This window comes from Bdellovibrio sp. HAGR004 (assembly GCF_055397015.1).
Genome location: NZ_AP029176.1, coordinates 2724262 through 2779121, shown reverse-complemented (window position 1 = coordinate 2779121; position 54860 = coordinate 2724262). Strand labels below are relative to the sequence as shown.

General features: G+C 49.8%; 58 protein-coding genes (2 of these 58 only partly in view). 33 read left to right on the top strand and 25 right to left on the bottom strand.

Features of this window, described 5'->3' with window-relative positions; genetic code table 11:
- Both ACZ5ZV_RS13910 and ACZ5ZV_RS13905 read right to left on the bottom strand, forming a co-directional pair.
- Positions 1-215: the 5' portion of a hypothetical protein gene (locus ACZ5ZV_RS13910; RefSeq protein ID WP_464117708.1), read on the bottom strand. It extends 118 nt beyond the left edge of the window; the window shows 215 of its 333 coding nt (coding positions 1-215); the start codon lies at positions 213-215; the stop codon falls past the left edge of the window.
- A gap of 286 nt (positions 216-501) precedes the next feature.
- Positions 502-819: a hypothetical protein gene (locus ACZ5ZV_RS13905; RefSeq protein WP_464117707.1), complete on the bottom strand. Its 318-nt coding sequence runs from the start codon at positions 817-819 to the stop codon at positions 502-504.
- 161 nt (positions 820-980) lie between these two features.
- Between ACZ5ZV_RS13905 and ACZ5ZV_RS13900 the strand changes: the two genes are divergently transcribed.
- A complete protein-coding gene (locus ACZ5ZV_RS13900) occupies positions 981-1850 on the top strand; it encodes a PBECR2 nuclease fold domain-containing protein (protein WP_464117705.1) in 870 nt (289 codons plus the stop codon).
- 247 nt (positions 1851-2097) lie between these two features.
- Here ACZ5ZV_RS13900 and ACZ5ZV_RS13895 read toward each other — a convergent pair whose 3' ends face one another.
- Together ACZ5ZV_RS13895 and ACZ5ZV_RS13890 are read right to left on the bottom strand one after the other, a co-directional pair.
- On the bottom strand, positions 2098-2847 hold the full coding sequence (locus ACZ5ZV_RS13895; protein ID WP_464117704.1) for a hypothetical protein: 750 nt from the start codon (positions 2845-2847) through the stop codon (positions 2098-2100).
- A gap of 189 nt (positions 2848-3036) precedes the next feature.
- On the bottom strand, positions 3037-4473 hold the full coding sequence (locus ACZ5ZV_RS13890) for a lipase maturation factor family protein (protein WP_464117703.1): 1437 nt from the start codon (positions 4471-4473) through the stop codon (positions 3037-3039).
- A gap of 118 nt (positions 4474-4591) precedes the next feature.
- Between ACZ5ZV_RS13890 and ACZ5ZV_RS13885 the strand changes: the two genes are divergently transcribed.
- Positions 4592-4867: a hypothetical protein gene (locus tag ACZ5ZV_RS13885; protein ID WP_464117702.1), complete on the top strand. Its 276-nt coding sequence runs from the start codon at positions 4592-4594 to the stop codon at positions 4865-4867.
- Between the two features lie 39 nt (positions 4868-4906).
- Here the strand turns inward: ACZ5ZV_RS13885 and ACZ5ZV_RS13880 are convergent, their stop codons facing one another.
- Positions 4907-7237: an endonuclease MutS2 gene (locus ACZ5ZV_RS13880; protein WP_464117700.1), complete on the bottom strand. Its 2331-nt coding sequence runs from the start codon at positions 7235-7237 to the stop codon at positions 4907-4909.
- Entirely contained in the window at positions 7215-8858 is a 1644-nt protein-coding gene (lnt, locus tag ACZ5ZV_RS13875) for an apolipoprotein N-acyltransferase (RefSeq protein ID WP_464117699.1), read from the bottom strand. Before lnt ends, ACZ5ZV_RS13880 begins: the two co-directional genes overlap by 23 nt.
- Positions 8859-9002: 144 nt before the next feature.
- Between lnt and ACZ5ZV_RS13870 the strand changes: the two genes are divergently transcribed.
- Entirely contained in the window at positions 9003-9677 is a 675-nt protein-coding gene (locus ACZ5ZV_RS13870) for a hypothetical protein (protein WP_464117697.1), read from the top strand.
- 30 nt (positions 9678-9707) lie between these two features.
- Here ACZ5ZV_RS13870 and ACZ5ZV_RS13865 read toward each other — a convergent pair whose 3' ends face one another.
- The 4 genes from ACZ5ZV_RS13865 to ACZ5ZV_RS13850 all read right to left on the bottom strand — a co-directional run bounded on the left by ACZ5ZV_RS13865 (position 9708) and on the right by ACZ5ZV_RS13850 (position 13640).
- Positions 9708-10277, bottom strand: a complete 570-nt coding sequence (locus ACZ5ZV_RS13865) for a hypothetical protein (protein WP_464117696.1) — start codon at positions 10275-10277, stop codon at positions 9708-9710.
- Between the two features lie 68 nt (positions 10278-10345).
- Positions 10346-10918, bottom strand: coding sequence for a hypothetical protein (locus tag ACZ5ZV_RS13860; RefSeq protein WP_464117694.1), 573 nt, complete (start codon positions 10916-10918; stop codon positions 10346-10348).
- A gap of 122 nt (positions 10919-11040) precedes the next feature.
- On the bottom strand, positions 11041-12177 hold the full coding sequence (locus ACZ5ZV_RS13855) for an ABC transporter substrate-binding protein (RefSeq protein WP_464117692.1): 1137 nt from the start codon (positions 12175-12177) through the stop codon (positions 11041-11043).
- An 80-nt stretch (positions 12178-12257) separates the two neighbouring features.
- On the bottom strand, positions 12258-13640 hold the full coding sequence (locus ACZ5ZV_RS13850) for a S8 family peptidase (protein ID WP_464117690.1): 1383 nt from the start codon (positions 13638-13640) through the stop codon (positions 12258-12260).
- Positions 13641-13889: 249 nt separating this feature from the next.
- Here ACZ5ZV_RS13850 and ACZ5ZV_RS13845 point away from each other — a divergent pair, with 249 nt between their 5' ends.
- The 3 genes from ACZ5ZV_RS13845 to ACZ5ZV_RS13835 are packed head-to-tail and all read left to right on the top strand — an operon-like array spanning position 13890 to position 15172.
- Positions 13890-14189: a hypothetical protein gene (locus ACZ5ZV_RS13845; RefSeq protein ID WP_464117688.1), complete on the top strand. Its 300-nt coding sequence runs from the start codon at positions 13890-13892 to the stop codon at positions 14187-14189.
- An 18-nt stretch (positions 14190-14207) separates the two neighbouring features.
- Positions 14208-14618: a hypothetical protein gene (locus ACZ5ZV_RS13840; protein ID WP_464117687.1), complete on the top strand. Its 411-nt coding sequence runs from the start codon at positions 14208-14210 to the stop codon at positions 14616-14618.
- A gap of 8 nt (positions 14619-14626) precedes the next feature.
- Positions 14627-15172, top strand: coding sequence for a hypothetical protein (locus tag ACZ5ZV_RS13835; protein ID WP_464117685.1), 546 nt, complete (start codon positions 14627-14629; stop codon positions 15170-15172).
- Between the two features lie 43 nt (positions 15173-15215).
- Here the strand turns inward: ACZ5ZV_RS13835 and ACZ5ZV_RS13830 are convergent, their stop codons facing one another.
- The 4 genes from ACZ5ZV_RS13830 to clpS all read right to left on the bottom strand — a co-directional run bounded on the left by ACZ5ZV_RS13830 (position 15216) and on the right by clpS (position 21096).
- On the bottom strand, positions 15216-17378 hold the full coding sequence (locus ACZ5ZV_RS13830) for a transglycosylase SLT domain-containing protein (RefSeq protein WP_464117683.1): 2163 nt from the start codon (positions 17376-17378) through the stop codon (positions 15216-15218).
- 88 nt (positions 17379-17466) lie between these two features.
- Positions 17467-18363: a protease HtpX gene (gene htpX, locus ACZ5ZV_RS13825; RefSeq protein WP_464117681.1), complete on the bottom strand. Its 897-nt coding sequence runs from the start codon at positions 18361-18363 to the stop codon at positions 17467-17469.
- 61 nt (positions 18364-18424) lie between these two features.
- Positions 18425-20755 (bottom strand): ATP-dependent Clp protease ATP-binding subunit ClpA, encoded by a 2331-nt coding sequence (clpA, locus tag ACZ5ZV_RS13820; RefSeq protein WP_464117679.1) that lies wholly within the window; start codon positions 20753-20755, stop codon positions 18425-18427.
- The gene (gene clpS / locus ACZ5ZV_RS13815; protein WP_262553862.1) at positions 20752-21096 is read right to left on the bottom strand and encodes an ATP-dependent Clp protease adapter ClpS; all 345 of its coding nucleotides are present in this window, start codon (positions 21094-21096) and stop codon (positions 20752-20754) included. The genes clpA and clpS overlap by 4 nt, the downstream gene beginning before the upstream one ends.
- 234 nt (positions 21097-21330) lie before the next feature.
- Here clpS and ACZ5ZV_RS13810 point away from each other — a divergent pair, with 234 nt between their 5' ends.
- From ACZ5ZV_RS13810 to ACZ5ZV_RS13785, 6 genes are all read left to right on the top strand, one after another.
- Complete coding sequence (locus tag ACZ5ZV_RS13810) at positions 21331-21942, top strand: type IV pilin protein (protein ID WP_464117677.1); 612 nt, start codon at positions 21331-21333, stop codon at positions 21940-21942.
- Positions 21943-22000: 58 nt separating this feature from the next.
- On the top strand, positions 22001-22618 hold the full coding sequence (locus ACZ5ZV_RS13805) for a hypothetical protein (protein ID WP_464117675.1): 618 nt from the start codon (positions 22001-22003) through the stop codon (positions 22616-22618).
- A gap of 99 nt (positions 22619-22717) precedes the next feature.
- A complete protein-coding gene (locus tag ACZ5ZV_RS13800; RefSeq protein ID WP_464117673.1) occupies positions 22718-24055 on the top strand; it encodes an MFS transporter in 1338 nt (445 codons plus the stop codon).
- Positions 24056-24205: 150 nt separating this feature from the next.
- A complete protein-coding gene (gene dnaJ / locus ACZ5ZV_RS13795; RefSeq protein ID WP_464117671.1) occupies positions 24206-25327 on the top strand; it encodes a molecular chaperone DnaJ in 1122 nt (373 codons plus the stop codon).
- A gap of 293 nt (positions 25328-25620) precedes the next feature.
- Positions 25621-27531, top strand: a complete 1911-nt coding sequence (gene dnaK, locus ACZ5ZV_RS13790; RefSeq protein WP_464117670.1) for a molecular chaperone DnaK — start codon at positions 25621-25623, stop codon at positions 27529-27531.
- Positions 27532-27623: 92 nt separating this feature from the next.
- A complete protein-coding gene (locus ACZ5ZV_RS13785; protein WP_464117668.1) occupies positions 27624-28229 on the top strand; it encodes a Crp/Fnr family transcriptional regulator in 606 nt (201 codons plus the stop codon).
- Here the strand turns inward: ACZ5ZV_RS13785 and ACZ5ZV_RS13780 are convergent.
- Together ACZ5ZV_RS13780 and ACZ5ZV_RS13775 are read right to left on the bottom strand one after the other, a co-directional pair.
- Positions 28207-28563: a rhodanese-like domain-containing protein gene (locus tag ACZ5ZV_RS13780; RefSeq protein ID WP_464117666.1), complete on the bottom strand. Its 357-nt coding sequence runs from the start codon at positions 28561-28563 to the stop codon at positions 28207-28209. The genes ACZ5ZV_RS13785 and ACZ5ZV_RS13780 overlap by 23 nt on opposite strands.
- A gap of 4 nt (positions 28564-28567) precedes the next feature.
- Positions 28568-29431, bottom strand: coding sequence for an MBL fold metallo-hydrolase (locus tag ACZ5ZV_RS13775; RefSeq protein WP_464117664.1), 864 nt, complete (start codon positions 29429-29431; stop codon positions 28568-28570).
- A 211-nt stretch (positions 29432-29642) separates the two neighbouring features.
- On the opposite strand from ACZ5ZV_RS13775, the gene ACZ5ZV_RS13770 reads away from it, so the two are divergent.
- From ACZ5ZV_RS13770 to ACZ5ZV_RS13755, 4 genes are read left to right on the top strand one after another with little or no spacing between them, the layout of a single operon-like run.
- The gene (locus ACZ5ZV_RS13770; protein ID WP_464117662.1) at positions 29643-31076 is read left to right on the top strand and encodes a rhodanese-like domain-containing protein; all 1434 of its coding nucleotides are present in this window, start codon (positions 29643-29645) and stop codon (positions 31074-31076) included.
- A gap of 2 nt (positions 31077-31078) precedes the next feature.
- Positions 31079-31504, top strand: coding sequence for a YeeE/YedE family protein (locus tag ACZ5ZV_RS13765; protein ID WP_464117661.1), 426 nt, complete (start codon positions 31079-31081; stop codon positions 31502-31504).
- Complete coding sequence (locus tag ACZ5ZV_RS13760) at positions 31501-31929, top strand: DUF6691 family protein (protein WP_464117660.1); 429 nt, start codon at positions 31501-31503, stop codon at positions 31927-31929. The genes ACZ5ZV_RS13765 and ACZ5ZV_RS13760 overlap by 4 nt, the downstream gene beginning before the upstream one ends.
- Before the next feature lie 8 nt (positions 31930-31937).
- Entirely contained in the window at positions 31938-32738 is an 801-nt protein-coding gene (locus ACZ5ZV_RS13755; RefSeq protein WP_464117658.1) for a sulfite exporter TauE/SafE family protein, read from the top strand.
- 27 nt (positions 32739-32765) lie between these two features.
- On the opposite strand, the gene ACZ5ZV_RS13750 is transcribed toward ACZ5ZV_RS13755, so the two are convergent.
- The gene (locus tag ACZ5ZV_RS13750) at positions 32766-33623 is read right to left on the bottom strand and encodes an MBL fold metallo-hydrolase (RefSeq protein WP_464117657.1); all 858 of its coding nucleotides are present in this window, start codon (positions 33621-33623) and stop codon (positions 32766-32768) included.
- Between the two features lie 145 nt (positions 33624-33768).
- On the opposite strand from ACZ5ZV_RS13750, the gene acs reads away from it, so the two are divergent.
- The 3 genes from acs to ACZ5ZV_RS13735 are packed head-to-tail and all read left to right on the top strand — an operon-like array spanning position 33769 to position 37321.
- Positions 33769-35706 (top strand): acetate--CoA ligase, encoded by a 1938-nt coding sequence (acs, locus tag ACZ5ZV_RS13745; protein ID WP_464117656.1) that lies wholly within the window; start codon positions 33769-33771, stop codon positions 35704-35706.
- 13 nt (positions 35707-35719) lie between these two features.
- Positions 35720-36241: a DUF6580 family putative transport protein gene (locus ACZ5ZV_RS13740; RefSeq protein WP_464117654.1), complete on the top strand. Its 522-nt coding sequence runs from the start codon at positions 35720-35722 to the stop codon at positions 36239-36241.
- A gap of 21 nt (positions 36242-36262) precedes the next feature.
- The gene (locus tag ACZ5ZV_RS13735; RefSeq protein WP_464117653.1) at positions 36263-37321 is read left to right on the top strand and encodes a tRNA dihydrouridine synthase; all 1059 of its coding nucleotides are present in this window, start codon (positions 36263-36265) and stop codon (positions 37319-37321) included.
- Positions 37322-37347: 26 nt separating this feature from the next.
- Here ACZ5ZV_RS13735 and ACZ5ZV_RS13730 read toward each other — a convergent pair whose 3' ends face one another.
- Complete coding sequence (locus tag ACZ5ZV_RS13730; RefSeq protein WP_464117651.1) at positions 37348-37605, bottom strand: glutaredoxin; 258 nt, start codon at positions 37603-37605, stop codon at positions 37348-37350.
- Between the two features lie 148 nt (positions 37606-37753).
- On the opposite strand from ACZ5ZV_RS13730, the gene ACZ5ZV_RS13725 reads away from it, so the two are divergent.
- The 3 genes from ACZ5ZV_RS13725 (at position 37754) to ACZ5ZV_RS13715 (ending at position 40783) form a co-directional block, all read left to right on the top strand.
- Positions 37754-38308 (top strand): class I SAM-dependent methyltransferase, encoded by a 555-nt coding sequence (locus ACZ5ZV_RS13725; RefSeq protein WP_464117649.1) that lies wholly within the window; start codon positions 37754-37756, stop codon positions 38306-38308.
- A 164-nt stretch (positions 38309-38472) separates the two neighbouring features.
- Positions 38473-39981 (top strand): hypothetical protein, encoded by a 1509-nt coding sequence (locus tag ACZ5ZV_RS13720; RefSeq protein ID WP_464117647.1) that lies wholly within the window; start codon positions 38473-38475, stop codon positions 39979-39981.
- Positions 39947-40783, top strand: a complete 837-nt coding sequence (locus ACZ5ZV_RS13715) for a hypothetical protein (RefSeq protein ID WP_464117646.1) — start codon at positions 39947-39949, stop codon at positions 40781-40783. Before ACZ5ZV_RS13720 ends, ACZ5ZV_RS13715 begins: the two co-directional genes overlap by 35 nt.
- Positions 40784-40933: 150 nt before the next feature.
- On the opposite strand, the gene ACZ5ZV_RS13710 is transcribed toward ACZ5ZV_RS13715, so the two are convergent.
- The 3 genes from ACZ5ZV_RS13710 to ACZ5ZV_RS13700 all read right to left on the bottom strand — a co-directional run bounded on the left by ACZ5ZV_RS13710 (position 40934) and on the right by ACZ5ZV_RS13700 (position 42845).
- Entirely contained in the window at positions 40934-41884 is a 951-nt protein-coding gene (locus ACZ5ZV_RS13710) for a tRNA dihydrouridine synthase (RefSeq protein ID WP_464117645.1), read from the bottom strand.
- A 104-nt stretch (positions 41885-41988) separates the two neighbouring features.
- Complete coding sequence (locus ACZ5ZV_RS13705; RefSeq protein ID WP_464117644.1) at positions 41989-42453, bottom strand: EVE domain-containing protein; 465 nt, start codon at positions 42451-42453, stop codon at positions 41989-41991.
- Positions 42450-42845 (bottom strand): YchJ family protein, encoded by a 396-nt coding sequence (locus tag ACZ5ZV_RS13700; protein ID WP_464117643.1) that lies wholly within the window; start codon positions 42843-42845, stop codon positions 42450-42452. Before ACZ5ZV_RS13700 ends, ACZ5ZV_RS13705 begins: the two co-directional genes overlap by 4 nt.
- A gap of 137 nt (positions 42846-42982) precedes the next feature.
- Between ACZ5ZV_RS13700 and ACZ5ZV_RS13695 the strand changes: the two genes are divergently transcribed.
- The 6 genes from ACZ5ZV_RS13695 to ACZ5ZV_RS13670 all read left to right on the top strand — a co-directional run bounded on the left by ACZ5ZV_RS13695 (position 42983) and on the right by ACZ5ZV_RS13670 (position 50312).
- Positions 42983-43750 carry an SDR family NAD(P)-dependent oxidoreductase gene (locus tag ACZ5ZV_RS13695; RefSeq protein ID WP_464121421.1) on the top strand — a complete coding sequence of 256 codons (768 nt, stop codon included), beginning with the start codon at positions 42983-42985 and terminating at the stop codon, positions 43748-43750.
- A gap of 2 nt (positions 43751-43752) precedes the next feature.
- The gene (gene fumC, locus ACZ5ZV_RS13690; protein WP_464117642.1) at positions 43753-45171 is read left to right on the top strand and encodes a class II fumarate hydratase; all 1419 of its coding nucleotides are present in this window, start codon (positions 43753-43755) and stop codon (positions 45169-45171) included.
- Between the two features lie 98 nt (positions 45172-45269).
- Complete coding sequence (locus ACZ5ZV_RS13685) at positions 45270-46202, top strand: hypothetical protein (RefSeq protein WP_464117640.1); 933 nt, start codon at positions 45270-45272, stop codon at positions 46200-46202.
- A 13-nt stretch (positions 46203-46215) separates the two neighbouring features.
- Positions 46216-46656 (top strand): hypothetical protein, encoded by a 441-nt coding sequence (locus ACZ5ZV_RS13680; protein ID WP_464117639.1) that lies wholly within the window; start codon positions 46216-46218, stop codon positions 46654-46656.
- Between the two features lie 21 nt (positions 46657-46677).
- Positions 46678-48699, top strand: a complete 2022-nt coding sequence (locus ACZ5ZV_RS13675; protein ID WP_464117638.1) for an ATP-dependent helicase — start codon at positions 46678-46680, stop codon at positions 48697-48699.
- Positions 48700-48902: 203 nt separating this feature from the next.
- Entirely contained in the window at positions 48903-50312 is a 1410-nt protein-coding gene (locus tag ACZ5ZV_RS13670) for a hypothetical protein (protein ID WP_464117636.1), read from the top strand.
- Here the strand turns inward: ACZ5ZV_RS13670 and ACZ5ZV_RS13665 are convergent.
- Positions 50298-50960, bottom strand: a complete 663-nt coding sequence (locus ACZ5ZV_RS13665) for an RluA family pseudouridine synthase (protein WP_464117635.1) — start codon at positions 50958-50960, stop codon at positions 50298-50300. The two genes, ACZ5ZV_RS13670 and ACZ5ZV_RS13665, sit on opposite strands and share 15 nt — an antisense overlap.
- A gap of 131 nt (positions 50961-51091) precedes the next feature.
- Here ACZ5ZV_RS13665 and ACZ5ZV_RS13660 point away from each other — a divergent pair, with 131 nt between their 5' ends.
- The 4 genes from ACZ5ZV_RS13660 (at position 51092) to ACZ5ZV_RS13645 (ending at position 53260) form a co-directional block, all read left to right on the top strand.
- Positions 51092-51346 carry a hypothetical protein gene (locus ACZ5ZV_RS13660; protein WP_464117634.1) on the top strand — a complete coding sequence of 85 codons (255 nt, stop codon included), beginning with the start codon at positions 51092-51094 and terminating at the stop codon, positions 51344-51346.
- An 84-nt stretch (positions 51347-51430) separates the two neighbouring features.
- Entirely contained in the window at positions 51431-52360 is a 930-nt protein-coding gene (locus tag ACZ5ZV_RS13655; RefSeq protein ID WP_464117633.1) for a ParA family protein, read from the top strand.
- An 11-nt stretch (positions 52361-52371) separates the two neighbouring features.
- Positions 52372-52923, top strand: a complete 552-nt coding sequence (locus ACZ5ZV_RS13650) for a hypothetical protein (protein ID WP_464117632.1) — start codon at positions 52372-52374, stop codon at positions 52921-52923.
- Positions 52924-52927: 4 nt separating this feature from the next.
- A complete protein-coding gene (locus ACZ5ZV_RS13645) occupies positions 52928-53260 on the top strand; it encodes a BolA family protein (RefSeq protein WP_464117630.1) in 333 nt (110 codons plus the stop codon).
- Here the strand turns inward: ACZ5ZV_RS13645 and ACZ5ZV_RS13640 are convergent.
- The 3 genes from ACZ5ZV_RS13640 to ACZ5ZV_RS13630 form a co-directional block, all read right to left on the bottom strand.
- Complete coding sequence (locus ACZ5ZV_RS13640; protein WP_464117628.1) at positions 53257-53415, bottom strand: hypothetical protein; 159 nt, start codon at positions 53413-53415, stop codon at positions 53257-53259. The two genes, ACZ5ZV_RS13645 and ACZ5ZV_RS13640, sit on opposite strands and share 4 nt — an antisense overlap.
- Before the next feature lie 38 nt (positions 53416-53453).
- Complete coding sequence (locus ACZ5ZV_RS13635; RefSeq protein ID WP_464117627.1) at positions 53454-53915, bottom strand: hypothetical protein; 462 nt, start codon at positions 53913-53915, stop codon at positions 53454-53456.
- Positions 53916-54022: 107 nt separating this feature from the next.
- Complete coding sequence (locus tag ACZ5ZV_RS13630; protein ID WP_464117626.1) at positions 54023-54250, bottom strand: hypothetical protein; 228 nt, start codon at positions 54248-54250, stop codon at positions 54023-54025.
- Positions 54251-54488: 238 nt separating this feature from the next.
- On the opposite strand from ACZ5ZV_RS13630, the gene ettA reads away from it, so the two are divergent.
- A protein-coding gene (ettA, locus tag ACZ5ZV_RS13625) for an energy-dependent translational throttle protein EttA (protein ID WP_464117625.1) crosses the window boundary here: on the top strand, positions 54489-54860 show its 5' portion. The gene runs 1299 nt beyond the window's last position; 372 of the gene's 1671 nt are visible here — the first part of the coding sequence; its start codon is at positions 54489-54491; its stop codon lies off the right edge, out of view.

Here is a 54860-nt window from a genome sequence, read left to right as displayed (position 1 = left end):
GGCGCCACCTGATGATAATAGCGATATTGAATATGATCTAATGTGCTTTCAACCAGACGAAAGTCTTGCGCTGGCGGGGGTGTCCCCGGAGGAGGAGCTGGTGTGTTGGCTGGTGCTCTTTTGCTGATCTTAAGGAGAAAGACGCGGTACTCAGCCTTTCCCAGGCTGGGCAGCAGAACAAAAAAGAAAGCCGATAAGAAAACCCGATATTTCACAAGTTCTCCTATCGGCTTTGCGGTGGGAACCTAAAAGGTGCCTGGTTGTTTTTTCTGGCTATAGCGCATTAATTCCATTTGACGCGGGCTCGCCAGAAAAAACAACCAGGCACCTTTCTTCCTGTTCAGGATAGCATTACAGGGGATGGGCGCAGCAAAATTGTCGATTGATGTCGAATTAGGACTCTAAGCTTTAGACAGAAATTTGAACTTCCCAAACAAGGTCACTAAAGCTTGATTGAACTGCTCAAGCTTTAGACGAAAAAAAGAACTTTAATATGCCGACTTAGTGGCTGTGTTCGTGATTGGCGCGAACGGTATTTTCCACAATATGGAAATACGCGCGAACCAGCATCTGATAAGACTCCGTATCGAGAGCCTGAAGATAGGCCATTTTCTCGAAGTAAGTCTTCTTCGCAATTAGCTCTGTCATGACGTCCTGGACCTTCTTCATCTTATCGAAGCTGTAGAAGTCCTTATCGTCGCTCACTTCCTTGAGCACTTTTGCGATGGATTGGTTGTCAAAAAGAACATGAACACCCATGGCTGAATGTGACAGCAAAGCTTCCATTCTTTCCAAACTTGTTTCTTCTAGATTGACCAAGAGAGCCTCCTGCTGACCTCTTAAGTCCGATGTTGAGGAATAAAACCCACTGTTGCAAGACCAAAAAGCGAACTATGACAGGGTTCGTCGAAAGTGTCCTTTTTCTAGTTGTTGGGACAAGGGAATCTCTCGATAATACAAAATGAAGGATACGAATACACATGGCGAAGACAAAGACCCGGGCTAAGAAGAAAACAACCACGACCACCTCCTCTGAAAAAGAGTACATCATCGTTGATGAGGCGGCGGGACTCATTTTTGAGAATGAAGAGGATCTTTTTGGGTATTTTAGAGAAGCCATAGATAAACTGGAAGCAGAGTACTCCTCTCTTCGTTCGCCAGAGGATTTCTCTGACGAAGAGCAAATTGCTCGTGAAAACTACCTGGAATCCACTTTGGATGAGCCAGATGAGGTGTGGATGGATGACAAAACCTTCGAGGACTTTGCCATTTATCACTTTATTCGTGGCTATGAGCAGGGGGACGAAGCTTTCAAGTATGTCGCCGTGGCCTATGTTTCCACGGAAGACGAGTACCCCACCTTCGTTTTCATCCATTTCCCATCACGTGACAGCCGGGTTTGGCAGAACTACCAGCGCGGCGAAATGGTTTATGACAGAAACTTCGAGCAAGTCTCCGGAGCCTCTGTCGAAGGCGATGCCATGGGCGAAGGGGATCCTTTGGCCGTGGGCCTTTATCAGGCCATGTTAAAAGTGCGCAGCGAAAAAGATATTCCTCAGGAAAAGTTCCAGGAATATGCAAATCTGCGCGAAGAAACCATCGAAAATGCCGACGAAATCTGGAGAAAGAACGACCTGGATGGAAACATTCTGGTCAGCTTTATCCGTGAATTCCCGGATCACGAAACCACGAAAGATTTAACCTACATTGCGGTGACTCAGGAAGATGAAGAGTCCAATGTGCATTCGCTGCTGTTCTCGTTCCCGACCACCGACAAGACTTTGGCGGATCGGTATCGGCAGGGCGAAAACCTGCAGGCCGAAGAAGTGAGCCAGGAGTCAGCACACTGACCGGCCGTTGAAAACGGTCCGCCTGCTGCGTTGTCGGGCGGCCTTCTCGCTCCGACGTGCATTGAGCACGCCTGCGCTGCGAGGGCCTACTCCGCCTTGCATTCGGGCCGTTTTGAACGGCCTCCGCTCTCGGTATTCGTGGGGGGCGTCGCCGCTTCGCTGGTCTGGGATGTGGGGGAGATTTTAAAAACAAAAAAACCACTCTGGGGGAAGAGTGGTTTTTTTGTTTTTAGGGGGTGGGCTTTTTTTAGAAGCAGAAGTTGTTGGCCATGGATTGGTATTGGGAAGTGGAGAATTGGCCGGCGCTGCTTTTGAAGGGGTGCAGGGCTTGCAAGACACCCGCGCGGCTTGCGCCGTTGTCGTTAGCGTAGTCGGCAGGGTTTGCTGCGAACAGTGGCAACAGGGCGTCCATAGTGTTGATGGCTTTGTTTGTGGAGGCGTCGTAGTTAGCCACTTTCAAGACATCGTAATCACCATTTTGATCTTTAAGATCCACCAGGATGTTGACGTTGTTGAAGAAGTTTTGTGGATCTGTGTAGCCCATGCTGGAAGCCACGTTAACCACTTCGCTCCATTTCAAAGTTGTTTTCCAGCCCGTCAGGTATTGACCTGTGGATGGGTTCATCAAAGCAAAATTCAATGCAGAAGAATCCAGGTTTGTGTAACCGGATGGATTTGCCAACCATTTCCACATAGAGATATAGGAACCACCGGTTTTGAAGGATTCAGGCAAAGCGGTCAGGCGAAGATAAACATATTCCATGCGAACATATTTGTAAGAATCCACAAAGACTTTCAATTTACCAGTGATGCCATTTGCGGAACCTTGGTTGCAATAGGCCAGAGCTTTAGAATTTGCGCTTCCGATATCTTGAACCGGTGTACGGCTGGAGGAGTCCGTGGAACCAGCGACCTGGTTGCTGGAACCGCAAGCTGTCAAAAGAGACAGTGCGCCGAGTGTTAGAAGAGTTGTGAAGATTTGTTTCGCATTTTTCATAAAGCCCCCTGTTGCCAATCTATAAAGCAAGCCCGGTGCCATAGATCAGACTGAGACAAAGCAAAAAACACCGTGAATTCAGTAGCTTGAAAGAAAGACTCTTCTCAGGGTGATACGTTCCCAAGGTGATACGTCAAACTTCTGCAGAGGTGCCGCTCTCTGCGTGTCACTTTGCGCCCCCAGCCTCTTCTAGTCAGTGTCCCGCGTAAAGGTGGGGCCGTAAGAGCCCAGATGTTCACGCTGCCACCATGAACCTGAATTTCTAAGTTCACTCAAGTTAGTGAAGCGATACTCATATCGCTCAAATCGCAAATAGTGTGGTGCCGATCCCTTGAAGGGGTTGGTTTTCAGCAGAGCCAGGACATCCGGCGATTGCTCGAAGATCCTTGTAGCCACGTTTTGCAGCCACAGGTTTTCATTAAACCCTTCCAAGGCTGCGAACCACATCTGCCAGTCCAGCCGCGGTTGATGAGGAGCCACCAGGGTCGGCATCTTTTTCAGGTTGCCGGGCTTATGAAAGAACTCATAGTCCTGCCAGTGATGGCCGTCGTTACTGCCCTGTAAAATGATCTCGGGGCGGGATTTAGTCATCACGGCAAAAAGTCCATAGGGATTGTTGATACGAAAATGGTAGAGCAGGCGCATATAAGGAAGCATGAAGTTCAGTTTCTCGCTTTTTTCCCAAAGCGTTTTCAAAATCCAGAACAAGGACGCTGGCACCAAGATCAGCGCAGGAACAAGAGCCGCCTCCGTCGGAATTGTGCTGTGCTCAACCCAGTTGATTTTAAACCCCCATGAAGAATCCGGCAGCACCGCCAGGCACAGCCCCAGAGTCATCAGATTGAAGAAGCCAAAGTTGCCAGTGAGGATAATCAGAATCTGCAACAGCACCAAAAGCGCGACTGCGACCACTTGAGTTTTACCGGGAATTAATATGAAGAATGGCATCACAAGTTCAATAGTGAACATGACTGCGGCGCTCAGCCTTTGCAGGAACAGCGGAAGTTTGTGTGCAAAATAGGCCAACGGAGTCGGAAGTGGCTGAGTCCAGTAGTGATAGGTTAAGGCCGTCAGACTTTTCCAACTAGCATCCTTATGGGTCAGCTTCACCACACCCGACAGGAACATCAGTTTAAACAGTAGAAGAATGACCAACGCCAGAATCACCGGATGCAAACTGTGAGTTCCCAGGGGAATCCACTCCCACTTCCAGGGGGCGAAGAACAGTCCCAGAAAACCGAACTCCAGCAACAGGCTGTCCCATTGATAGCTTAAAAAAATCTGACCGCAGCTGACGAATGAAAGGTAACAGACAAAGCAGATCAGGAACATGATGCTTTGGCTGAACCCCAGAAATGCCAGAGATGAAGCCGTCATTCCGACAAAACAAAACAGCTTCAGCGTCAGATCACTGGAAGAAAACCAGAACAGACTTGGAATGTGATAGAATCGATCCGCTTTCAGTTCTTTATCCAGAATATTTAACAGATGATCGATGGAAAGAATGCCTTGAGTTCCAAAAAGTCCGAGGACCTGAGGCAACAAAGACAAAAACGCGATGAAGTAGGACAGAGCCAGCGTCTTGGATACAATCCAACTTGAAATGTTGTAGTCCTCAATTAACATAAGGGGCCTTTCCACTCTTGATTTCCGGCAGGTGGTCTGAAAAAGAATACCCTGCGGAACATCCTCTCTTTTAGCCTTATCTGGGTGCGATTTTTTTAACTATAACCCAGGAGAATCTATGAAAGCATTTGTTCTATCTCTCTTTGCAGCCCTGACCTTGTCAAGTGCCAGCGTGTTTGCGGCAGAAGAAGTTTTTGATCTTCAATCGGTGCCAGGCCCCTTTGTGGTCGAACCTATCTTTGAAGCCGAACGTCTAAGCTGCCCGGCAGAAACCACACCGATTGCCAAGTACTGCTGGAACACAGGCAAAGGTTGTTTTGTGAAGTGCGGAGTGGTTTGTCATCCGAAAAGGGAGGTTCCACCACCGGTACCAGAACCTCACTTTGAAAATTAAAAAGAAAAAGCCCCCGATGTTATCGGGGGCTTTGCTATTTTAAGACTCGCCAATTTCCACCCAAGTGATGCCGTCGCCGCCACCTTCAGGTGAGCCCGCTTTCCACTTCTTCACGTAAATCGAGCGAGACAAGTACGTGCGCACGGCGCGCTTCAGAGCTTCAGTGCCATGTCCATGGATGACCTTAATACGGTCTTCGCGTGCTTGTGCGGCTTTATCCAAAGCCAGCTCCAGTTCCTGCAAAGCATCCTCGACAGTTTTTCCACGCAGATCCAGTGTGCGGTCATCATCAGCCAGTGCCACAGTGATGTTGGAACTTTGACGAACCAACTGCGAAGTTGGATTGGACGGTTTGCCCGGTGCTTTGAGCACCGTCCAAGGAATCTGCAGACGCACTGATCCGGACAGGATCAGGACTTCTCCTTTGGAGTTGGGCGTGCTCTGCACGATACCGTCCTGGTTCAGGCTGGGTACAAAAATCTTTGATCCCGGTGGGAACTTCTTGCCAAATTCCTCGGCCGTTTCCGGTGCTCCTGGTTGTGTGATCGGTTTTGCTTTTACAATTTCAGGAAGTTTGTATTTGATTTCCTGCAAAGCCGTGTGACGTTTGAAGGTCTCATCCGCCTTGGCGTGCGCGATGGCTTCTTCAACTTTGCGCTCGGCTTTCTTTAAAGTGCGCTGCAACCATTCGTCTTTGTCTTTGTTGAATTGCTCCAGCATGCCTTCGTATTTGCGTTTCATCTCGGTGGCTTTTTTTGTTTCCTTACGCAGGTGGTCCTGCAAAAGCGAGATGTCTGCTTTCAACTGTTCAATCTGTTCCAGGCCTTCCAGACGTGCGCGAGTAGCTGGCGCCAGCACGTCCAAAGCACGCTGCACGATGGTCTGAGCCACACCCACACGTTTGGCAGTTTGAATAGCCATGGAATCACCGGGAATTCCGGCTAAGAACTGATAAGTTGGACGGCCCGTTTTGGGATCGTACTCCATACTTCCGTTCAGTACCCGGCTGCCTTCATCCCAGCCCGCTTTTAACGGCCCCAAGTGTGAGGTGATCACACCAAAGACGTCGTTAGCAGAGTAAGCTTCAATAAATGCACGGCCCAGGGCACTTCCTTCTTCAGGATCGGTGGAACCACAGATTTCATCAATCAGGATCAGATTGTCGCGGCCTTTGACGGAGGCCGCTTTGCCCAGGATTTTCAAGTGCGCGGCAAAAGTGCTGAGTTCTTCATCGACGCTTTGGGCGTCACCAATGCCGATCAGAACATTCTTAAAGAACGGAACCTTGGATGTTTCGCTGGCACAGATCGGAAGCCCGCAACGAGCCATCTGGGCAGCAAGGCCGATGGATTTTAAAAGCACCGTCTTACCGCCGGCATTGGGACCACTCAGCAGCAAAATGCTTTTTTGTCCTTCCAGCAAAACCGTGTTGGCAACGACCGGTTTGCCGGTCAATTGCAGCAGGGGATGGCGCACCTCGATCAGCTCCATGCTGTCGGTGGAAAACTCAATCGGGTGGGCGTTGACCATGTTGGCAAACTGGGCCTGTGCAAAGCGAAGGTCCGCATCTCGCATTAAAACCTGGGAGCTTTCAATGTCCAGGGACTTTGAAGAAAGATAATGTGAAAGCTCGGTCAGAAGCCTTTCAATCTCGTCTTCAATCTCCACCTCGATCTGGCGCAAACGGTTGTTGGACGGAATCACTTTTTCAGGTTCAATGAAAACAGTCTGTTTGGTTTGGGACGACCCGTGGATCACCCCTGGCAGATGGTGTTGCATCCCACTGCGCACGGGAAGAACCCAGCGGCCTTCGCGAGTGGTGACGTATTTATCCTGCAGGACATTTTCCATCTGATGATCGCGCACCAGGCGATCCAGGGTGCTTTGCACCTCGCGCGCCAGTCTTTCTTTTTCGCGGAAAAGACGGAAAAGGGTCTCGCTGGCATCCGATCGGATGTCTCCACTGGGGGTCAGGATCTGATCAATGGCTGAAATCGGTTCTTCAGCCTTCATCAGGCTTCCGTGAAGGCGCTGAGCCCAGTCGTTTTGTACCGGGTGCAGGGCTTCTTTCAACGCCAGGGCTTCAAGGCAGAAGCTGCGGACGTCTTTCATTTCCAATGTTTTTAGAACCGCCCGTTTTTTCAGGCGCGAAATCCAGGTCGAATATAAATCCAAGCTGGTCATGAACGGACGCACACCCTGATTTAATACTTCGGTGGCATGGCTGATTTCCTGGAAGCTCGCATAAGCTTCTTCGCGGGAATTCAGCGGACCGGTTTGCATGACGGCCTCACGCCCCATATCGCTGGTCGCGTGAGTCTTAATTTTTTCTAGAATTTCTATCCAATCAAGAACGACGAGATCTTGCATTGAGGGCTCCTCGGACAATAATGGCTCCCAAAATCAGAATTAACACGATCCAGTCCCAATGACCCCATTGGACATAGAACGTGACGGGAGCATTTTTTAAATACTTTATCACAAATTGACCGCTCCATTCTTCATGGAGCGGAGATTTTTGCAGAACATCACCATTGGCAAGAATGGCGGTGCTGATGCCAGTATTGGTCGAACGGACCAAGGGGCGGCGCACCTCAATCGCCCGGGCCAGTGTCATATAGAGGTGCTGATGAGGTTCAAATGTTTTCCCGAACCAGGAGTCATTGGTCACGTTGACCAGAATGTCGGCCCCTTTTTGGGACAATCCGCGTGTAAAGTTCGGATAAAGACCCTCATAACAAATCTGACCGCCCCAGCGGATTTTTCCTTCCGGGCGCTCCCAGGTCATGACTTCGGGACCATGGCCACGCCCGAAATTTGAAATGAACGGCAGAAGCTTCAGGATGAAGGGGAATTGTTCGCTCAAAGGCAGATATTCGCCGAAGGCCAGCAGTTCCGTTTTACGATACGGCTTGTCCAGGTTGTTTCCGTTGGGATCAATCAGGAACAGGGCATTGTAGGTGGAAGTGTCTTTTTTCTCATCCGTTTTAGGATCTTTGGAATAAGCTCCGGTGATCAGCGGTGTTTTCAGCGGAGCCAGTCCGGAAATCAGAATCTGAGTATTCTTGCGATCCAGCAGATGCTGGTCCAGATAGTCTGGGAAGGCGGTTTCAGGCCAGACCAGGATGTCGGTCTGCGGGAACTTTTGTAATGCCCCGAAGGATAGATCCAGGAACTTACGTGTGATGACTTCCTGATAACCACGCCCTTGCTCGGCATAGATCTTTTCCAGATTGCCGATGTTTGCTTGAACCACAGTGGCGCGGATTTCACTGTCAAAGTGGTTCCACTTTTGGCCGTGCCAGTACCCCAAAGCGATCAGGGCAGCAAAGGTCATCGCGAGCACAGAAAGCTGAGTCAGGGCCTTTTTGATATAGCTTTGCTTCAGCCAGATGTATCCCATCCAGGCATTGAAAAGCAAAGCCACTGCGGAAAGTCCATGGAAGCCTACCAGATCCGCAAGGTGATATCCCGGCATCTTCGACCAGATGAAAGTGTATCCTAAATGCCACTCAAAGATGACCGGCCAGATGCGCTCCAAAAGCGCGTGCAGCAAGGCGATGGCAAACAGGCTTTGCCCGCCACTTAAAGAAAAACGCAGGCGCAACCACGTTCCTGCGGCCACGGCGACAGGAATATACAGATGCATAAACGCACAAAAAAGAAGCAATGCCAGATAGGACACGGCCCACGGCAATTGCCCGAACTCGTGCGCGGTGTAGGCAATCCAGTGAAAACCAATCAAAGTCAGAATGAATTGTGTGACCCAGCCCGCCCAAAAAGATTTCTTAACAGAACTGTTTTCCTCAGTCGCAGAAAGCCAAAGCGGAGTGTAGCAAAAGATCAATGCCCACGGAGGAAAGGGGATGTAACTTGTGCCGACGAGAATTCCAGAGAGAATCGCCCAACGAAAATCGTAGGCTTTATGCTTGAAAAATTGAAACCATCTCTTCATCATGGTATTAGTAACATAAAGAGTGAGTGAGTCCACGTGAAATTGAAGATCAGATGCCCATCATGCGCGAAATTGTACGAAGTTGAGAGTGACGATATCCAGTCGGAAACGCCTCTATTTCAGTGCATTTCCTGTGAAAGCAGATTCAGTTTCGAATATCCTCCTCAGGACCCTCTGAATGTGATGTGCTTTAAGGTTTCGTTGGAGCCGGAAGAGACTCGGGAAGAGCCCCTTTCTGCGATCATGGAGAAGAGCGAACGAGTTCTTGCTGCTGAGCGCCAAGCTAATTCAGTCGTCGAGCCGGGCACTCAAGAGATGAAATCCTGCCCGAAGTGTGGAGCCTTAAACGGGCGTCGCGCGAAGGAATGTTATTCCTGCCATGTGATTTTCGAAAAGCTGGAAGGTCTGCCAAAGGATCCATCCTTGAAAGCGCAGCCAAGTCTGGTGCGTAAATGGAAAAACCTGGTTGAAAACTTCGAAAACGAAGATCTGCATGATGAATTCATCCGTTCCTGCCATCAGTTGGATGCGTTGCGTTTTGCGGTGCTAAAATACGAGGATCTGAAAGCGGCACAGGGGGGTGACCCGAAGTGTGACGAGATGATCGCGCGAATCAATTCCTTGATGATGATCGGTTTGTCTCAAAAACCGGTGGCCGGTGAGGCCGCTAAACCGAAATGGAACAAGTACCTTTATTGGGGGCCGTTTGGTCTAAGTGCCCTCTTGATTTTGCTGGGTATGATCAATCTAGGGCATCGCAACTTGATTGGCGTCGGTGTGGCGCTGGCTTGCATGACGGCGGGCTTGATTGTGATGATTAAAGGCAAGATCTCTGCCTCTGATTTTCTGGATTAAAAAAGGCTCCCGACCGGGAGCCTTTTTCATTTAAAGGCAATAGTTGTTTTCGTTAAAGTAGCGGTTGCACATGGACGAACCGTTCTGGCAGTCCGATGGCATGTTGGACCAGTAAGTGCCCGTTCTGGAGCAGGTTTTGGTGCCGCCATCTTTGACTTCGGCTAGGAACTCGCCTGTAGCGGTCACTTTGTCATTCAATGTGATTTTGTATCTCACAACGTTTTTGCCCGGATCCAGTAAAGGTTTTTGCAGCAATGTTGCGATCCACAGATTGATGGATTTTTTGCTTTGTCCTTTGGTGCTGTCATAGGCAATAGTTTTGGTTCTTTGCGAGCCATCTTGGTGTAGAGCTGTCAGCGTGACGGAGTCACCTTTTACACCCGTGGGACCAACGAAGTAGTCATATTCGCCCGAGGTCAGAATCTCTTCACGACAGATAAAAGAGCCGTAAGTTGGTCCCCCGGGAGAATTGGATTGGCAGTGAACGATGATACGTCCTTGTGCTAGGACCGCTGTTTTTTGATTTCCGTTTTTGAAGCCCACGTCGGCCTGAGTGCTCAGGCCAAATAAAAATATGAAGACAGATAGTACCGGTTTCATAAAAGTTCCCCTTCCTTTGCAAACAAGTCTGGCATTACCGGACCTGGATAGCAAGCCAGGAGAGCCTTTTACGGAATTGGGCAGAGTCTTTCTTTCTGACAGTGAATGATCTGGTCCCGCAGTTGGGTCATTTCATCCAGATTGTGTTCTAACTCATAATCAAATCCGACGGCTTTGCCGCCACGCTGGGAGACAGAAATAAACTGTGTCACGTACTGGAACTGTTCATAGGCGTACTTTTCTCCGGTGGCGGTGTTGATAAACTCCAACGGCTGGCCGGAGCCCAGGTGAGTCAGGAATCTTTTACGTTGTTGTTTGGCCTTGGTCAGGCCGTTTTTCAGGTTGCTGTAGCATTTCACTTCACCCACCATGGCGACTTTTTGAGTGTTCTTATCCAGAAGCACCATATCCAGTTCGCCAACGGTGCGGCCTTTTAAGTTATAGGCTACACCTACAATCACTTCATACTGAGGTGCCGGGTACTGCTCGGAAAATTCAGCGCGGGCCACTTCCTCACAGACGGCGCCTGGATCACGATAGTGCCGGGCTTGATTGCGGATTTTGTCGAAACTGGCGGCCAGGTCTGCCAAAGCAGAAGTTGAAAACAATAGTACAAACAACGAAGACAGAATTTTTGCCATAATTGAGGTCCCCCGAACGGATGGGGGTCAATGTGCCACAGCCAGGCTGAGTTATCCAGGTAAGGGCACTCGTTGGGGAAAAAGGAAAGGGCTGTCGAGAATCTAGACAGCCGCGACCCCTGTTATTTCCGGGCGGCTTTTTCTTTCTGAATTTCCTTTTCCACCCTGTCATAGATAAGCTTCATGCCATTGCGATTGCGTGCGGAGAGGGTCGGCCAGTAGATGGCATTTTTAAAGAGAAATTCTTTTTCCTTGGGGGCAACCGTCAGGGGTTTGTACCCCTCTGCCACATAAGCCCCGGGGACGGCCGAATAGCATTTGAGCTGATCAATCACTAATCTTCTTTGGAATTCCGGAGACAGGGAAAAATTCAGCCATTCCATCGCCAAAGTCTCAGCAAAGGCGGATCTTTTTACGGCCCGGGTCACTAGGAGGTAGTCTGTCCACATGGTGATGCCCTCTTTGGGGAAGGCAAAGACCCATTCTTTTTTTGGGTCGTCATGGACAGAGTGCGAAAAGCCCCATGCGGTGGTGAGAACACTTTTTTCAACCTCTTTGTCGTGGGGGACGCCTTGCCAGTAGGTCGCATTTTTTAACAACTGTTTCAGTCTTTTGGAAAATGCTTCGGACTTAAGGGATTCAACGTCGGCAATTTTATCTTTGGGTATGCCCAGAGAGAGGGCTGTTATGTAGATATTGCTCTCGTAAAACTCCTTGGAGATCGCAAACTGCTGGCGATATCTCGAATCCCACAAAATCTTCCAACTGTCGGGAGCTGTTTTGAAATACGCTTTTTTATAGAGAAGACTGTAGGCGCCAGAAGCAAATGGAACTCCATAAAGAAGGTTCTTATCAACAATGAAGTCATTGTTGATAAAGCTGTCCTCGACCTCCTTGAGATGGGGGAGAAGTTTTTTGTTGACGGGGATGACAAGCTTCTTTTGGATAAATGAAAATCTATCGTCGTGGATGAGGTTGTGGGAAGGGGAAATAATATCGGTTTCGTTGCCACGAACGCGATCAAAGAAATCGTTTGGTGAGTAAACATAATTGACCACCACCTTGATTTCTTTGTTGTATTTTTGCTTTATGAATTTCTTAAAATCAGCGACGGCCCATTCGGGCGCGTAGGGTTCCCACACATCCATTGTGAGAGTTTCACTTGCCAGAGCGTCTTTCCCACACAGGCACCAACAGAAAAGAACGGAGAGGAGTAATGGATGAAAGCGCATGGCAGTGATAATATCGAGAATTGCCATTTACTAACATTTAAAAAACAACTCTTAATAATTTGTAAGATAATGAAAATCAAGAGCAGGCGGGGATTGCCGCCGGCCCGCTAGAAACCTTCGTTTTCCTGTTTTGTACCGAGCTTGCTTGGACGAGCTTTTGAGCCCATGGCATCAATCAAGGACTTGCCGAACATGCTCATCTCGGTGGCGGTGGCATCTAGGCCTTCTTCCGCTGCACGGGATCTTCTGTCGTTCGGATCACCGCTGAAGCTTTTCATGTTTTGAGTGTTTACGGCAATCACCCCGGAAGCTCCCACGCCCTGATCCAGAATCGTTAAAGCTTTATAAAGGTTCAACTGACGGGAGGTTCTGGTTTTGGAAGCCAACTGCGACTGGGCATCCCCTGTGGCAAGAATGTACTTCTTAACATCTTCGGCCTGGAAAGACTGCTTATGAGCCATCACCAAAGCGGCGGCCCCAGTGACAAAGGCTGTGGCTTGCGATGTGCCGGTCATATAACCATAAGAGTTCCCCGGAAGGCAGGACAGGATGTTTTGTCCTGGGGCTGCGATATCCACGGTTTCAACACCATAGTTGGACGACGCCAGCACTTGGGTAGAGGGGTCAATGGCCGTCACAGAGATAATATTTTTAAGTTTGTAGTCAGCCGGGTAGTAGTGATGCTGATCCGAGTTGGATCTTTCATTACCAGCCGCTGCGACAAACAGAATGCCTTTCTTCTCGGCCTCGGCAATGGCGTCATGTTCTTCCTGTGAGAACTCTGTGCCCCCGCCGGAGTAGTTGATGATGTTCGCACCCATCTTCACGGCATAGCGAATGGAAGCCACCGTGTTTTTGAGATTGTCTGTTCCTGGAACTTTAGGATCGTAGTACTTCAAAATCATCAGGCTGACTTCCGGGGCAATCCCGGTGATACCTTTGCCGTTTCCAGCTTCTGCACCGATGATGCCTGCGATATGGGTTCCGTGTCCGTGATTGTCATCAAGCTTCGGATTGTTGGAAACAAAGTTCCAGCCATAGACGTCGTCAACAAAACCATTGCCGTCGTCATCAATGCCGTTGGTGGCTTTGTCTCGTCCCTTAGAGTCCAAACCGGTTTCTCCGGGATTGCGCCAAAGGTTTCCGGCCAAGTCTTCGTGTTTGATGTCAATGCCGGTATCGATCACTGCGATGACGATATCACGGCTGCCTTTGGTGACAGACCAGGCGCGGGCTGCATCAGACTTCTTTAAGCCCCAGGCCTGACTGATGGCCGGGTCGTTGAAAAGGGCACTGGGCTCATCCACAACTTTGTCAGTTTGTGATGTGATGAAGGATTTTTCCAGCGCACGCAGGCTGCTGTCCTTTTTGCTGGAGCTTTGTGTGCGGGAAGGGGAGCTTTCTTGTGTGGAGTAAAGGTAAAGCCCCAAACCGCCAAAGAAAGTCAAACCGACACAACTAGCTGCAATAACCACTTTGCGAGAAAACATGAAGTATTCCCCTTTCTCCACAAGAACTTATCGGCAAATAGTCCGGCAGCATGAGACGAAAAGAGGGACTGTTGATGGGGGATGTCGCAGAATGGGACGGTCAGAAGCCGGATCTTGATTCTCGGATTTCGGACCAGGTTATAGGGCGCTAAAGCTATTTACACCCATGAGATCGAATATATTCGATCTGACGCTGGTATCGCATTCGCAATACGTCTCAGCATCCGAAATACGGAAAAGGAGAAAGAAATGGAAAAGCAAAAAATTAATAAGTTATTGGCTATGGCGATTGTACTGGCGACGGCTCCCTTTGCTCACGCGGCTTCGTTGAGTGCTTCTGAGATTAGCTCAGTGAGAGGGGTGTTGCGGGCATTGAATGTCGATGAATCTCAGCTATCCAATCAAGATATTGAGGCCTTGAGGAATCAAGGAAATGAGATTCGTTCTTACGAGAAATCAAAAGCAGAGTTTCAGGAAAAAGCTTTGGATGGCTCCATCTATCGCACCTGTGGTGCTGGTTCGCATGGTGGTGATGGCGATCCTGTGTAACGTTTAAGTGGGGGATTTATGAAAAATATCATTGCAAGAATTGTGAACTTAAAAGAATTTTCAAACTCCAAATCGACAGTGCTGCTTGAAATGGTCTATGACGATCTTGTGACTTTGCTACGTTTTATTCATAAGTCCCAAAAGGAAGGCTTTCTGCAAGGGCCCTTTCTTTTTACGAATCAAATCGAATATCTGGATCAGATGTGGCACCACTTTATTCTGCATACTAAAGCTTACTGTGATTTTTGTATTTCTGAGTTTGGTGAATATCTGCATCATGATGTGGGAATTCCCTTGGAAGATACAAAGAAGGAAGAGGCAGGCAACGACGGTGAAGTTATAATTTCTCAAATGAAGTTGCTTGAAGATCGGCTTGGTGTGGATTTTGTTAGACGAATTTTTTTTATTTATCCTGAACTTCTAAAATAGGACGACGTATGTTTTCCAAAGATATTGGCGATGGTTTTTACGTAAGAGAGGTCTCTGCATCGGAGTTGCGCACCTGTTTGGCGGAAAATTTCGATTCGGTTTTCTTCAACAGATTAGAAGCAGAAGCGGCGGGGGCAGGCGACGGTCCGAGTCAGGGGAAGTTATCTGATCGCCGCAAAACGGAACAAAGATTTATTCTACGCATGGGGGTTTTCTCTCGGGATCGAATGATAGGTTGGCACTTTGGACATGCCACGGATGCAGAAACCTACTATATGCAAAATTCGGCAGTTTTGGCGGAGTTCCGAGGAAAGGGGCTTTACGGAAAACTTCTGAGTTGTGTTCTGGAGAAAGTGCGCCATGAAGAATTTCAAGTGGTCACAAGTCTGCACCACCCCAATAATCCCGGAGTCTTGATCCCGAAATTAAAGGAGGGTTTCGTGATAACGGGGATGCATTTTCACGAACGCTTTCGCTCTTTAGTAGAGCTTAGATATATTTTTGATTTAGAACGTCGTAAACGATTTCACCGCAGTTTAGGGTTGGATCTTTGAAATAAAAAAAGCCACCTTGGGAAGGTGGCTTTTTGCTTTGGGACTAGCGTTGTAACTTGAGCAGTTCTTCCGGGAAGCGGGAACCTTTGCCTTGATGAAGCAGTCGTTGATAGAAGATGTAGTTTCGCATCGTCAGCTTGATGTAAGCCCGGGTTTCTTCATACGGAACTTCCTCGATAAACTCGACAGAGTCATCCCGGAAGCGGGTCTTGAGCCAGCCGCGGATGGCACTGTCATTGGCGTTGTAACCGGACACAGCCAAAATATATTGGTTGTTATACTTGCGCATCAGGTTCTTCAGCTCAAAGGCCCCCAGCGGGACATTGATTTCGGGATTAAACAAATCACTGGCTTCGCTATAGGGAAGATTGTTCTGTTTTGCCAGTTGCTTGGCGACACTTGGCAGAAGTTGCATCAAACCGAAGGCATCCACGGGGCTACGGGCTTCGGGATTAAATGCGGATTCCTGGCGGATGATAGAGAAAATAAACTCTTGTGGGATTCCGCTTTTCTTGGAGGCTTCTGCGATGATATCGCCGTAAGCCTGTGGGAACAAAAGATCGGGATGATCATTTAGCAAGCGGTCTTTGACCTCTGGTTGTAAAGCACCAATGGCAGAGAATAGCGGCAAGTATAGGCCCGCACGCGCGTATCCAGAAGATACCGCCAGCCAGGTCTTCTCCGCTGTGACATTGCGTTTTTTCAGGTCATCAACGGCGATGTTCAAGATTTTTTCTGCAAAAGGTTTTTCATTAACGGCTATCAGCCACTCGGTCGTCAAACGGGTGGAAACGGATAGCTCCTCCACAGAAAATAAACTTAAGCCCTGCAGCTCGTTGACATCAACGGACAGGGGAGGAAACTCCCAGCCCAGGTCACGATAGGCCATGACCCCATAGTATCCCAGCGGATCCTCTTTGCTCAGGGTTTGCAGTTCGGCTTGGGCTTCAGGCTCAAGATTTAGTTTCTTAAGTGTTCTAGCCAGCCAGAAACGTGCACGGGCTTTATCGGAAGGGTCTTTAACCAGCTCTTTCATCTGCTCAAGGCTGGTGCGGGCTTCCGCCCATTTGCCAAGTTTGAAATAGTTCCAGGACTTCAACCACGAGATCTTATCACGCAGGCCCGAAAAGCTGACAGGCTGTTGATAGCTGGCTTCAAAGTATTCCAGGGCTTTCTTGAAGTTGCCTTTTTCTTCGTCAATGCGGCCCAGGATAAAGAACACTTCATCCATCGGATAAACACCGCGCAAGCGGCGATGGGTTTCGTTTAACACCTGCACCGCGCGGGAAGTTTGATCTTCCGTCCACAAGGTTTTTGCAAACAGAACCTGCGAATCATGGAAACGCGCGATTGTGCGGCGGTCCTTTTTATTTTTTTGTAGCTGATTTTTGGCCCAGTTCACCACATCGGCCGTGGCATTGATATAATCGTTGCGGCGTTGGGCGACCTTATAAGTTTGGCGGATGTTTTTCAAAGCCTGGAATTGTTCGTCGGCCGTAGCCTCTTTGGCATCCAGGATTTGTCTGTAAGTTTTAAGAGCTTTGTCGAATTCCCGGTGGAAGCGATAGTCCGAAGCCACAGCGCTGAGCTCTTTATAGGCGGGCACAGGATTCAGGCGCGGAGAATTTTTATAAAGCTGGGCCTGGATGCTGGCGGCGTCTTCTTTAAGTTCCAGTTTTTGTGCCAGCAAAAGGGCCTTAAGATAGTATTCTTCCTTGTTCTTTTTATTGCTTTCGCTACGAGCTTTTTCAACATAGGCCGTCAGGTCATCCTGAAGTTCTGGTGTCTGCAATGCTTTTTTAAGATTGATGTCGATGGAAAGATCGCGATACCAAGGGGCGACACTTTCCGGCAGATTGGCCAGCAATTTGTCTGCAGGGCAGGTTTCATAAGCTCTGAGCAATGCCAGATCGTGCAGTGGGAATTCCATGACGGCAGATAGCTGACTGAAGCCTTCACATGCCACGGCGGGATTTTTTTCCTTATGAGCCATGGACACCATATAGGTCTTCCACCAAAGGATGTTGTTTTCTTTGGCGCCCACTTCAAGTTTTTCAAGATCTGAAACAGGAGCAGATCTCCACTTCGCCATAAAGCTTGGCAGGGGAGGTGTCAGTCGCTTGTCGATACGCGTGTCAAAACGCGAGGTGGTCGCGCAACCCAAAAGAACAGAGAAAAATGAGAGGGCAAGAACTATACGAGGCATAACCCAGTTAGGTTATGCCCATTTCAGTGAAGAAACAACCCCGAGAGCGGAAAGCCGTTCTAAAGTTGGCTTTCCGCTGCAAGTGGTCTTAAACGCGGCCGCGTTGCAGGGCTTCGATACGTACTTCCAGAGGCGGGTGAGTCATGAACAATTTGGCGATTCCACCTTTGTCGCGGTTGGAGATCATCAAAGTGGCTGTCGCACCTTCTTCCGGTGGGATTGGCAATTCATACACAGAGCGCAGTTTTTGCAAAGCTGCGATCATGTTTTCGCGGGAAGAATACTTCGCGCCACCAGCATCCGCACGGAATTCACGTTTGCGTGAGTAGTAATTCACCACGATAGAGCCCAGCATCGTGAAGGCAATGTCGCCCAGGATTGTGACAGCGAAGCGAACGATCTCGCGGAATTTTTCATCCACGTTGGAAGCCACAAGGTTTGCCAGGATACGAGAGAAGAACATGGCAAACGCATTCACGATACCTTGGATCAAGGTCATGGTGACCATGTCACCATTGGCGATGTGAGCCACTTCGTGTGCCAAAACGCCTTCAACTTCTTTGTCGTTCATTCTTTGCAACAGACCTGTGGAGACCGCCACCAAAGAGTTGGATTTGGAAGGTCCAGTCGCAAAGGCGTTGATGTCTACGGATTCGTAGATACCAACTTCTGGCATTTTAGGCAGTTGCGCACGGCGAGCCAGTTCGTGAACTTTTGTGACCAACGCTCGAAGTTCAGGATTTGGATTGTTAGAATCAATGACTTTCACGCCATGGAACATCTTCGCCATCCATTTGGACATGAACAGGGAAATGAACGCTCCCCCCATACCCCAAACGGCGCAAAACGCCATCAAGAACGGGATGTAAGAGTTAAGTCCCGCCAAGCCCAGGAAGCGGCTGACGATAGACCAAACGATACCGATCGTGACGATCACCAGAACGTTTGTAAGAATAAAAAGACCAATACGTTTTAAAAATGCCATTTATGCACTCCTTTTAGAGTCACCACTAATAATGATAACTCTAAAAGGAATGTCAATGCCATCACGTTGTGACAGGTTGCTTTTGATTTTTTTGACCCGCCCCATTGTTGGGGGTGGTGCTAAAATGGAACTTGAGCATATCCTTTTCAAGTTCAACATTTACGCGTCCACCATCCACCAATCGGCCGAAAAGAAGTTCGTCAACCAAGGCTTTTTTAAGATGTTCGTCCACACAGCGGGCCAAAGGACGCGCTCCGTAAACCTTGTCGTAGCCTTTTTTCATTAGCCACTTAATTACATCTTGAGAAACGTTCAGTTCCACTTTCTTTTCCAGCAAGGTCATCTTCAGTTCATCCACAAATTTCTGAGTAATGCGGATAACCATGTCTTCGGTGAGGTCGCGGAAGGACACCACGGCATCAAGACGGTTGATGAACTCCGGAGAGAAGGCCTTCTTGATCGCATCCAAAGACAAGGAACTGCGATTTTCGTCGACCATTCCGATGGTGCCGCGCGAAGTTTCCAGGGCACCCGCGTTGGAGGTCATGACCAGAACCACATTCTTAAAATCAGCCACGCGTCCGTTGCTGTCGGTCAGTCTTCCGGCATCCATCACCTGTAACAGAATATTTGTGATGTCGGGGTGAGCTTTTTCGATCTCATCCAGCAGAAGAACACAGTACGGATTTTTGGTGACCGCTTCTGTCAGCAAACCACCTTCTTCGTAACCGACATAACCCGGAGGAGCCCCCACCATGCGGGCCACGGCGTGTTTCTCCATGTACTCACTCATATCAAAGCGTTCGAAATGAACGCCCATGATGCTGGCAAGCTGGCGGCAGACTTCGGTTTTACCGACACCTGTGGGGCCGGTGAAAAGGAAGCTTCCGATGGGTTTGTTCGGGCGACCCAGGCCGCTTCGGGCATACTTAATGTTGGCCACCAGTCGGTCAATGGCTTCGTCTTGTCCAAAGATCAGCGCTTTGAGTTTCTTATCCAGATCACGCAATTGTGTTTTTTCACTTGAAGAAATATTGGCCACAGGAAGCCCCGTCATTTTTGCAATGACCTCTTCGATCTCGGGCGTGTCGATCTTGATGTCTTCCGCATTTTCATATTTCAGACGGAAGTAAGCTCCGGCTTCGTCCAAAACGTCAATGGCCTTGTCGGGAAGAAGTTTGCCGTGAATATGCTTTTGCGAAAGTTCAACGGCGGCTTGCAGCGCTTCATCCGAGAACTGCACCTGGTGGAATTCTTCGTAGGACTTGCGCAATCCTTTGAGAATTTTGACGCAGTCTTCTTTGCTGGGCTCATGGATGTCGATCTTTTGAAAGCGACGATTCAAGGCGCGATCTTTTTCAAAGTACTGGCGATATTCGCTGTGGGTGGTTGAACCGATGCAGCTGATATCACCGTTTGCCAAGGCTGGTTTTAGCAAGTTAGAGGCATCCATCGACCCGCCGCTGGTGGCGCCAGCGCCGACGATCGTGTGGATTTCGTCAATGAACAAGATGGCATTGGGATGCTTTTCGATCTCTTTGACGACGGCTTTTAAACGACCTTCAAAGTCACCGCGGAATTTTGTTCCGGCCAGCAATCCCCCCAGATCCAATGAGTAAATCACCGCATTTTTCAGCTTTTCAGGAACCTGATTGTTGACGATTTTTTGTGCAAGTCCTTCCGCGATGGCGGTTTTACCCACGCCGGGTTCACCAATCAGCAGGGGATTGTTTTTTGTGCGACGGCAAAGCACCTGGATGGTTCTTTCAATCACATCTTCGCGTCCAATCAAAGGATCTAACTTTCCTTGTTTGGCGCGTTCATTCAGGTTGATGCAGAAGCTTTCCAAGGGGGATCCTCGAACTTCCTCGCTGCCATCGCCCTGATAATCTGCGGGGCGGGGAGTGGAGGCTGGAGGGATGTCGTGATCTCGTCCGTCCTTTGTGATCCCATGGGAAATAAAATTGATGATATCAAATTGAGTAAGACCCTGTCGGGCCAGCGCGAAAGCCGCGTGAGAGTCTTGTTCATAGAACAAAGATACCAGCAGACTGCCTTCGCTGATTTGATTGCGACCGGCGCTTTTCATTTGAATGGCCGCACGTTGAATCAGGCGATGGCAGGCCAGTGTGAATTCAGGTGTCCAGGATTCAAAACCACCATAGGAACCAAGTTGTTCATCGGTGATCTGAGGAATGCCGGTTTTCAAATGATCGCGTAAATCCTGTTTTAGTTTTTGCACATTGACGGCGCAGGCCTCAAGAATTTCGACCATGACTGGAGACTCGGTGAGGATCAAAAGGATGTGCTCCAGAGTGACAAACTCATGACGATTGCGCTTGGCGAGTTCAGTGGCTTCGGCGAGCTTGCGCTCAAGTTCACGGCTCATCATGCTTCCTCCTCCAGTGTGCTTTTCAGGGGGTATTGATTGAGTTGCGCGAACTGATTGACCTGCATCACTTTCATTTCGGCAATTTCAAGGCTGAAAACCCCGGCAATTCCTGCACCCTTCTTATGAACATCTAACATTATTTCAGTGGCTTGCTCTTCTGTTTTTGCGAAAAAACGACGCAATACAAGGACGACGAAGTCCATCGGTGTGTAGTCGTCGTTCAGAAGAATCACCTTGTACATCTTCGGAGTGTCCAGTTTCGGGACGAGCTGGACGCCTGCTTCCCCCTCAGTCGAGGAAAAAGGATAATTGCTGTTGTTGTCTTTTTTATTGTTACCCATGAGTTTTATTCTACCTTATGACTCAATTTGAGCACTCTTTCAGCATTGGCAAGTCTAGCGGGGTCATAAAAGCTGGTTATAGGTCCTGCTTAGAGGGAAAATCATCGGTCCCTTACGAAATAAACATGAAACAAATTATGCAGTCATATTCGATACAGGACCTTGCAATACAAGATCACATTTGACATACTTATGTGGGTAAACAGTTTAAAAAAGAACCATGGAGGTCTTTAAATGTTTTCATCTAAGAGAAAATCTCAAAGCGGTTTCTCGCTTGTTGAGTTGATGGTCGTTGTGGCGATCATTGGTATCTTGGCGTCCATCGCCATCCCTTCAATTAACAAATATATGGCGAAAGCCCGTCAGTCTGAGGCGAAGACGAACTTGTCTTCTTTGTACACTGCTGAGAAGGCGTTCTACACAGAGTACAATACCTATGATAGTCGTTTTGCGGCTGTTGGTTATACTCCAGAGGGTTCCTTGCGTTATAATATCGGATTCTCGGTGGCTGGGGCCCAGGCTACTGCAGCTAACGGTTATAACTCGGCTCCAGCTGTTACGTCCTACTCGGCTAGCGGCCCTGGGACAGGCTATTGTGGTGTTAACGGATCGTTTACGCGTGGTTGCACCGTTATGAATGGTGCGACTGGCAGTGCTGCTCCTGCGATTGCAGATAATCAGTGTCCTGTCAGTACAAGTGGAGTGGCTGCAGGGTGCAGGACAAGAGTCGACAGTTTCCAAGCCGGTGCTGTGAGTGTACTTCAAAGTACTGCGACCGTTCGTGAAGACAGATGGGCAATCGATAACACGAAGGTACTTCGAAATACGCAAAATGGTATCCAATAGACGGATTCTTAGTATTGAATGTTTTCTTGGTAAGGCCCCAAGTTTTATACTTGGGGTTTTGTCTTTATTGGTTATCGCATTTACAAGCAAAAGCTATCTTGATGTCAGTGCGACTCCTCGCCAGTTAATTCCTCCTCCTCCAATGATCGATCGAATGGACTTCGGATATAGTGAAGCCATTGCTGATATTATGTGGATCCGGACGTTGCAAGATTTCGACTACTGCGATCAGGAGATCGCGGAAAGAGTTTGTAAAAACAACTCTTGGCTCTTTAAGATGCTGGATGCTATTACGGATCTATCCCCTAAATTTAGAATGCCCTATGCCGCGGGCGCTCTGGCTTTGACCATCATTATTACGGATATAGATGGTGCTACTGCGATATTTGATAAAGGGGTGAGGGCTTTTCCTAACGACTGGCCGATTTCGTATCGGGCTGCCTATCACTACATGTATGAAGTAAAAGACAACAAGCGTGCGGCTGAACTCTTAATTCAAGCCGGTAAAAACGGTGCGCCACCATGGGTGTTTACTCTGGCAGGGCGACTGTACTCGGATGCAGGGAACCTTGAGCTTGCAGAGTCAGTACTTCAGGACATGATCCAGACCAAGCAGGATCCTGTGCTTATCAAGCGCCTTCAGGATAAAATCCAAAGTTTGAAGAAAAATCAGTAAAACATCGTGGCAAAAGCATGATTCCCGTCATATGTCTTTGCCTTTAGTTCTGGCATTGTCCTTTGGGTTGACCCCGTTCCCATAACCAAAGGATTTTCAATGCAGCACCCGTACCCCAAAGGCTTTCGTAAAAGAAGAACGCTGAATTGGTTAACTTTGGGATTGATGTACAGTGCTTATTATATTGCCCGCTACAATTTCAGGGCAGCGACCCCTTTTTTGGTGGAAGAGTTCCAGTTCACGAAGTCCGACATCTCTGCCTTGTGGGCCGCCTTTAGTTTCGCCTACGGGACGGGGCAGCTCATTAACGGTTTGTTCACCGATCGCATCGGTGGGAAGAACGCCATGCTGATTGGGGGCGTTGGTACCGTTATCGTCAACTTGATTTGCGGCTTCAGTCCGATCATTTCCTCATTTTCAACATTCAGTAGCATCCTGTTGTTAAATGGTTACTTTCAGTCCTGGGGTGCCCCCGGAATGATTAAAATCAACGCCGCCTGGTTCAAACGCTCTGAGCGTGGAGTCTTCGCCGGTGTGTTTGGTTTTATGGTGCAGCTGGGGCAGGTTGTGTCGGCCCATTTGTCGCCCTTTTTGTTGGCAGGGTTTGCCATTGGGGCTTTCATCGTTGCTGAACATCAGTGGCAGTGGTTGTTCCGCGTCCCACCTCTTGTCGTGGGGGTCATGATGATCCTCACAGCCTTGCTGGTAAAGGAATCTCCGGAACTTGCGGGGTACGCCCCCGAAGTCATCGTGGATGAAGTGGACGATACCAACGGGGTCCGCGTTCCTCTGAAAGAAAGCTTCATGACCATCTTCAATCATCCCTTGATCTGGTTTTATGCGATGGCCTATGCCTGTACGGGGGCCGCGCGCCACAGTATGGATCAGTTGGCGACCTTGTTCTTTGTGGAAAAACTGTCAGTGGATGCAAAAGGCGACGGCACCTTAAAGTGGATCTTCACGTTGATGCCTTTTGTGGGGGTTCTGGGGTCGTTCGGCGCAGGCTGGATTTCAGATAAAATGTTTTCCGGGCATCGTGGGCCGGTGGCCTCAAAGTTGTACTTCTCGGCAGCAGGGGTGATGGTTGTGGGGGCTTTCCTGATGCACTGGTTCTCCGGATCACTTGTGCTCAGTGGCTTTATTCTGCTCATGATCGCACTTCCGGTGAATGCCACTCACTCGATCATCGGTTCAGCGGCCCCAATGGATATTGGTGGTAAGAAAATGGCGGGCTTTGCCGCGGGTGTGATTGACTCCTTCCAGTACTATGGAGCCGCGATCGCTATGCCCTTTGTCGGCAGTATGATCGACTGGTATGGCTGGGACGCCTGGTTGCCGTCGATGGCGATTTTCTGTGCGTTTGGCGGGTTGGCGATGGTTAAACTTTCCGCAGTTAAAGCTAAACTTAGAAAGCTGGGCCTGAAAACGACCGGCTAAGATTGGACGACGCCCCGCGCGCCGGAAGAAAACCACTGTGGCCGTATTGCATAAGGAATTTACGAGGAGACCTTGACGGCAGCGGTTTTGGCACCCTATTTTGTCATATTCGACACAAAAAATAGCGCACAACGTTAGGTTCCATACACTATGGCTGGCAAAAGAGATTACTACGAAATTCTGGGCGTCGAAAAAGGCGCCGATCAGGACACCATCAAAAAAGCTTATCGCAAGCTGGCGATGCAGTTCCATCCGGATAAAAATCCCGGCAACAAAGAGGCCGAAGAAAAATTCAAGGAAGCTGCCGGAGCTTACGAAGTTTTGAGCGACACTCAAAAACGTGCGCAGTACGACCGCTTCGGCCACGATGCGTTCACGCGCGGTGGCGGCGGCGGTGCCGGAGGCTTCACGGATGTCGAAGATATCTTCTCTCACTTCGGCGATATCTTTGGCGACTTCTTCGGTGGCGGCATGGGCGGTCAGCAAAGACAGCGTCGCAATCGCAATGAGCCTCGTCGTGGATCGGATCTGCGTTATGTGGCAGAGATCACACTCAAAGACGTCATCACGGGTCTTGAAAAAGAAATCGAATTCGACACAGATAAGAACTGTGAAGAGTGTAAAGGGACAGGAGCTGAAAAAGGCTCTCAAGTCAGCACTTGCGGCACCTGCGGTGGCTCTGGCCAGGTGGTGCGTCAGCAGGGCTTCTTCGCCATGGCGTCCACGTGCCCGACCTGCCATGGGCAGAGGACTGTGATCAAAAATCCGTGCAAACCTTGTAAAGGCAAAGGCCGTGTGGCTGAACACCGTAAAATCCGCCTGAACATCCCGGCAGGGGTGGACACCGGCACGCGTCTGCGTGTGGCGACCGAAGGTGAAGGCGGGTACATGGGGGGTCCTCCAGGGGATCTGTATGTTGAAATTCGCGTGAAACCACACAATCACTTTGAGCGCCGCGGGGATGACCTGGTGGCAGAGCTTTCCGTGCCTTATGTGCAAATGCTCCTCGGGGCCGAGATCGAAGTTCCGACAGTCACGGGTAAAGCCAAGCTCGAGGTGCCAAAGGGCACTCACAATGGCGACAATGTGAAGCTGGTGGGTGAGGGTTTGCCTTCTTTACGCGGCAATCGCCGTGGGGATATCTATTTCCATGTGGAAGTGCAGTTCCCAGAGAAATTACATAAAGACGAAGAGAAACTTTTGCGAGAAATTGCAAAGGCAAGAGGTCTGAATGTGACCTCTGAAGGTGGCTTCTTCAGCAAGAAGAAATAAGGTCCCGCAAAAATTGCGGCCCCGGCGCAGAAGGGTTACGCCAGGGCCTAGAGGGGCTTTGTTTTTGTTTTGTTTTAAGAGAGGAGCGAGGTCACATCATGCCCAGAAGCAACTCTTTTAGCGAGTTAAAACCCTGTAAGATATTGAAATTATTCATTAAATAATTGTCATAAAAAAGTGAGCCCCTCGCCTTGACGAATTCAAAGCCGGACCCACATTAGAAATGACTGAATTGGATAGTATTTTTAGCTGGTTGGGCAAGTCCTCAAGCAGCTGTTTTAAGGAGATAAGGTATGGGTAAAATTATTGGTATCGACTTAGGAACGACGAACTCTTGCGTCGCGATCATGGAGGGCGGTGAGCCTAAAGTTCTCGTGAATGAAGAGGGCGCTCGTACCACTCCTTCCGTCGTCGCATACACCAAAGATGGTGACCGTTTGGTGGGTCAAATCGCTAAACGTCAGGCTGTGACGAATCCAGAGAACACGATCTATTCTGCGAAACGTTTCATCGGCCGCAGATTTGAAGAGGTTCAGGAAGAAATCAAACTTGTTCCTTACACTGTGGTTGCCAAAGGCAATGACTGCGCGTTCAAGGTTCAGGGTAAAAATGTTTCTCCGGAAGAAATTGGTGCGGCAGTTTTGGCTAAACTTAAAAAAGTCGCTGAAGACTATTTGGGTGAGCCGGTAACAGAAGCGGTTGTAACCGTTCCTGCTTACTTCAACGATGCGCAAAGACAGGCGACAAAAGATGCCGGTCGTATCGCAGGTCTGGAAATCAAACGTATCATCAATGAGCCGACAGCGGCGGCATTGGCTTACGGTTTGGATAAGAAAAAAGACGAAAAAATCGTTATCTACGACTTCGGTGGTGGTACGTTCGACGTGTCCATCCTTGAAGTGGGTGACGGTGTTGTCGAAGTTCGTGCAACCAACGGTGACACACACCTGGGTGGTGACAACTTCGATACAGTGATCCTTGAATGGTTGATCTCTGAGTTCAAAAAAGACCAGGGCATCGATCTTAAAAATGACAAAATGGCTTTGCAACGTCTGAAAGAAGCTGCCGAGAAAGCGAAGATCGAACTTTCTTCCGCTCAGGAAACAGAGATCAATCTTCCGTTCATCACAGCTGATCAGTCTGGTCCTAAACACTTGCAGACAAAACTGTCTCGCGCGAAGTTTGATCAGATGACAGAAGACCTTGTAAGACGCTCCATGGAGCCTTGTAAGAAGGCTTTGGCAGACTCTGGTCTGAAGGCTTCTGAAATCGACGAAGTTGTCTTGGTCGGTGGTTCCACTCGTATTCCGGCGATCCAGAAAGCGGTTAAAGAATTCTTCGGTAAAGAGCCGAACCGTTCTGTGAATCCGGATGAGGTTGTGGCCGTAGGTGCTGCGGTTCAAGGGGGCGTTCTTGCCGGTGACGTGAAAGACGTTCTTCTGTTGGACGTGACTCCACTAAGCCTTGGTATCGAGACTTTGGGTGGCGTGATGACGACTCTGATCGAAAGAAACACGGCGATTCCTTCCAAGAAATCCCAGGTGTTCTCGACAGCAGCCGACAATCAACCAGCAGTTGATATCCACGTTCTTCAAGGTGAGCGTAAGATGGCTAGCGACAACAAAACTTTGGGTCGCTTCGAGTTGGTAGGTATTCCACCAGCTCCACGTGGTGTGCCTCAGGTTGAGGTGACCTTCGATATCGACGCCAACGGTATCTTGCACGTCTCTGCGAAAGACATGTCTTCTGGCAAGTCCCAACAGATCAAGATCACGGCTCAGTCCGGTATGTCTGAGGACGAGATCAAACGTGCGGTCGCGGACGCTGAAGGCCATGCGGAAGAAGATAAACGTAAGGCAGAAGCGGCAACGCAAAGAAACAATCTGGACAACTTGGTTTACCAGACTGAAAAATTGATCAAAGATTCCGGCTCTCAGTTGCCTGAAGCTGAGGTCAAATCTGCGAATGAAGCTCTGGCTGATGCCAAGAAGATCCTTGAAAACAAAGCCGCTTCTGGTGATGAGTTGAAAGGGGCCTTCGAAAGACTTCAGAACCTGACACACAAACTGACTTCTGATCTTTATAAGAAGCAGGGCGCGCAACCAGGTGCTGAAGGACAGCAGGCTGATCAAGCCGAAGGTGATGCTTCTGCGAACAAAGGCGGCGACGATGTGATCGACGCTGACTACAAAGACGTCAACTAAGACTTAGATAGTCAAAAACGAAGAAGGCCGGGTCAGAAACCCGGCCTTTTTTGTTTGTTTTTGGGGTCGGGGCCCGTGTTATGCTGTCAGGCATGGAATTCAAAGATCTTTTTGCTCAGGCTGCCTCCAAGACCTATCACCGCGGGGATGTGATCTACCGCTCCGGGGAGACCCCTCAGAATCTTTATTTTGTCGAATCTGGACTGGTGGGTTTGGGTTTGTGGGGTGAATCCGGCAAGGATCATCTGGTCCGTCTGTTCCGGGCAGGACAGATTTTTGGCCATCGCAGCCTTTTTGCCAATGAACCGTATCACGCCACAGCCACGGTCATCGATGAATCCAGAATTCGTTTTATGAGCAAAAGTGAAATGCGCACCTTGATGAAGGGAAACTGTGATCTGGCGGAAAAGCTGCTGGAAACTTTGTCCAAGGAACTGCGCCAGGCCGAAGCTAAGCAGTTAATTCTCAGTGAAAAAGATGCCCCGGCTCGAATTGCCGAGGCGTTGGTCTATCTAAAAGAGCTGCATCCCGATTACTCATGGACCCGTCAAGAGATCGCTGATTTCTGCGGGACCACGACGCCAACGGTGATTCGCACCTTGGCGCGTTTTGCGGATGATGGCCTGATCGAACAAAAAGGGCGCGAGATCGTCTTGTTGAAAAAGGATGACCTGCTTAACGAGGCCATCCCGAAGTAAGGGCGCGGCGCGCCTGTTCCAGACTGCCTAGATTTTCCACCTGGGTGAAGCCCATTTGCTTCATCACCTTCAAGGCCTGGCCCGAGCGGTTTCCGCTGCGACAGTACAAACCATAGAGTTTGGTCTTATCAAGCTTTGCAATCTGATTTTTAAAATCCGCATTCATAAAGTCGATGTTCAAGGATTGTTCGACGTGCCCCTGGCTGTATTCCTGAGGTGTACGAACATCAATGATCACAACATTGCTGCGATCCACTGTCGTTGTGGGGGTGGCGGATGCGACCCCTGTGTTGGTGCCAATAATCAAACTTAGCAGACTCAAAAAAGATTTCATAGGATTACTCCTTCAAGGGAACCTTCAAGTAGCGGGTTCCGTTGTCTTCAGGTTTAGGCAGATGGCCGGCGTCGATATTGACTTGAACACTGGGCAGAAGCAAGCGAGGAGCCGCTAGTTTCTTGTCGCGGGTGTTACGGAACTCGACGAACTGTTCTCGGGTGGTTGCAGCACCCAGTTGCACGTTCTTTTCCTTTTCTTCGCCAATCGTGCTTTGAAACTGAAGTTCGCGTCCGTTGGGAAGATAATCGTGGCCGACGAAGACCTTGTAGCTGTCGGGAAGTGTGTAAAGCTTCTCGTGCACAGAGGTATAAAGAGCGTCCGCACTTCCTGCCGGGAAGTCACAGCGACCGGTACCATAGTCAGGCATGAACAGGGCATCACCGGTAAAGACATTGTCAGCGATGACGTAGCTGGCACAAGCCGGAGTGTGTCCTGGGGTGTAAAGAGTATCAATTTTCAAAGTGCCGGCAACCAGGGGTTTGCCTTCCTCAAGAAGCAGATCAAATTGACTGCCATCAGTCGGGAAGTCCTTGTCCAGATTGAATACGTTCTTAAAGACTTTCTGAACATCTGTGATTTTGGCGCCGATTCCCACTTTCGCTCCGGGGATGTGTTTTTTCAGGATTTGAGATCCCGAAACGTGGTCGGCGTGGGCGTGTGTTTCCAGAATATAGTGAACTTTCAGGTTGTTGCTTTTCACAAATTCTAAAACGGCATCAGCCGAAGCCGTGCTCATCTTCGAGGCGGCGGGATCGTAGTCCCACACAGGGTCAATGATCACAGCATCTTTAGACTCGGTGTCGTACACAACATAAGTCAGTGTCCATGTCGCGCTGTCGAAGAATTCTTTTACGGTTGGTTTCATGTGGGTTTCTCCTTTCGGGATGGAAAGCCTTATGGATTCACTATATCCGGAAGAATCCCCTTGTCGTGATGTCCTAGGACATAATTGTCGCGTGTCATTTTACCAAGCGGCTGGACTGGATCTCGATCTGGGACGAGGGGCTGTATTTTTCTAAGGTGCATTATGTCCTAGGACATCATTCTAGATCAGTTCGATATGCCATTATGGGCGCATGGAAACGAAGTCATTAAACCAAATAAGCTGTGAGCAAGTTTACAACATCTGGGCAACTGAGCCGCATTTGTTGAAGATTATTGATCTTCGCGATCGCGTGGCCTTTTTACAGGGGCATATTCCCGGCGCCCAATGGGTGCCAATGAACCATCTGGAAAAAGAAATCGACGTCCTGGGCAATCGCCTGGCGGTGATGGTGGCGCCGGAACATTTGCTCGAAGAACTTGAGCGCCGCTGCGGAGAAGCACAGAACTGTGTCCTTCTTTCTCAATGCGAAAGATGGGCACAGTTGAAAAAGCCCCTGGCAGGTAACGGCGTTGAGGCCATCGTTGAACAGTACTTAAATAAAGGAGAGGCCATGAAAAACGACATCATCTTTCACCAGCTTTTTGATTCCGAATCTTCCACTTACACCTATCTGATTGCAGACGCAAAAAGCAAAGAGGCGGCTTTGATTGATCCAGTTCTGGAAACTGTCGATCGGGATCTAAAGCTGATCGAAGAGCTGGGGCTGAGATTGATGTATGTTCTGGACACGCACATACATGCGGATCACATCACTGGGGCTGGTGAAATTCGTCGTCGCACCGGTGTGCAAACGGCCGTCAGTAAAGACGCCCAGGTCGGATGTGTGGACATTCCACTGGAAGACGGGCAAGAGCTTTTCTTGGGCGATAAAAAAATCCATGTGTTAGCAACCCCTGGTCACACCAACACCTGTATGACCTATGTTTTTGAAGGCCGTGCTTTCACTGGGGATGCTCTTTTGATCCGCGGCTGTGGTCGCACGGACTTTCAACAGGGCTCATCTGAAAAACTGTATGAAAGTGTGACAGGCAAGTTGTTCCAGCTTCCGGATCAAACCATCGTCTATCCTGGGCATGATTATCGAGGCATGACTTCTTCCACCATTGGCACCGAGAAAATGCACAACCCGCGCTTGAACGAGCGCATTAGCAAGGCGCAGTTTCAACAGATCATGTCGGATTTGAAACTCGCGAATCCTCGCAAAATACATGAGGCCGTGCCAGCTAATATGGCCTGTGGGATGCCTCGGGATCACCGAACTTTCCATCCACAAAATGTGGACGGAATTCCTGAGGTGAGTGTGGAGGATGTTCATAGCAAATTGTCAGCGGCCGCGGCCGGAAATATTCGTTTGATCGACGTGCGTCGACCCGATGAATTTAATGCAGAATACGGTCATATCGCCGGCGCCGAGCTGGTGACCTTGGGGCCGGAGCTGACGGCCTTCCTGGAAAAGGGAGATCGCAGTGAAGAGATTGTCTTTATCTGCCGCAGTGGCGGACGTTCAGGACAGGCAACCGCTGAAAGTCAAAAGTTAGGCTATCGGTTTACAGTGAACATGACCGGTGGGATGATTCGTTGGAATGAAAAAAAGTTTTTAGTAGAAAGAAATAAAGGAGAATAAATATGCAGCAGGAATGGATAAACGCACTTATTGGGGGAAGCATCATTGGGATGGCCGTTTCCTTGATGCTTTACTGGAATGGTCGTGTGACGGGCATCAGTGGCATCATCAATGGGATCTTGTCGCCGCTCAAAGGGGACACCTTGTGGCGTGTGATGTTTGTCGGTGGACTTTTCCTGGGTGGTTTGGTGATGAAATTGACTCATCCAGAGGTCTTTTCGGGACAGCTTGCCACAGCGGACTGGACGGTGGTTGCGGCCGGACTGTTGGTCGGATTTGGAACAGTGATGGGAAGTGGCTGCACCAGCGGTCACGGTGTGTGTGGAATCAGTCGCCTGTCACCAAGATCATTGGTGGCTACGCTGGCGTTCATCGCCGCGGGTATGGGTGCAGTGGCTTTGTTTAGAGCTTTGGGGGTGTTGTCATGAAAAATGCGTTTGCAGCTTTGGTCGTAGGTTTTGTCTTTGCAATTGGTCTTGGTGTTTCGGGTATGACTCAGCCTCAAAAGGTTGTGGGCTTCCTGGATCTTTTTGGTAACTGGGATCCTTCCCTGGTGTTTGTCATGATGGGCGCGATTGCCGTGCACTTTGTGACGTACCTTCTGATTCGCAGAAGATCCACACCGCTGTTGGATACCAAGTGGCACGTTCCGACAAAAACGGAGCTGACACCTGCGTTGATGGTGGGGGCCGTTTTGTTTGGTGCGGGTTGGGGTTTAGCCGGATTCTGTCCGGGACCTGCCGTGACATCACTGGCAAGTTTTGAACCGCGTGTATTCTATTTTGTCATCAGTATGCTGGTCGGGATGTATCTGTTCCGTCTGGTGGATAAAAAACTTAAGCTTCAGAAGTGAGGTTGGATATGGAAATCGTCGGCTACATAGCGTCTATCTTTATGGGGTTGAGCCTGGGCCTGATTGGCGGGGGTGGCTCCATTCTGACGGTGCCGATTTTGGTGTATCTTTTTGGTGTGGATCCGGTGCTTTCAACAGCCTATTCACTTTTCATCGTGGGCTTGACGGCCTTGGTGGGTGGCGCCTTTTACTTAAAACGCGGCGAAGTGGATCTTAAAACTGCGATGATCTTTGCTGTGCCAAGTTTCATCGGTGTTTATCTGACCCGGGCTTTCGTGATGCCCAACCTGCCGGATCCGGTCTTTTCAATTGGCGCGCACACGATTTCTAAAGCGCTCTTGATCATGGCGATCTTCGCGGTGTTGATGGTGGCTGCGTCTGTTTCCATGATGCGCTCTAAATCAAAGCCGAAAACGGCGGCAGACATGAGCCTGAAGGCAAGAATTGCCTTGATCGCGGTGGAAGGTCTGCTGGTGGGTGGTGTGACTGGATTCGTCGGAGCAGGCGGAGGCTTCTTGATCATTCCAGCCCTGGTTCTGCTGGTCGGTCTTCCCATGAAACTCGCGGTGGGGAGCTCGCTGTTTATCATTGCGGCTAAATCACTGCTGGGGTTCATAGGGGACCTGCAGCAAGGCACTCCGATTGATTGGACGCTGCTGTTAAGTGTAGCGGGCATTGCGGTTATCGGTCTTTTCATCGGTATGAAGCTGTCAAAGAGGGTTTCAGAAGCCGCACTTAAAAAAGGATTCGGAGTCTTCGTTCTCTTGATGGGAACGTTCATCCTGATCGATCAGATTCAAAAAATGTAAAACGTCCTAAAGGTTCCTGTCAGCCAATCAGCTGACAGGAATTTTCAAGTATCTTCGTCCGTTGGATTCAGGCTCTGGCAAGTGACCCGCTCGGATGTTGACCTGAATGCTGGGAAGTAAAAGTTTTGGCGCAGTTAAGGTGGCGTCACGTTCATTGCGGAACTTTAAAAACTGTTCCCGGGCTGTTTCTGCGGTCAGTTGAATGTTCTTTCTTTTTTGATCTCCAACAGTGGTTTGAAACTGAAGTTCGCGCCCTTGAGGTTGGTAGTCATGACCGACAAAGATGCGCGTGTCCTCGGGAAGTTTGTAGATCTTCTTGGTGACGGATTCATAAAGACTTTCAGCGCTGCCGCCGGGAAAATCGCAGCGACCTGTGCCCGAATCCGGCATAAAGATCGCATCCCCTGTGAAGACAGCATCCCCGATCAAATAGCACCCACATGCCGGGGTGTGACCCGGAGTCTGGAAGTATTTAATTTTCAAGGTCCCCGCAGAAAACTCCTCGTTTTCACTGAGCAGACGGTCGAAGTCCTTTCCCGTGGTGTCCAGATTCTTCATATTGAATGTTTTGCTGAAAATGCCCTGCACTTCGGTGATGCGTTCGCCGACAGCCACTTTGATATCAGGGAAGTGCTTTTTAAAAAGCTGTGAGCTGGAGATGTGATCTGCATGAGCGTGAGTCTCAAGAATATAGTGGGGGTGCAGAGCATTGCTGGAAAGAAAGTTCAAAACAGCTTCCAGTGATTTTGTCGAGAGCTGCCCCGAGGCCGCATCGAAGTCCCAGACAGGGTCAATCACGACTGCGTCTTTTGATGTCGTGTCATAGGCCACATAAGTCAGGGTTGATGTTCCTGGGTCGAAGAAGTGTTGAATCTGCAAAGCCACGCTGTGCTCCCGTCAAAAATATCCTTGGTTGTGCTTAGTATATTCAGGCTGAGATCAAAGCGGAAGTTCTTTTACTGACTTCTCTCAGCGTTAGTGTTTGACCTGATTCTCATTTGTTTTACGATAAATAGATACTGAGGTGACTATGCACAAAGAGATTTATCCCGTAAACGCTGAGGTGGCAAAGAAGGCCTGGATTAATGAGTCAAAGTACAAAGAAATGTACGAGCGCTCGGTCAAGGACAACGAAGCCTTTTGGGCAGAGCAGGCAGAGAGTCTGGACTGGATCAAAAAGTGGGACAAAGTCAAAGACGTCAGCTTTAAAAAACCTGTGCACATCAAGTGGTATCAGGGGGGGAAGCTGAATGTTTCTGCCAACTGCATCGATCGTCATTTGCAGACACGCGGGGATAAAGTCGCCTTGTTGTGGGAACCGGATAATCCTTCCGTCAAAGCCCGTTCTATCACCTACAAAGAACTGCATCGCGAGGTCTGCCGCTTTGCCAACGTCCTGAAAAAAATGGGCGTAAAAAAAGGTGATGTTGTCACCATCTACATGCCGATGATTCCTGAAACAGCCATTGCAATGCTGGCGTGCACACGGATCGGAGCGGTTCACTCTGTGGTCTTTGCCGGTTTCTCTCCGGACTCAATTTCGGATCGTATTTTGGATGGACACTGTCAGTTTGTAATCACTGGGGACGCCGGTTATCGCGGCAGCAAGGTGATTTCGCTGAAAGAAAATATTGATAAAGCTCTTTTGAAGACACCGGATGTAAAAAGTGTCCTGGTCGTAAAATATGCTGGCAATGATGTTGAAATGAAACCGGGTCGTGATCTTTGGTATCATGAGCAAGTGCAGTCCGTCAGTGATCAGTGTGAACCAGAGGCGATGGATGCGGAAGATCCGCTGTTTATTCTTTACACCTCCGGTTCGACCGGAAAGCCCAAAGGGGTGTTGCACACGACGGGTGGTTATCTGGTCTATGCCAGTGTGACTCACAAGTATGTTTTTGATTATCACGAAGATGACATCTATTGGTGTTCAGCGGACGTGGGCTGGGTCACCGGTCACAGCTATATTGTGTACGGACCTCTGGCAAACGGAGCCACCACCTTGTTTTTTGAAGGCGTGCCGAATTATCCAACCCCGTCCCGATTCTGGGAAGTGGTGGACAAACACAAGGTGACGATCTTCTATACGTCTCCGACGGCAATTCGTTCTTTGATGCGTGAGGGGGATGCGCATGTGAAATCCACATCCCGCAAGACACTTCGTTTGTTGGGCTCGGTCGGCGAACCCATCAATCCCGAAGCCTGGGCCTGGTATCATGACGTGGTCGGGGAAGGGCGCTGTCCGGTGGTGGATACCTGGTGGCAGACAGAAACCGGAGGCATCCTGATCACGCCACTTCCTGGAGCCATAGCGCAAAAGCCAGGTTCTGCGACCTTGCCCTTCTTCGGTGTTCAGCCGAAGCTTTTGACGAATGAGGGGCAGGAAATCCAAGGCCCGGGAGAGGGCGTTTTGGCGATTGCGGATTCCTGGCCAGGACAAATGCGCACGGTCTTCGGCGATCATAAGCGTTTTGAGGACACTTATTTTTCGAACTATCCCGGCTTCTATTTTACGGGAGACGGCTGTCGTCGTGATGAGGATGGATATTACTGGATCACGGGCCGCGTGGATGATGTGATCAATGTGTCTGGGCACCGACTGGGGACGGCTGAAATTGAGTCGGCTCTGGTGGCTCATCCGAAAGTGGCCGAGGCCGCAGTGGTGGGGTACCCGCACGACATCAAAGGGCAGGGGATTTATGCCTTTGTGACTTTGCGCACGGGGGAAACTCCGAGCGAAGATCTGCGCAAAGAACTGGTGCAAACGGTTCGTAAAGAGATTGGTCCCATTGCCACACCGGATTTGATTCAGTGGGCACCACGATTGCCAAAAACCCGTTCGGGCAAGATCATGCGTCGTATTTTGCGCAAGATTGCTGAAAACCACCCGGATCAACTAGGCGATATTACAACACTTTCTGAGCCAGGGGTGGTTCAAGAACTGGTGGACAATCGTATGAATAGGTGATAGCTTGCGCGTCATGAATACACGATTAATGACTTTGATCTTGATGGTTCTTGGCGCGGCTTTCAGCCGATTGATTCCTCACCCTTGGAACTTCACCGCGATTGGTGCGATGGCGTTGTTTGGCGGGGCTTACTTCCCATCCAAAAAGCAGTCTTTGTTGATTCCTTTGGCGGCTTTGTTCCTAAGTGATCTGGTGTTGGGCTTCCATAACACGATGGTCTTTGTGTATCTGGCTTTCGCGATAGTTGTAATTTTGGGTTGGAACTTGCGTGATCAAAAGGGCGCGGCGAAAATTGCCGGCCTTTCATTGGTGACCAGTTCGTTGTTCTTCCTGATCTCCAACTTTGGTGTTTGGGTGATGGGAACCATGTATGCGCCCACTCCAGCGGGATTGTTCCAATGTCTGGTGGCGGGATTGCCATTCTTTGATAATCAAATCTATGGTGATTTGTTCTTCTCGGGTTTGTTATTCGGTTCCTACGAGGCTGTCAAAAAGTGGGCTCCGGATTTTCTTGGCCAAGCGGCCGTAAAGTAATTTTGAAATCTTGAAGGGGCCATGAAGCTGGGTCTGCATCGCCCTGTTCTGGGTGGAAAAGTAAACTTCCCGTTGTGTCTGGCCCCGATGGTGGGGCTGACTCACGTGGCTTTGCGTGAGGTTATGCGGGAATATCTTCCTGCTGACGCTTATACAATCTGGCCCACAGAAATGCTGAACTCTCGTCGCGTCCCCGGCGAAAATCTTGAAACAACTCCTGAAACCATGCGCAGTCCGAATGAAAACGGACTGGTGCCGCAAATTCTTGGCAATGAAGAAGGACCCATCGCAGAAAGTGTTAAGCGCCTTATCGAGTGGGGTGCTGAAGCCATCGATATCAATATGGGTTGCCCCGTGCAAAAAGCTCTGAAGCACAATTATGGTGTGGCGTTGATGGGCGATCCGACCTACGCCGCCGAAGTGGTGCGTATGACCGTCAAAAACTCCACAGTACCGGTCAGTGTGAAGTTGCGGGCGGTGGGAAGCACCAAAGAATTCGACGAACTTTTGACGTTTGTTTCAGGCTTACGAAATTCCGGTGCGGCTTGGGTGTGTCTGCATCCGCGCACGGCCGCGCAAAAGCGTCGTGGCAGTGCGGACTGGGAACAAATCAAACAGCTTCATCGCGCCGTGGATTTCCCGGTCATTGGAAACGGCGATGTGCAAACCGTGGAAGATGCGATCCTGATGTTGCGTGAAACCGGTTGCGACATGGCGATGGCCGGCCGTGGTTTGGCGGCGCGCCCCTGGATGCTATGGCAGCTGGGGGAGGAGTTGGGTTTTGCAGCCCCGGCCGGAAAAGAAGGGCAGAAAGCTCCGCGCACTTCCGAAGAAGAAGGCGCTGAATACGGGCGTGTTTTGATTAAGTTGATCGAGCGCAGTCGTCATTACTTTGGCGAAGATCTGGCGATGAGAAAAGTGCGCTTCTATGTGCGCACCACCAGCGTGTGGCTGCCTTTTGGAAATTTCCTGGTGGGAGTTTGTGCCAAAGCACGCACAACCGATGAAATGATCCAAGGTGTGCAGAAGTTCTTCGAAGGCCCCGTGGAAATGAGCTTACGCACGGAGCTTCGTCAGTAGAAGCATTGTGAGCACCAACTGCCGCGTTATTCCGTCTTCAACAGAGGCATCAATTTGCCTTCTTCGTCCAAAGCTTTCAAATCAGTATAGCCACCGATCAGTTTGCCATCGATCATGATGATGGGGACGGTTCTCCAGCCGGTTTCGTTTTTGATTCTGTCAATTTCTTCAGGCTTGTCCGTCAAATCCACGATATCGTGGGCAATTCCTTTGTCAGTCAGGAAGTTGATTGCGCGATCGCAGTAAGGACAAGGGTTTTTCTTGTAGATTAATACTTTTGCCATGATTCATTTTGACATTGTCTGCAAGGGCAGACAAGTTCAACTAGCTATGGACTGTTTATTGTGTCACACACCTCATGTTGCGCCTTTCAGAGTGGATAAAAAGCCTGTTCACAGCTATTTCCATTGCGCAGAGTGTGATTTGATCTTTATGGAACCCTCGGAACGGCTGGGACCCGAAGAAGAAAAACAGCGCTACGATCTGCATGAAAACACGAACAATGCTGGTCATCGTGATTTCTTCTTGCCGCTGGTGCAGGGATTAGAGGAACACTTTAAAGCCGCAGGCATCAGTCCGTCGCAGTTGACCTCTTTGGATTACGGATGTGGTCCTTCGCCTGTTTTGTCCGGTCTATTATCCGAGCGTGGTTTTAAAACGCACAATTATGATTTGTATTATCATCCCAATCAGGATGAACTTCGGCGCACCTATCACCTGGTCACCAGCACCGAGGTGTGGGAGCATTTGTACGCTCCAAGACAGGAAATCGAGCGAATGTTGCGTCTTCTGAAGCCCGGGGGCCTTTTGGGAGTCATGACTTCCGCCCACCGTGGAGAAGCCGCTTTCCATGACTGGCATTATCGCCGGGATACGACACACGTCGTGTTTTTCTCAGAAAAAAGCATGGAGTGGTTTGCCAAAACCTATAAATTGCAAATAGTGAAAATGCGAAGTCCCTACTGGATTTTTCAGAAATTGTTTTAGCCTTAACGGGTGATACAAAACTTGCCGCCTCAAGATGAGAATTTTTTGATCGCCTTTTGACCAAGAGGCCATATTCCGAAAAGAAGTAAAAGGAATATGTCTTGGTTGCTCGTGTTTTAGTGTTTATCTTTGTCACGATTTTGTTTGGGCCTGTCCAGGCCTCGATGGATCTTGTCCTGCTTTCCCAGTGTTCAATCAAGGGCGAATGCAACGATCAGCAGAAAAAATTCCGCCAACAAAAGGAATGGAACTGCCAGCTTGAAGTGAAGGCTCAGAACTGTGAGCAGTTGGCCAAACAGCATCCGACCTGGGCGCCATTGATGCGCAAATGCAGCTTTCAGGCGCAGTGCCAAGAGCAGATGGATCTGGGGCGAGAACAGGCACAGGCTTGTTTGCGTGGCTATAAAAACGCGATGATTGATCTGGGTGTTTCCCTGAAGGACATGTCCGTTTCGTTGGCGGGCTTTGTTGAGGACAGTTGGGAAACATTTAAAAAGAACCGACGCGAACGGGCCGCCTTCCTAAAGGAATGTGACAAGTCCATTGCCTGCAAACGAGATCTGGTGAAAGACGATCACCGCTACCGAGACTTCACTGACGAAAAATTGGCGAAGATGCCGGCGGTGTTTTTATATACGCAAGCCCAAGACATGAAGGCCTATCAGGCCTCTTTGGATCGCATGCGCCCCAAACCCTACGTCCCGATTTCAGAAAGAGTTCGTGACGAGGTGGAACTCACCAAAGAACAGGCCTCAAAACTGAAAAGCCTGATGAGTGTCGTGGGTGATAAGATCAAAGAACAGTATCAGCGTTACTCCTGTTACAACGCCGTCGCGCGGGAAGAATTGCAATGTTATGCCATCGGAACTGTCGTGGATCCGACCTTGGTGGCGGGCTACTTTGTAAAAGGAGCCCGGGTCGCTGTGGCGGCAAGCCGTCTGAGCAAGGCCGAACGTGAAGTGCACGCGGCGACAGCCGTCGCTGCGACAGGAAGCAAGGTCACTCGTGCCGAGCTGACGGGGAAGTACCTGAGCTATTCACCCACAACGGTGGCTCAGAATGAAAAATGGATCAGCCTGGCAGAAAAGGGGACGAACTCTAAGATCACGTTCCTGGACATTGAAAACAGCCAGATGAAGACTTTGAACGACACGTTGAAGGATAAGAACCTTGTGACGGGTCTTACGAACTATCATAAAGAGATTCTGTTCAAAAAAATCGAAAAGCTTGAAGCCGCCAATCCCGGATTGGTGATTGATAAGTATTCCGATTTTAAGTCGTCGCGTTTTGCCTTTTCAGGGAAGGTGCCTGCGGATCTGGATTCTCAACTGAAGAAAATCTTTGCCGAGGCCAACAGTGAATACACGTCGAAGCTGCGCGAGTCCGGCGTCCTGAAAGCCGGTGATAAGGCTGAAACCTGGTTCCGCGGCGGAACGGGTGTGTCGGCGGATCAGGCCAATATAGCGGCTCGCTATTCGCGACAAACCAGCACCAACGACCTTCAGAGTTTCAAAAATGGCACTGTTCAAACGGCTTTGCAGGGAAGCTTGAAGTCCCTGGAAACTCAGCGCACGCAGTTGCGTTCAGAAGTTGCAAAGACCTCGATGGTTCAAGGCAACACCTTTCATCAGGATGTCTATGATATCGTCCGTAAAGGGGGGCGGGAACACTGAACAGATCAAAGCTGGCTTGAAGAACCGTTTTGGTCTTTCGGAGCTTTCCACCAGTACAGTTCAGAAGATGGAAAAGTATGTGAAGTCCGTGGACGAGTTTTCGCCGGGGATTCACGTCAGCAAGCGGGAAATTGCGCATCTGAACAAGGCGCAAAATGGTGGACTGTCGGCCGACGTGATTGGCTTGGGTTCTGCCAACTTGAAGGAAACAGCCGAGGCTTTGGCAAATTCCAAGAGCTTAAATGGTGCTTTGGAAAATGTGCGCAAGGGTGAAAAGGCGGTCACAAAAAGATTCGACGCTCAGAAAAAGTATTTCCAGGAGGTTCTAAAGGACTCGGTGGATCCTGGAAAACTCAAGTCCGTCTGCTCCGGGGATGATTGTGTGGCCGTGGCCACGAAGCCCCTGACCGAGGCTGAAAAGAAAAAGATCTTAAAGAACCTCATGGCAAATGATGAAATGGGAAGTTCCTTCCGTATGGCCTTTATCCCTGACGGGGTGAAGGTGGCCGAAGCTCGTAATGCTCTGGCCAATCATGGAGAGTCGGTGGAAAAGATTCTGCGCCAGACCCTGAGCACCAGCATGGAGCCACGACGATTGAAGGGGCTGGTGTTTGGCGTGGATATGAAAACCAAAGAGCTCAACAAGGGCCAGGTTCAGTTGCTGATCGGTGAGGCCCAGAATCTTAAACTCACCAGTGGTGAGCGCGCTCTGATTCAAAAGAAATTCGCAGAAGCCATCAAGCGCTTCAACGAAGACGCCCGCGCCAAGGGCACAGCCTCTGCCTACCAAGCCGTACCGTAAAAGGTGCCTGGTTGTTTTTTCTGGCTACGATGCATCAGGCGGCGTCCTTGCGTGCTGGGGGTGCCCTCGGTGCTAGGGGCGATGAGGTTGTTTTGTTTTTTTTGTGTGGCTGCTGCGTAGTAGCCAGAAAAAACAACCAGGCACCTTTTCCTAGAGGCAGATGGATTCTAGTTTTGATTTGAATTCGGAGGGCTTTTTTAGGACTTTGATTTCGTCAAAGACTTGTTTGGCTTCCGGGTTTTTCAAAGACAGCGCTTTGAGCCACTGTTTGGTGCGTGAAACAGCGAAGTAGTCGTTGATGTATAAGGTGCTGGCGTCAAAAAACTGTGGCAGCAGAGGGCGCGCGCGTTCCCAGCTCATTTCCTCGACGGGTTCTTGTTGCAGACTTTGTTTGATCTGGCGGAAGATGAATGGATTGGACATCACCCCGCGGCCGATCATGTAGTCTTCGCATTGGGTGACTTCCACACAGCGGTTAAAGTCACTGACGTTCCAGATTTCGCCATTGGCAATCAGTTTGATCTTGGTCTTTTCTTTGATCTTCGGAATCCAGTCCCAGTAAGCCGGTGGTTTGTAGCCATCGGTTTTCGTGCGGCAGTGAACCGTCAACCAAGTGGCATTGGCTTCTTCAACTGCCTGGGCAATTTCCAGACATTTTGTCGGGTCGTCAAAACCCAGACGGATTTTCGCGGTGACGGGAACTTCGGCGGGGACGGCCTGGCGAACTGTTTTGACGATGTCAAAAACCCGATCGCAGGACTTCAAAAGACTGGCGCCTCCATCATGGCGATTGACGGTCTTTGCCGGGCAACCAAAGTTCAGATCCACACCCAAAGCCCCCAGTTTGACAGCCCGCTGGGCATTGAGAGCCAAAGGCTCGGCCTGACCGCCAAGAAGTTGGACAAAGACCGGAGTGCCCCAGCGAGTACGGGAACCCGTTTTAAGTTCCGGGCAGTTTTTATAAAAGACGCTTTCAGGGTGCAGACGGTCGGTGACGCGCAGGAATTCAGTGACACATTGATCAATGCCACCAATCCGGGTCAGCGTATCACGCATCACCCAGTCCACCACACCTTCCATCGGAGCTAAAAACAACTTCATTTTCCTGCCTTAAGAGCATGCTGTAACATTCATTTATTCGCGAAGCGAGGAGGAAGTCGTACTTATTGTACGGCGACGACGCAGCGACAAAGAAGAAATGAATTTTACGGCGTGCTACCGCCCATTTTTTTCACGATATCGAAGTGCTTTTTATCAACAGGCTGAATAGAAAGGCGAGAACCTTTTTGCAGAACCAGCATTTCAGAAAGCTTTTCATTGTCGCGCAGGTCCTGAAGACTGACGAAGTTCTTAAAGTGCGCCACGTATTCGACCTGAACACAGTACCAGATGGGTTTATCCTTGGTGGCTTTTGGGTCAAAGTATTCGGACTTTTTATCGAATTGTTCCTGATCCGGCTCCGCCAGCTTGGAAATCCGAGCCAACCCCGCAACTCCGGGGGGCGTGGCATTGGAGTGATAGAACAAAACCGCATCACCCACTTGCATGTCTTTCATCATGAAATTGCGCGCCTGATAGTTGCGCACGCCATTCCACCAGGTGGTTTTGTCTTTTTTTAGCTGATCCAAAGAAAAAACGTCAGGCTCTGACTTCATCAACCAGTACTTCATTTGGTTTTTTCCCCTTTGATTTTACCGGACTTAAAGAACCATTCGCCAGCCTGTTTGCGGAACGTGCTGACTTCGTGATGGATGTACTCTTCATCATCGATGCTGTAATAGGCTTTAAATTCAACAAGGCCCTTGGTGCCTTTTTCTTCGGCGCTGACGATTTCCAGCTTTAGAAACTTGGCACGCTCTGCCCATTCTTTATTGGCCTCATCGTCGATCAGATCCAAAGTCTGAGGATCGGTCGTATCACGAAGATACTGCATTTGATTTTTCGCAAAAGCAGAATAGCGCGAACGCATCAGTGCTTCCGCCGTTGGGGCCAAAGCCTCACCTGAATGATAAACACCACAGCACACAGAATAATTTTTTTCAGAACCACAAGGACATTTCATAGTCCGCGAAACTATCAGAATTTCCCCCTCAGAGGTACGCCGGAACTTTTGCTAAGGCGCCGCGTCGCGCGGGGTTGTGAAAACCATGTGGCATACCCAAGGACCTCACTGCCTGCTATCGTCGGGGGGTGAGGTGAATTATGACAAAATGGGCACTTATTACCGGGGCAACTTCGGGCATTGGCTGGGCCTCGGCTCACTCTTTGGCAGAGCAGGGGTTTTCTATTCTGGCGACCGGGCGTCGCTACGAAAAATTGCAAGAGCTGCAAAAGGCATTAAAGATCGCATTTCCCGCAGTACAGGTGAAGCTGGCCAGTTTCGATGTTTCAGATCGTTTTGAAGTCAGTGAATTCATGAAGGCGCATGCGGCGGACCTGCCTCAGGTCGAAATTCTGGTGAACAACGCCGGTCTTGCCTGCGGAGTCGAAAAAATGCAGGAAGCGTCATTAGATGACTGGGAAACCATGATCGACACCAACGTTAAAGGGTTGCTTTTCATGACCCGCGGAGTGGTGGAACACATGGTGAAAAAGAACTCGGGCCATATTATAAACTTAGGCTCGGTCGCGGGCCGCTGGACCTATCCGGGCGGGGGCGTGTACTGCGCCACCAAATTTGCGGTGCGTGCTTTATCGGAGGGACTTCGTATGGATTTGCTCGGCACCAGAATTCGGGTGACGAATATTGAACCGGGCATGGTGAACACGGAATTTTCTGTGGTGAGACTGAAAGATCAGGCCAAAGCCGACAAGGTCTACGAAGGCATGACGCCATTGATGGCCAAGGACATTGCAGAAACCATCGCGTGGTGTGCGGCGCGGCCGGCCCATGTGAACATTCAGGAACTTGTGATTTATCCCACCGATCAGGCCCATGTCGGCCAGGTCGCTCGCAAAGGAGTTTAGGTATGTCAGGCAGCGGATTTAGAATTGAAAAAGACACCATGGGTGAGGTGCAGGTTCCCGCAGACAAGTTCTGGGGGGCTCAGACTCAAAGATCCACGCAGAATTTCCGTATCGGCGGGGATCGCTTTCCGCGGGAAATGATCCGAGCTCTGGGGATCTTGAAGAAATCAGCTGCTTTGACCAATCAAAAACTGGGGATCTTAGATACAAAAAAAGCCGACCTGATCGTGAAGGCTGCTGACGAAGTGATTCAGGGGAAGCTGGATGCTCATTTCCCGCTGGTGGTGTGGCAGACGGGGTCTGGCACGCAGACGAACATGAATGCCAACGAAGTTATCGCCAATCGGGCGATGGATATGATGGGTGTGAAACTTCCCAGCAAGGAAGTGCATCCCAATGATGACGTCAATAAAGGTCAGTCTTCCAACGACACCTTCCCCACAGCCATGCACATTGCCGTGGGCGAGCAGATTCATCATCGCCTGTTGCCGATGCTTGAAAAACTGCATAAAGCCCTGGAACACAAACAAAAAGAGTTCCAAAGCATTGTTAAAATCGGTCGCACGCATTTGATGGATGCAACACCTTTGACCTTGGGGCAGGAGTTCTCTGGCTATGCCACGCAACTAAAGCACACCATTCAGAGGGTAAAGAACACTTTGCCTCATCTGTACGAATTGGCATTGGGTGGCACCGCTGTGGGGACGGGGCTGAACACACATCCGAAGTTTGCCGTGGAAGCGGCGGCAGAGATCGCCAAAGAAACGGGAATTCCCTTTGTCTCGGCGGAAAATAAATTTGAAGCTTTGGCCTCGCATGATGCGTTGGTGGAGGTCAGTGGTGCGCTGAACTCCGCTGCCGTGTCTTTGATGAAGGTCGCCAATGACATTCGTCTTTTGGGCTCGGGCCCTCGTTGCGGCATCGGGGAGCTGCATTTGCCAGAAAATGAACCGGGAAGCTCCATCATGCCGGGGAAGGTCAATCCGACGCAAAGTGAAGCCATGACGATGGTCTGTGCCCAGGTGATGGGAAATCACGTGGCAGTCAGCATCGGTGGGGCGACCGGGCACTTTGAGCTGAATGTCTTTAAACCTTTGATTGTGTTTAATGTGCTCAACTCGATTCGACTGCTCGCAGACGCCTGCGAGTCCTTCACCGATCACTGCGTTTCTGGCATTGAAGCCAACCATAAACAAATTCAGAAGCACTTGGAGCAGTCTTTAATGCTGGTAACAGCTCTGAATCCTCACATTGGCTACGACAATGCCGCCAAGATTGCCAAAACTGCCCATAAAAACGGCACAACACTGCGCGAAGAAGCCATCAATCTTGGACTCCTTTCTGGCGAAGAGTTTGATAACATAGTAAAACCAGAAAGCATGGTCGGCTCGGCCCCGCCGGCAGAGCTGGAGCGCCGGTAGGTATCGGCGGCAGCCGACAGAGCTGAAGCTCGGCCCCGCCGGCAGAGCTGGAGCGCCGGTAGGCGCGCAAGCTGAAGCAACTTAAGAACTGGAGAGATATGAACCCACTATTGGCCAAAGCGAACTGGATGAATCAGGATGACATCAGACCTTACGTCTTTGTACGTCCGGAAAATCAGATCGCTCAACCGGGGTCGGTGCATCGTCTGAACTGGTTTACTCAGGCTCCGGTCATCAAGAACCCTCTGGACGTCAAAGAACTCGCCTTTGCTGACCGTATTTACTCCCTGGAAGAGCGTGCTTTCGGGCCCTCGAACATGGCCATGCCGCGTTGGGTTTTTTACGACTGTGCGGTGATGCCGGGGTTCGTGGCGGGTTTTGCCGCTCGTCCATCGGCACTTTCCAAGGCGGCGCGTGAGGCGCTGGACCCTAAGAAGTTCCCAGCGTCGTTGTCGCCCATTAAAACCTCTGGCGTCTTGAAAGAGGTGGAATCCCTGGATGACATGGACTGGATTCCGTTGTCGTTGTTTATCATCATCCCGACCATGCACAAGGGCGAGTGGGTGGCCCACAACCTGTGCTCTATAAACTCCCTGTTGCCAAAGGAAGAACAGTTTTATGGTCTAGGTTTCCTGTCCAAGGCCTTCGGGCTTTGGTACGCGAACGTGGAGCAATGCTCCGGAATGACTCAGTGGGGAAGTCCGGCTTTGAAGCTGCACTCGCATTATGGCCATTTAGAAGTAATTGGGGCTTACGCTCCGGTGCATTCTCATGCTAAAACTATTACTTACCGTGTACAGGTAAACACTCAGTGCTGGGAAAAGTTCTTCAATAAGGAACCGGACCTGGCGTTCTTGGAAAACTACGGACCGACCGGCACCTTTATCGATCCGAAGAAGGAAGAGAGCATGTTGAGCTTCCAGCAGCGCATTGAGCGCAACGAAGGGCCGTTCTATCTCAGCGCCGGAGAGATCGCCCAGAAGAAGCTTGATGAACAGTTGATGATTTACAGTTTGAAACAACAATACTAGATAGGAAGAAACCATGTCGATGAATACCCTGCCACCCGTCGCGAAATCCTTTTTTGCGTTCTGTAAAAAATGTGATGCTGATAGATACCACGTTGTTTTGGCTCACACTTCAGCGACTTCCGCAAAAATCAAATGCGAAATCTGTGGCTCTCAAAAGACGTATTCTCTTCCTAAAGCTCAGACGAAGACAGGCAAGCCATTGACTGGTGCCGCTGCGAAAAAGCGCGAGCAGACAATGAGTTCACGTAAATCCAGCCACCGCAACGAATACGAAATGCTGATGGCGAATGAAAACGCAGCCACCGCGACTTACAATATGAAGGGCAAGTTCGAAAAGAACACCAAGCTTCAACATCCTAAGTTCGGTATGGGTTTCATCAAGGATGCATTGACTGATAAAATTGAAGTTGTGTTTGAAGACGAAGTTCGTACTTTGATCCACAATCGTCAGTAGTTTTTGAAAGAATAAAAATTAATGGATTGGTTTAAGGGGCTCAACCCCGAACAACAAAAGGCCGTGAAGCACAACTTCGGGCCTTTGTTAATTTTGGCGGGGGCCGGTTCAGGCAAGACAACAGTTCTGGTTTCCAGAACCGGGCGACTGATTTCCGAGCGTGTGGCACAGGCTCAGGAAATCTGCGTGCTGACTTTTACCAACAAAGCCGCGCGCGAGCTGAAGCATCGCGTGGGGGCCAAACTGGGCAGCTCCGGCACGGGTATGTGGGCCGGTACTTTTCACTCCTTCGGATTGCAGATTCTGCGTCGGTTCCACAAGCATGCGGGACTTTCTCCGTATTTTGGCATTGTCGATCAAAGCGATTGCAATTCCATTGTTAAAGACCTGATCAAAGACATCAAAAATTCCGGCAAAGATAAGTTTGATGCCGACAAGATCTTGAACATGATCAATGATCGTCGTACGGGCATGGCCCCGCAGACGGAAGCTTTTGATGAATACCATGAGATGGTCGAAGTGCTGACGCCGAAGTTCACCAAGCGCCTGGAACATCTGGGTGTGGTGGATTTTGAGGGCCTTCTGATCAAGCCCATCACCTTGTTTAAAGAAAACCCCGACATTCTGGAGAAAGTGCAGGGGATGTTCACGCAGGTCATGGTTGATGAGTTTCAGGACACCAACCGCCTGCAGATGGATTTGATTGCTCAGATTGTAAAAAGCCACAACAACATTGCTGTGGTGGGTGACGATGATCAGTCCATTTACGGCTGGCGTGGGGCGGAGGTGAAGAATATTCTGAACTTCCCGCAGGAATTCACGCCCTGTGAAGTGATCAAGCTTGAACGCAACTATCGTTCTTCTGCAGAAATTCTGGCCGTGGCTAACGCCGCAATTTCCAAAAACAAGAATCGTCACGGAAAAATCCTGCGTCCGCAGGTCGCAGAAGACACTGGTCAGAAGCCAGAGCTGTTTATTCTGGAGCGGGAAGAAGACGAGTGTGAGTTCGTCGTCAGTGAAATTTTGAATTTCCAAAGGCAGGGCCATACCTACAAGGACATGGCCGTGCTTTATCGTTCCAACACGCAAGGGGGGCTGATTGAATCCTCATTGCGCCGGGCGAACATTCCTTACCATATTTCGGGCGGAACTTCGATCTTTGATCGTCGTGAGATCAAGGATCTGATGGCTTACCTGAAGCAGGCCCTGGCTCCGAATGAAGTGTCTCTTCGTCGTATCATCAATGTCCCTTCACGCGGAATCGGTGACACCACGATTGAAAAGCTCGGTGAGTTTGCTTTGAAAAAACGCATCAATTTCGTTGATGCGTGCCGTTTCTGGCAAGAAGCAGGCGTGCAGGACAAAGCCGGTGCTGCGATTGAAGACCTGATGTTGTTCATTGAAAATCTTCCCAAGAATATTTTGGATTTCCAGGTGGGGTCTTCGCCGGGGGCCAAGATGGTGCAGATCTTCCAGGATATCGGTTATCGCGAGTACGTTTATGGGACCGCGGCGGATCCGACCAGTGCCGAAAAAAAATGGATGGTGGTCGAAATTTTAGGCCGTATTCTGGATTCTTATCTGGGTCGTCGTTCTTATGATGTGGAATGCATCAAGTCCTTTGTGGACTCAATGCTTCTGCGTGATGATCTGTCCGAAGAAGAGCTGGAAAATAAAGTTCAACTGATGACCTTGCATGCCTCGAAGGGACTGGAGTTCCCGGTGGTGATTCTGGCTGGCCTGGAAGAAGACCTTCTGCCGCATAAAAATCTGGGATCGGACATCGATGAAGAGCGCCGGCTGTTCTATGTCGGTGTGACTCGCGCCAAGAAACGTCTGGTGATGTCCCGCTGTCAGCAGCGCAAGCGCAATGGGGTTGTAAAACCTGTGGCGCCGTCGCGATTCCTGTTAGAGCTTCCCAAAGAGCTTTACACCGAGTTCCCCATGGGGGCGCGCCCTGTGGTCGGGCAAGAACGCGAAGATCTTGTGGCAAGTTTCCTGTCCAAACTTGATAGCAAGCTTGGAAGTAACACCAAAAAATAAATCACCGTTCGCAAGCGCCGTTGAAACAACAGGCGCTGCAAACGTCCCGCTGTCAAGGCGTTCAACAAGTCTTCATCAGTAAAACCTCGTTCATTTGATTGCCGTCAGGATTTTGTCTGGCACCGTCTTCGCAGTTTTAAAAGCCCTATGGAGGCGGTAGCAAAGAGTGTCTCATTGTGAGACGCTCTTTCTGGTAAAGCAGTATGAAGATTTGGAATCTGAAAACATTGATGGCGACGATGTTATTAAGTCAAACCGTGAGTGCAGCGATGCCCCAGCTGAACTTACCGGAAACAGGCTGGCATGAAATCCCCCCGGTCTTTCAGCCTTATCTGACCAGCAAAGCTTCTCATCTGGAATACAATGCCGAATCTAAATTTCTGCGCCAGTTTCGGGTCAACCGCCTGATGGCCCGGGACAGTCATGTGGTGAATATAGATTGGAATAAAATTTCTGTCAGAGCCGATGCTCCTTGGGAAATAAGGCAATGTTGGGGCATTTTCGTCAGTGGAGGAGCTTGCGGCAAGAAGGTCGTTTCGCCGCTACCGACACACTATTCCGGCGAAGGGGAACTGGATTTGTTAAAATATGCCCGCCACGTGGCCTATCACAATGGTCTGGCGGTTTCCCGCGATGTCTTTGTAAATCTGATTCGTGACAAGGATGCGTCCAAGGGCGAGATGCGTAAGCGTATTATCGAAACCACTCGCGACATTCATAGAACATATCCTGATTCTTTGGCCACCATCCCCCAAGATCAACGCCAAGACATTGGGGTGTATCTGGTGTTGGGCATTGGTGGGGAAAAAAGCAAGAACGCCGCTTTGATCCAAAGGGCCGCCGAAGAACTGCGGCGGATGGGATTTGCATCTGAAATGCTGAGGGTCGATGCTGAGCTTGGCAGTGATTACAATGCCGTGATGCTAAAGCGGATGCTGGCGCAGCGCTTGCCAAGGCTGAAGAAAGTTGTGTTGGTGGCCGCCAGTAAAGGTGTCGCTGATTTTATCACCTTCTTCCTGAATCACGGTGAATCCCTGCCGTTGCAAGAACGTGAAAAAGTGAAGCTGATGGTGTCCCTGGCTGGAGTGATTCGTCCGTCGTTTGTTGCGAACTATGTGATGGAAAGCAAAGGTCTGATTCCACGGTTCGTAAAAACCACACTGACGGTGACGGGGCGATCCGAGACCAAAGAGGGTATTTCCTCATTGGCTGAGGACCCTTGGCAAGGTCATGATCCCAAGACTGTTCAACGCCTTTTTCCGAATATGAAGTGGCTTAGCATGCCCGCCGTGCCCGAAGGCTTGGATGGGGTGACTCATCGCAGTTTGTGGGAAGGCTTTTTAAAAACCCCCAGTTACAGATTTGCGGAGGAAGCCTCGCCGATGGACGGACTGGTGGAGTCGGCGGCTTCGGTGTTGCCACCGGACACAGGCTTGCAAGAGCTGATCGTGCCGATTTATGGGCCGCATGCCATGGCTCTGGGGTATTACACGTCGAATTTGAAAGTGGCGCCCGTTGCCCATCGCAATACAGTGGATAAGGTGGTGCCAGAGGCGGGCGCTGAAATGCTCAGTGCGATCTTCAGGGCCCTGCCGACATCACTGGTGGACTAGTCTCAAGAACTCTTCCGGCAAAGGGGCTTCAAAAGTTAAGGTGGCCCCCTCAAAAGTGATCACTAATTTTGCGGCATGCAGGAACATGCGAGAGGTCTGATAGATTCCCGCCATGCGTTCATTGTACTTTGGATCCCCATATCGGGAGTCACCAAGAATAGCGTGTTTGGCCAAGGCCGAGTGCTTGCGAATCTGGTGCTGGCGTCCGGTTAGCAGGCGAACTTCCGCCAGTGAAAAGTACTTATTGGCTTGGGTGATGCGATACCGGGTTTGTGCGGGAACACGATCCTTGCTCATACCCTGGGGGTTCTTTCGCCCTTCGGCTTTGTCACTTAAAGGCTGATTCCATTCCAGCCAGTCGGAGCTGAAGGGCAGACTTCCGCGCAAAACAGCGTAATAAGTTTTCTCAGTCAGATGGTTCTGAAACTGCTCGGCCATTTTTCCGGCGGTGGTGGTGTCTTTGGCGACCAAGAGGACGCCGCTGGTTTCTTTGTCCAGGCGATGAACCAGGTGCAATTTGTCCAAGGGGACACCGAGCTGGCGATGCAGAAGGTGCAAAACATCATTGGCTTCGTTGTGAACAGAGACGCCGGCGGGTTTATCAATTGCAATCCATTTCGGACTTTGTGCCAAAATCGGCAGATTCACGGGAGCTCCTTCAGGAGGTATTTGTGTCTTGGGGAGCCAGTCTAGCCCGGGGGGTGATTGTTGGCAATATGGGGCAGCAAGGTGGTGCAGGGACTGGCGGCTTTGGCAAAATGAGAGGGGTGAGGTGATCTATGAACCCCAGTATTGATGAATTTCTAGAGTTTTTAGACAAGGAAGATGACACGGATTATGGGGACTTTAAGCGCGAGGTGGATCTGCACTTGGTCCATATGGCCGAGTCCCTGCGTCCTCTAAGTGCCGAGCAACGCTTGCAAATTCAGCGAATGCGAGAGCAATTACTTTGGTCCTACAAATTTGATATCGAAGAAATGCGCTCTCTTCTTCGCTACGAAGCCCAGCATTTGGAGGGCGCTCCCGAACCCTGATAACGAGAAGGGTCAGGTTGGTGCGCTGCGTGTTTTCAAGGCAAAAACTCGCTTGTACGCTTGAGGGACTGATGGAGGTCTTTCATGTCCACTTTGGCGCAACAAGAGTTTTGCATCACTCTCAGCGATTTAGCCTCCTTCATGGAGCTGGCTCCCAATCAAGTGAAGGCCAAGGCTGAAGTGGTTCTGCAAAAGAAATTGAAATCCCCATGGCTTCTTCCGGAAGAGGTCCGCACTCTGCTGTTGGCGGAGGGTTATAAATATCCTCAGAAGGTGATTTCCATCCAGATGCTGAAGGGTGGGGTGGCCAAGACCACGTCAGTTCTGAACATGGGTTTGCGTGCGGCTATGTACGGCGCACGTGTGTTGTTCATTGATCTGGATCAGCAGGCAAACCTGAGTTTCGCCCTGGGAGTTGAGGACGAAAGTCTTCCGGTGTGGGTGGATGTGGTCGAAAAGAAAAAGAACATCGAAGAGTGTGTTCGCTTTGTTGAGCCGCACGTCGACCTGATTCCGTCCAGTTTGAATAACTCAGTGCTGGATCGTGTCCTTTTGAACTCCAATCGCAACTGGGCTCAGGCTGTGAAGGCCCCGTTAGAAAAAATCAGACACCGCTACGATTTGATTTTGATTGATACCGCCCCCGCACTGAGCGCCACCAATACCGCTGTGACCGTGGCTTCGGACGAGGTCATTTTGCCGGTGAACCCGGATAAGTTTGCGTTTTTGGGGTTGCAAAAGAACTTAAGCGAGCTTGAGGATATTAAGGCGGACTTCGGTCTTGGGTTTAAAAAGAAAGTTCTCTTTACCAAGTTTGACGGTCGTGAGAACTTCAGTCATGAGCTTTTACAAAAGTGCATTGAGTCTTTTGAAGATTCTCTGATGAAGGGGTATATTCGAACTTCTTCCGAGGTGAAAAACACCGTGCGTTCTGGAAAAAGTCTTTTTGCCGGAAAATCTCCGGTAAAATCCGATTATGATTTTGTGACCCGCGAAATGCTGGGATTTGTTTAAAAGGAAGTGTCATGCCAGAGATCAAAGATTACGACGGAAAAAAGAAGCACCAACATTCCAAAAAACGTCGCCCTCATCATGAGGCGCAGACGCAAGAGATCATGGCTGATGCCGAGGAAATTCAAGCCGAAGCTGCTGTGACGATGGAGGAAGCTCAGGAAATCAACACGGAAGCTCAGAACGAAGGCGTCAAGGCACAAGAGACTGTTCTGGAAGCCAAGGACATGATTTCTGAAGGAGCGCCGGTCTTTGCGGAAGAAACTCCGGAATATACAAAATCGGAAGAACCGCAGAAGATTCATCTGGATTTCTACGGCAGTGAGATGATCCGTCAGAAGGCTCCCAAAGTCATGGAATTGGCGGACTCTGTGGCCGATGGGTGGGTGAAAGACGGGCAGTTTGAAGGTCTGCCGGTGGGAAATCCTCTGGCGCAGGTCGCGGCAGCAAAAGCTTTGCGCAAAGCCAAGGACGTGGAAAAGAAGTTGGAAGAAAAAGGTGTCTTTGCCATGGCTAAAATGGGCATTGATCTGATCAAGTCCAAAATCGACAAAAGAAATCACTAGGTCCATGTCATCTCGAGAACAAAGAATTCGTGATATTTTAAGTCAATCCCTGGCTCCGCTGGAGCTGGGGGTGGAAAACGAAAGTCACATGCACTCAGTCCCACCCAACAGTGAGACTCACTTTAAGGTTTTGGTGGTTTCGGAGGTCTTCGAAGGCAAATCCCGCATCGACCGTCAAAGGCTGGTGAATGAACTTTTAAAGTCTGAACTTCAGACAGGTCTGCATGCGCTGACTCAAAAAGCCCTGACTCCGAAAGAATGGGAAGCTCAAAAAGACACCTTGAACTTCGTCAGTCCCGAATGCCTGGGGGGCAGCAAGCACGACAAGAGATCTTAAGCCCGGGGTTTTGGCTGGGTCTTGGGGCTGTCTGAAGCTCTGGGGTGCGCCATCCGGGCTCGGTTGTCGCCGCCTTCGGCGGTTCGCGCCGTCGTGGCGCCGGCAAAGGCCCCTGCCGCTTCAAACATCCCCAAGCCCCAGTCAAAACTTGCCAAGCATGACGATGTGCCGGCCTCAGGTTGAAATCTTCGATTTATTTGATCAGATTTAGTTTCACGACCTTCTTTTTGTTGGATTGGGGGAAGTTGATTTTTGCTGACGCGCGAACGGCTTTGATGAAGCCGGGATTGTGTTTAGTGCTGCATCTGGAGATGTCGAGAGTGATTTCTGAAAATGACATATAGTCCGGAGCTTCTTTGGCGCTCACGACCTTGGCGCAAGTCAGAGCGTTGATATTTACTTTAACGTGGTTGCCGCCGCAGCCGACATTTGTTGGCACTTTATATTCAGCTGTCCACTGCTGCAAAGCCGGTCCTTGAGGCAAACCGTAGCATCCGATAATAGGAGCGCGCTCGATAAAGAACGCATCAGGTTCAGTGCCTTCTGATTGGATATCTTGTACTACGAGTGCTACGCGGGTGTTGGCATCAACCGTTGCGTGAGATGTTGAGCTGATCAAGGAAAGAACAAAAAGAACTGCTGGTACAAAACGCATACAAATCCCTTCTTATGAAATTTGCGCTAGTATTGACCAACTCGAAGAGGAGAGGCGCTAAATAATATAGAGTTTGCATGAAAACAAGGTTCAAAAAAGGAGGCGAGTTACTCGTCGAACTGATTCAGTTTGGATTTAAGCTCACCCAACAGGCGTTTGACTTCCTGCAGCTGTTCTTCGTCCGGAGAGACTTTGTTGGCAGCCTCTTCGGTCAGGGTTTCCCAGGCATTGAGGGCGTGTTTCAGCTCTGAGTTCAGATTTCCGAACAGGGACTTTTTGGACGACGTCTCACGCTTCTCCGGTTTCTCCGGTGAATTCGGCGTGTCAGTATTCAAATTTTGCTGCCGTTCTAGGTTGCTGCCACTCATTAAATGCTAGTTTCTATCCGTTATTTTAAGCTGTTCGCTCACTTTTTAAACCGGAAATCCGATTTTTCTATCTGAAAGCGCGTCCTGCACTGGGGCCGATAGTCTGATAAATGGAACTCCATTTGACAAGCGTTTTTGGGCTGGTAGATTACTTCGCGTATATTAATACCATTGCCGAAAACGGTCTTTTTAGGAGTGTGACATCATGTCTCAAGAGATTATCTACACAATGAAGGGCGTAAGTAAAGTATATCCTCCACAAAGATATGTGTTGAAGGATATTTATCTTTCTTACTTCTATGGCGCTAAGATCGGCGTTTTGGGTCTGAACGGTTCTGGTAAATCCACTTTGCTTAGAATTATGGCAGGTGTGGACAAGGACTTCCTGGGTGAAGCGTTTCCTTCCAAAACAATGAAAGTCGGTTACTTCGAGCAAGAACCGCAATTGGATGAAACCCTGACTGTGAAAGAAAACATCTTCGCAGGCATGGGCGAACTTCCGAAAGTGATGAAAGAATACAACGCGATCAACGACAAGTTCTCTGACCCGGATCTGGATCCGGATGAAATGAACAAA

Excerpts from the sequence above, each read along its gene's own strand:
- ACZ5ZV_RS13725 (WP_464117649.1), top strand. The coding sequence starts at position 37,754 with ATGGAACCCTCGGAACGGCTGGGACCCGAAGAAGAAAAACAGCGCTAC.
- ACZ5ZV_RS13890 (WP_464117703.1), bottom strand. The coding sequence starts at position 4,473 with ATGTTAATTGAGGACTACAACATTTCAAGTTGGATTGTATCCAAGACG.
- ACZ5ZV_RS13785 (WP_464117668.1), top strand. The coding sequence starts at position 27,624 with ATGGAATTCAAAGATCTTTTTGCTCAGGCTGCCTCCAAGACCTATCAC.
- ACZ5ZV_RS13845 (WP_464117688.1), top strand. The coding sequence starts at position 13,890 with ATGGAAAAGCAAAAAATTAATAAGTTATTGGCTATGGCGATTGTACTG.
- clpS (WP_262553862.1), bottom strand. The coding sequence starts at position 21,096 with ATGGGTAACAATAAAAAAGACAACAACAGCAATTATCCTTTTTCCTCG.
- ACZ5ZV_RS13720 (WP_464117647.1), top strand. The coding sequence starts at position 38,473 with ATGGATCTTGTCCTGCTTTCCCAGTGTTCAATCAAGGGCGAATGCAAC.
- ACZ5ZV_RS13675 (WP_464117638.1), top strand. The coding sequence starts at position 46,678 with ATGGATTGGTTTAAGGGGCTCAACCCCGAACAACAAAAGGCCGTGAAG.
- ACZ5ZV_RS13655 (WP_464117633.1), top strand. The coding sequence starts at position 51,431 with ATGTCCACTTTGGCGCAACAAGAGTTTTGCATCACTCTCAGCGATTTA.
- ACZ5ZV_RS13715 (WP_464117646.1), top strand. The coding sequence starts at position 39,947 with ATGATATCGTCCGTAAAGGGGGGCGGGAACACTGAACAGATCAAAGCT.
- ACZ5ZV_RS13810 (WP_464117677.1), top strand. The coding sequence starts at position 21,331 with ATGTTTTCATCTAAGAGAAAATCTCAAAGCGGTTTCTCGCTTGTTGAG.
- ACZ5ZV_RS13855 (WP_464117692.1), bottom strand. The coding sequence starts at position 12,177 with ATGGCAATTCTCGATATTATCACTGCCATGCGCTTTCATCCATTACTC.
- ACZ5ZV_RS13680 (WP_464117639.1), top strand. The coding sequence starts at position 46,216 with ATGTCGATGAATACCCTGCCACCCGTCGCGAAATCCTTTTTTGCGTTC.
- ACZ5ZV_RS13830 (WP_464117683.1), bottom strand. The coding sequence starts at position 17,378 with ATGCCTCGTATAGTTCTTGCCCTCTCATTTTTCTCTGTTCTTTTGGGT.
- ACZ5ZV_RS13775 (WP_464117664.1), bottom strand. The coding sequence starts at position 29,431 with ATGAAACCAACCGTAAAAGAATTCTTCGACAGCGCGACATGGACACTG.
- ACZ5ZV_RS13885 (WP_464117702.1), top strand. The coding sequence starts at position 4,592 with ATGAAAGCATTTGTTCTATCTCTCTTTGCAGCCCTGACCTTGTCAAGT.
- ACZ5ZV_RS13880 (WP_464117700.1), bottom strand. The coding sequence starts at position 7,237 with ATGCAAGATCTCGTCGTTCTTGATTGGATAGAAATTCTAGAAAAAATT.
- ACZ5ZV_RS13735 (WP_464117653.1), top strand. The coding sequence starts at position 36,263 with ATGAAGCTGGGTCTGCATCGCCCTGTTCTGGGTGGAAAAGTAAACTTC.
- ACZ5ZV_RS13685 (WP_464117640.1), top strand. The coding sequence starts at position 45,270 with ATGAACCCACTATTGGCCAAAGCGAACTGGATGAATCAGGATGACATC.
- ACZ5ZV_RS13755 (WP_464117658.1), top strand. The coding sequence starts at position 31,938 with ATGGAAATCGTCGGCTACATAGCGTCTATCTTTATGGGGTTGAGCCTG.
- fumC (WP_464117642.1), top strand. The coding sequence starts at position 43,753 with ATGTCAGGCAGCGGATTTAGAATTGAAAAAGACACCATGGGTGAGGTG.
- ACZ5ZV_RS13900 (WP_464117705.1), top strand. The coding sequence starts at position 981 with ATGGCGAAGACAAAGACCCGGGCTAAGAAGAAAACAACCACGACCACC.
- ACZ5ZV_RS13850 (WP_464117690.1), bottom strand. The coding sequence starts at position 13,640 with ATGTTTTCTCGCAAAGTGGTTATTGCAGCTAGTTGTGTCGGTTTGACT.
- ACZ5ZV_RS13660 (WP_464117634.1), top strand. The coding sequence starts at position 51,092 with ATGAACCCCAGTATTGATGAATTTCTAGAGTTTTTAGACAAGGAAGAT.
- ACZ5ZV_RS13740 (WP_464117654.1), top strand. The coding sequence starts at position 35,720 with ATGAATACACGATTAATGACTTTGATCTTGATGGTTCTTGGCGCGGCT.
- ACZ5ZV_RS13670 (WP_464117636.1), top strand. The coding sequence starts at position 48,903 with ATGAAGATTTGGAATCTGAAAACATTGATGGCGACGATGTTATTAAGT.
- acs (WP_464117656.1), top strand. The coding sequence starts at position 33,769 with ATGCACAAAGAGATTTATCCCGTAAACGCTGAGGTGGCAAAGAAGGCC.
- ACZ5ZV_RS13780 (WP_464117666.1), bottom strand. The coding sequence starts at position 28,563 with ATGAAATCTTTTTTGAGTCTGCTAAGTTTGATTATTGGCACCAACACA.
- ACZ5ZV_RS13710 (WP_464117645.1), bottom strand. The coding sequence starts at position 41,884 with ATGAAGTTGTTTTTAGCTCCGATGGAAGGTGTGGTGGACTGGGTGATG.
- ACZ5ZV_RS13770 (WP_464117662.1), top strand. The coding sequence starts at position 29,643 with ATGGAAACGAAGTCATTAAACCAAATAAGCTGTGAGCAAGTTTACAAC.
- ACZ5ZV_RS13800 (WP_464117673.1), top strand. The coding sequence starts at position 22,718 with ATGCAGCACCCGTACCCCAAAGGCTTTCGTAAAAGAAGAACGCTGAAT.
- ACZ5ZV_RS13705 (WP_464117644.1), bottom strand. The coding sequence starts at position 42,453 with ATGAAGTACTGGTTGATGAAGTCAGAGCCTGACGTTTTTTCTTTGGAT.
- ACZ5ZV_RS13645 (WP_464117630.1), top strand. The coding sequence starts at position 52,928 with ATGTCATCTCGAGAACAAAGAATTCGTGATATTTTAAGTCAATCCCTG.
- dnaJ (WP_464117671.1), top strand. The coding sequence starts at position 24,206 with ATGGCTGGCAAAAGAGATTACTACGAAATTCTGGGCGTCGAAAAAGGC.
- ACZ5ZV_RS13895 (WP_464117704.1), bottom strand. The coding sequence starts at position 2,847 with ATGAAAAATGCGAAACAAATCTTCACAACTCTTCTAACACTCGGCGCA.
- htpX (WP_464117681.1), bottom strand. The coding sequence starts at position 18,363 with ATGGCATTTTTAAAACGTATTGGTCTTTTTATTCTTACAAACGTTCTG.
- ACZ5ZV_RS13860 (WP_464117694.1), bottom strand. The coding sequence starts at position 10,918 with ATGGCAAAAATTCTGTCTTCGTTGTTTGTACTATTGTTTTCAACTTCT.
- ACZ5ZV_RS13835 (WP_464117685.1), top strand. The coding sequence starts at position 14,627 with ATGTTTTCCAAAGATATTGGCGATGGTTTTTACGTAAGAGAGGTCTCT.
- ACZ5ZV_RS13635 (WP_464117627.1), bottom strand. The coding sequence starts at position 53,915 with ATGCGTTTTGTACCAGCAGTTCTTTTTGTTCTTTCCTTGATCAGCTCA.
- dnaK (WP_464117670.1), top strand. The coding sequence starts at position 25,621 with ATGGGTAAAATTATTGGTATCGACTTAGGAACGACGAACTCTTGCGTC.
- ACZ5ZV_RS13700 (WP_464117643.1), bottom strand. The coding sequence starts at position 42,845 with ATGAAATGTCCTTGTGGTTCTGAAAAAAATTATTCTGTGTGCTGTGGT.
- ACZ5ZV_RS13865 (WP_464117696.1), bottom strand. The coding sequence starts at position 10,277 with ATGAAACCGGTACTATCTGTCTTCATATTTTTATTTGGCCTGAGCACT.
- ACZ5ZV_RS13765 (WP_464117661.1), top strand. The coding sequence starts at position 31,079 with ATGCAGCAGGAATGGATAAACGCACTTATTGGGGGAAGCATCATTGGG.
- ACZ5ZV_RS13840 (WP_464117687.1), top strand. The coding sequence starts at position 14,208 with ATGAAAAATATCATTGCAAGAATTGTGAACTTAAAAGAATTTTCAAAC.
- ACZ5ZV_RS13760 (WP_464117660.1), top strand. The coding sequence starts at position 31,501 with ATGAAAAATGCGTTTGCAGCTTTGGTCGTAGGTTTTGTCTTTGCAATT.
- ACZ5ZV_RS13730 (WP_464117651.1), bottom strand. The coding sequence starts at position 37,605 with ATGGCAAAAGTATTAATCTACAAGAAAAACCCTTGTCCTTACTGCGAT.
- ACZ5ZV_RS13650 (WP_464117632.1), top strand. The coding sequence starts at position 52,372 with ATGCCAGAGATCAAAGATTACGACGGAAAAAAGAAGCACCAACATTCC.
- clpA (WP_464117679.1), bottom strand. The coding sequence starts at position 20,755 with ATGATGAGCCGTGAACTTGAGCGCAAGCTCGCCGAAGCCACTGAACTC.